The following is a 57671-nucleotide window of genomic DNA, read 5'->3' on the forward strand; positions in this document are numbered from 1 at the left end:
CGCTGGAAAGCGTAGGTAGGCAGCTCGACCCGGCGCGCACCGGTACCCGTGAAGAACGCCCGCCAGTCCACGCCCACGCCGGTCACGTGCAGACGAGCCAGACCGGTCGCCAAAGCCAGTTCTTCGCCACGATCCTTACGAAGAGCAGGAACAACCTCGGCTACGTCCGGTGCCGACTCCCGGACCAGGGCCGACAGCACACCATCCGGCCCCAGCTCCAAGAACGTCCCCACCCCGGCCCCGGCCAACGCCCGAACGCCATCGGCGAACCGCACGGTCTCCCGCACATGCCGCACCCAGTACTCCGCCGAACACAACTCCCCCGCCGTAGCGAGGGCACCGGTCAGATTCGACACCACCGGAATCACCGGCTCACCGAACTCCAGCCCCTCCGCAACGGCCTGGAAATCATCCAGCATCGAAGACATGAGCGGCGAGTGGAACGCGTGACTCACCGCGAGCCTGCTCGTACGCCGTCCCTCGGCCTCGAACCACCCCGCAACCTCCAGCACCGCATCCTCGGCACCGGAGATCACCACCGAAGAGGGCCCGTTGACTGCCGCGATCGACACCTGATCGGACAGCAACGGCCAGACCTCGTCCTCGGTCGCCTCGACGGCCACCATCGCCCCACCGGGCGGCAACGCCTGCATCAACCGAGCCCGCGCGGACACCAAAGCACACGCGTCCTCAAGCGACAGGACACCCGCCACATGCGCTGCAGCGACCTCGCCGATCGAATGGCCACCCACGAAGTCCGGAGTCACCCCAAAGGACTCCACGAGCCGGAACAGCGCCACCTCGACGGCGAACAGGGCGGGCTGAGCCGACCCGGTGCTATTCAGGGCCTCGACGTCCTCGCCCCCACATCACCCCGCGCACCGAGTCACCAAGGTGCGCAAGTACGGCATCCAGCGCCTTTGCGAACACCGGGAACCGGCCATACAACTCCCGACCCATACCCAACCGCTGCGCACCCTGCCCCGAGAACACCACAGCCAACGAACCATGACCAACCACACCCCGAGCAGCCTCAACCACACCCTCCCCAGAGGCCACCAACACCGCCCGATGCTCAAACACCGACCGCCCGACAGCCAGCGAGAAACCGATGTCCACTGCCCCGGCGCTGCCCGCGAGAGACGTGATCTGATCCACCTGCGCGTCCAGCGCGGCCTCGGTCTTCGCCGACACCACCCACGGCACGATCCCGACCCGAGCTACCTCAGTCTCGCCCTCGGCCTCAGTCCGCTCGGGGCCCCCCCCAGGCTCTGAAGGCTGCTCCAGGATCAGATGCGCATTGGTGCCGCTGATCCCGAACGACGACACACCCGCCCGACGCGCACGACCCACCTCCGGCCACACAGTGTTGTCCGCCACCAGCTCAACATCCCCGGCCGTCCAGTCCACATGCGACGACGGCACCTCAGCATGCAGCGTGCGCGGCAACACCCCATACCGCATCGCCATCACCGTCTTGATCACACCCGCGACACCCGCCGCAGCCTGCGTATGACCAATATTCGACTTCACCGTGCCGAGCAGCAGCGGACGCCCCGAGTCCCGATCCTGCCCATAGGTGGCCAGGAGCGCCTGCGCCTCGATCGGGTCGCCGAGCGTGGTCCCCGTTCCGTGCGCCTCCACAACATCCACATCCACCGCGGACAGACCGCCACTGGCCAGCGCCTGCCGGATCACCCGCTGCTGGGACGGACCATTCGGCGCAGTCAACCCATTCGACGCACCATCCTGATTCACCGCACTACCCCGCACCACGGCGAGTACCGAGTGCCCATTCCTGCGGGCGTCGGACAACCGCTCCAGCACCAGCATGCCGACACCCTCACCCCAGCCCACACCATCAGCCGAGTCCGAGAACGCCTTGCACCGGCCATCAGGAGACAGCCCACCCTGCCGCGAGAACTCCACAAACGTCGTCGGCGTCGACATCACCGTCACACCACCGGCCAACGCCAGCGAACACTCACCCGCACGCAACGCCTGCGCCGCCAGATGCATCGCCACCAACGACGACGAACACGCCGTATCAACCGTCACCGTCGGACCCTCAAGCCCGAGCGTGTACGACACCCGGCCCGACGCCACACTCGGCGCACTCGCGTTACCCCGGAACCCCTCAAACTCCTGACCACCCAGCAACGAGGCGTAGTCGTTGTACATCACCCCGGCGAACACCCCGGTCCGGCTGCCCCGCAACGACACCGGATCCACACCGGCACGCTCAACGGCCTCCCATACCGTCTCCAGCAACAACCGCTGCTGCGCATCAGTCGCCAACGCCTCACGCGGACTCATCCCGAAAAACGCCGCATCGAACGCGCCCGCATCGTGCAGGAACCCACCCGCACGCGCCGACGACGTCCCCAGATGATCCGGATCCGGATGGTAGAGCCTGCCCAGGTCCCAACCCCGGTCAACAGGGAAGTCACCGACGGCATCCACCCCACCGGACACCAGCCGCCACAGATCATCCGGAGACGACACCCCACCCGGATACCGGCAAGCCATCCCCACGATCACCACCGGATCATCCGCCACCGACGGCAACACACCCACCGGCACCGACACACCCGTATCCGACCCCAGCAACTCATCAAACAGATGGTCCGCGAGGGCCTGCGCGGTCGGGTAGTCGAAGACCAGCGTCGCCGGAAGCCGCAACCCCGTCGCCGCACCCAACCCATTACGCAGCTCCACCGCCATCAACGAATCAAAGCCCAAATCACGGAACGACCGTCCAGGATCGATCGCCGCAACACCCTGATGCCCCAGCACCATGGCCACCTGACTGCGCACCAGATCCAGCAGCACCTCCCCCTGCTCGACCTCACCCAGCCCGCTGAGCCGCTGCGCCAGCCCGGTAACGGCGGCACGGCGGAAGGGCGTACGGATCAGACCGCGCAACAGCGGCGACACCTCACCACGAGCCCGCAGCACCGAAAGATCCACCCGCACCGGCAACACCACCGGCTCCCCAGCACCCACCGCAGCATCGAACAGCGCCACACCCTGCTCGACAGACAACGGCGGGAATCCCGAGCGGTGCATCCGCTCCCGATCGGCAGCGCTCAGCTCACCGACCATGCCGTCAGACTGATCCCACGCGCCCCAGGCCAACGACACACCCGGCAACCCCCGATCACGCCGGTACCGCACCAACGCGTCCAAGAACGCATTCCCCGCCGCGTAACTCCCCTGACCCGCACTGCCGAACGTCCCCGCCGCGGAAGAGAACACCACGAACGCAGACAAGTCCAAGTCCCGCGTCAGCTCATGCAGATGCCACGCCGCATCCGCCTTCGGACGCAACACCGCGTCAACGCGCTCCGGAGTCAAGGCACCAATGACGCCGTCGTCCAGCATCCCGGCGCTGTGCACCACCGCGGATACCTCATGTCCGCCCAGCACCTTCGCCAGCGCCTCACGATCAGCCACATCACACGCCACCACCTCGGCGCGGGCACCCAGTCCGGCGAGTTCGGCGACCAGGGCCTCAGCACCCGGCGAAGCCATCCCACGCCGGGACAGCAGGAGCAGGTCCCGTACGCCGTGCTCGGCCGCCAGGTGCCGGGCCACCACCGCACCCAGCCCCCCGGTACCACCCGTGATCAACACCGTGCCGCGCGGCTCCCATGACGCCGCACGCAACTCTGGAACGGGCATCCGCGTCAGCCGGGGGACCAGGACTCGCCCCTGCCGCACCGTCAACTCCGGCTCGGGTTGCGCCAACGCCCGCGACAACACCGCCCCCGACACAGACCCGTCATCAAGGTCCAGCAGTGTGATCCGATCCGGATGCTCCGACTGCGCCGACCGCACCAAACCCCACACCGACGCCACCGCCAGGTCGTCGGCGTTACGCGCGGTGACCGCACCCTGGGTCACCATCACCAACCGGGACCGGGTGAGGCGCTCCTCCACCAGCCAGTCCTGCACCAGCTCCAGGGCGGAAGCAGCACTCGCGTGGACAGTGTCCACCACCTCGTTCCGGGACCGCGCACCGGGCAGCGCAGCCAGCACAACGTCCGGCACCGACCCATCCGCTGCGGACAGAGCCGCCAGATCCGCATACACCCGGACCTCGGTACCCGCGTCCCGAAGCGCGGGGGCCAAGGCCTCTTCCGCGCCAACCACCGCAACCGCAGCGACTCCGGTCTCAACTGACCCGGACGGCAGGGGAGCCCAGTCGATACGGAACAGCGAGTCACTACCCGCCCCGGAAGCTGGGTCGCCCAGCTGTCCTGGGGCTATCGGGCGAGTAGCGAGGGAATCGATGGAAGCGAGGAGCACACCGTCGGTGTCCGCGATCGCGACCGAGACCGCCCCCTGGCCGGTGCGCGACAGCCGCGCCCGCACGATCGTGGCACCGGAGGCGTAGAGCGACACGCCGTCCCAGGAGAAGGGCAGCGCCGTACTCTCCAGGTCCGGATTGTCGTTGCCAGATCCCGCCGACCCCGCCGCCTGGAATACCGCGTCCAGCAGAGCTGGATGGAGGCCGAACTCGCCGGCTTCAACCTCCTCCGGCAGTCCAACTTCGGCAAACACCACATCACCGCGCCGCCACACCGCCCGAAGACCTCGGAACACCGGCCCGTAGTCGAAACCCATCTCCGCAAGCCGCTCGTAGCGGTCGCTGACATCAACCGGTTCGGCGCCGTGCGGCGGCCATACAGCCGCGTCGAAGCCGATGTCCACCCGGTCGATTCCACTCGCGGCCAGCACACCCGACGCGTGCTGGGTCCAGGGCGCGTCCACCGCATGCTCGGGCCGCCCGTGAACGGTGAGAGCGCGTTGCCCGTCATCATCGGCGGCCCCCACCCGCACCTGGATCTGCGTAGCGCCGCGCTCCGGCAGAACCAATGGCGCGGACAGGGTCAGCTCCTCGACGCGGTCACACCCGACCTCGTCACCGGCCCGGATCGCCAACTCCACGAACGCCGTACCCGGCACCAGAACGCGACCCATCACCACGTGATCGGCCAGCCACGGATGCGAGCCCGCCGACAGGCGACCGGAGAACACCACACCATCCGAATCGGCCAACGACACCGCCGCACCCAGCAACGGATGCTCAGCCGAGACCAGACCGGCAGCCCGCACATCGCCCGGAACAGCCACAGCCGCAGGCCAATACCGCTGCCGCTGGAAAGCGTAGGTAGGCAGCTCGACCCGGCGCGCACCGGTACCCGTGAAGAACGCCCGCCAGTCCACGCCCACGCCGGTCACGTGCAGACGAGCCAGACCGGTCGCCAAAGCCAGTTCTTCGCCACGATCCTTACGAAGAGCAGGAACAACCTCGGCTACGTCCGGTGCCGACTCCCGGACCAGGGCCGAGAGCACACCATCCGGGCCCAGCTCCACGAACGTACCCACCCCGGCCCCGGCCAACGCCCGAACACCATCGGCAAACCGCACGGTCTCCCGCACATGCCGCACCCAGTACTCCGCCGAACACAACTCCCCCGCCGCAGCGAGGGCACCGGTCAGATTCGACACCACCGGAATCACCGGCTCACCGAACTCCAGCCCCTCCACAACGGCCCGGAAATCATCCAGCATCGCATGCATCAGCGGCGAGTGGAACGCGTGACTCACCGCGAGCCTGCTCGTACGCCGTCCCTCGGCCTCGAACCGTGCCGCAACCTCCAGCACCGCGCCCTCATCGCCGGAGATCACCACCGACGACGGCCCGTTCACCGCCGCGATCGACACCCGCTCGGACAGCAACGGCCGGACCTCGTCCTCGGTCGCCTCGACGGCCACCATCGCCCCACCGGGCGGCAGCGCCTGCATCAACCGAGCCCGCGCCGACACCAGCCGACACGCGTCCTCCAACGACAGCACACCCGCCACATGCGCGGCCGCGACCTCGCCGATCGAATGCCCACCCACGAAGTCCGGCCGCACCCCAAAGGACTCCACCAGCCCGGAACAACGCCACCTCAACCGCGAACAGGGCAGGCTGGGCCGAGCCGGTACGGTTCAGGGCCTCGACGTCCTCGCCCCACATCACCCCGCGCACCGAGTCACCAAGGTGCGCAAGTACGGCATCCAGCGCCTTTGCGAACACCGGGAACCGGCCATACAACTCCCGACCCATACCCAACCGCTGCGCACCCTGCCCCGAGAACACCACAGCCAACGAACCATGACCAACCACACCCCGAGCAGCCTCAACCACACCCTCCCCAGAGGCCACCAACACCGCCCGATGCTCAAACACCGACCGCCCGACAGCCAGCGAGAAACCGATGTCCACTGCCCCGGCGCTGCCTGCGAAAGACGCGATCTGATCCACCTGCGCGTCCAGCGCGGCCTCGGTCTTCGCCGACACCACCCACGGCACCACACCCGGCACCACCACCGGCTCCGACTCCCCGACCGGCAGCTCGACCACAGGCGCAGCCTCAAGAATCACATGCGCATTCGTGCCGCTGATCCCGAACGACGACACACCCGCCCGACGCGCACGACCCACCTCCGGCCACACAGTATTGTCCGCCACCAGCTCGACAGCACCAACCGTCCAGTCCACATGCGACGACGGCACCTCAGCATGCAGCGTGCGCGGCAGCACCCCATACCGCATCGCCATCACCGTCTTGATCACACCCGCGACACCCGCCGCAGCCTGCGTATGACCAATATTCGACTTCACCGACCCCAACAACAACGGACGGTCCCGGTCCTGCCCATACGTGGCCAGCAACGCCTGCGCCTCGATCGGGTCACCGAGCGTCGTCCCCGTTCCGTGCGCCTCCACCGCATCGACATCCACCGGGGACAGCCCGCCACTGGCCAGCGCCTGCCGGATCACCCGCTGCTGGGACGGACCATTCGGCGCAGTCAACCCATTCGACGCACCATCCTGATTCACCGCACTACCCCGCAGCACCGCCAGCACGGAGTGCCCGTTGCGCTGGGCGTCGGACAGCCGCTCCAGCACCAGCATGCCGACACCCTCACCCCAGCCCACACCATCAGCCGAGTCCGAGAACGCCTTGCACCGCCCGTCAGGAGACAGCCCACCCTGCCGCGAGAACTCCACAAACGTCGTCGGCGTCGACATCACCGTCACACCACCGGCCAACGCCAACGAACACTCACCCGCACGCAACGCCTGCGCCGCCAGATGCAACGCCACCAACGACGACGAACACGCCGTATCAACCGTCACCGTCGGACCCTCAAACCCAAGCGTGTACGACACCCGACCCGACGCCACACTCGGCGCACTACCACTCCCCCGCAACCCATCGAACTCCCGCCCCGACAACAACGTCCCGTAATCGCCATACATCACCCCGGCGAACACACCAGTCCGGCTCCCCCGCAACGACACCGGATCCACACCGGCACGCTCAACGGCCTCCCACACCGTCTCCAACAACAACCGCTGCTGCGCATCAGTCGCCAACGCCTCACGCGGACTCATCCCGAAAAACGCCGCATCGAACGCACCCGCATCGTGCAAGAACCCACCCGCACGCGCCGACAGCTCCAGATCCCACCCCCGATCCACAGGAACCTCACCAACCGCATCCACCCCACCGGACACCAGCCGCCACAGATCATCCGGAGACGACACCCCACCCGGATACCGGCAGGCCATCCCCACGATCACCACCGGATCATCCGCCACCGACGGCAACACACCCACCGGCGCCGACACACCCGTATCCGACCCCAACAACTCATCAAACAGATGCTCCACGAGTGCCTGCGCGGTCGGATAGTCGAACACCAGCGTCGCCGGAAGCCGCAACCCCGTCGCCGCACCCAACCCATTACGCAGCTCCACCGCCATCAACGAATCAAAGCCCAAATCACGGAACGACCGTCCAGGATCGATCGCCGCAACACCCTGATGCCCCAGCACCATGGCCACCTGACTGCGCACCAGATCCAGCAGCACCTCCCCCTGCTCGACCTCACCCAGCCCGCTGAGCCGCTGCGCCAGCCCGGTAACGGCGGCGCGGCGGAAGGGCGTACGGATCAGTCCGCGCAACAGCGGCGACACCTCACCACGAGCCCGCAGCGCCGACAGATCCAGCCGCACCGGCAACACCACCGGCTCCCCAGCACCCACCGCAGCATCGAACAGCGCCACACCCTGCTCGACAGACAACGGCGGGAACCCCGAGCGGTGCATCCGCTCCCGATCGGCAGCGCTCAGCTCACCGACCATGCCGTCAGACTGATCCCACGGCCCCCACGCCAACGACACACCCGGCAACCCAAGACCACGCCGATACTCCACCAACGCATCCAGGAACGCATTCCCCGCCGCGTAACTCCCCTGCCCCGCACTGCCGAACGTCCCCGCCGCGGAAGAGAACACCACGAACGCAGACAGGTCCAAGTCCCGCGTCAGCTCATGCAGATGCCACGCCGCATCCACCTTCGGACGCAACACCGCATCAACACGCCCCGGAGTCAACGCACCCATCAAACCGTCATCGAGCACACCGGCCGCATGCACCACAGCCGAAACCTCCCGCCCGGCCAGCACCCCCGCCAGAGCATCCCGATCAGCCACATCACACGCCACCACCTCAACCCGCGCGCCCGACTCCACCAACTCCGCGACCAGATCCTCAGCACCCGGCGACGCCATCCCACGCCGGGACACCAGCAGCAGATCCCGCACACCACGCTCGGCCACCAAATGCCGCGCCACCACCGCACCCAAACCACCCGTACCACCCGTGACCAACACGCTGCCCGGCCCATCCCACACCCGCGCCACAGCGTCGGGCACACCCACACGCGCCAACCGCGGCACCGCCAACCGCCCCTCCCGAACCGCCAACTCCGGCTCGGACTGCGCCAACGCCCGCGACAACACCGCCCCCGACACAGCACCGTCACCGAGATCCAGCAGCGTGATCCGGTCCGGATGCTCCGACTGCGCCGACCGCAGCAAACCCCGCACCGACGCCACCGCCAGATCACCGACAGCACCACGCGTCACCACGACCAGACGAGACCCCGCGAACCGCTCCCCCTCCAGCCACCTCTGGACAAGGCCCAGGGTCTGCGCCACCGTGGCGTGGGCGGAATCCACCACCCCGTCACCGGGCCGCTCCGTAGCGACCTCGGCCAACACCACATCCGGCATCGGGGCCTCAGCCACAGCCAACGCGGCCAGATCCGCGCACCCCACTACCGAGATCCCCGCATCCCGCAGCCCGCCACTCAGACCGCCGTCCGGGCCGACCACCGCAACCACCGACGGCCCGGCGTCCGTCCCCTCAGCCACCGGAGCCCACTCCACCCGGAACAACGAATCCCGGCCGACCGTCCGGCCACCACCGACCGCCAGCTCATCAGCAGCAAGAGGACGCGTGACCAACGACGCGACGGACGCCACAGGACGACCCACCACATCCGCGACCGCGATGGACACCGCCCCCCGCTCGCCACACGACAGCCGCGCCCGCACCGTCGTCGCCCCGGAGGCGAACAACGACACACCCTCCCAAGCAAACGGCACACCACCATCCGCTTCTCCATCGGTCAACACCGCGGCGTGCAGCACAGCGTCCAGCAGCGCGGGATGCACCCCGAACCCACTGACCGTGGCGCCCTCGTCCAAAGCCACCTCGACGAAGAGCTCCGCGCCCAGCCGCCACACCGCCCGCAAACCCTGGAACACCGGGCCGTACTCGAAGCCGGACTCGGCCCGGTTCTCATAAAAGCCGTCCAGCTCGACCGGCTCGGCGCCCACCGGCGGCCACACCGCGGCATCGAACCCAACGCCGGGCAGCTCGTCCGCCGCAGCAAGGACGCCCACCGCATGCTGGGCCCACGGCAGCTCGTCCGAGCCATCCTCCCGTGAGAAGACCTTCACCGACCGGCGACCGGTGTCGTCAGGGGCACCGACGAACACCTGGATCTGCACCCCGCCCCGCTCCGGCAACACCAAAGGTGCGGCAAGCGTCAGCTCCTCGACGCGGCCACACCCGACCTCGTCACCGGCCCGGATCGCCAACTCCACGAACGCCGTACCCGGCACCAGAACGCGACCCATCACCACGTGATCAGCCAGCCACGGATGCGAGGCCAACGACAGGCGACCGGCGAACACCACACCGTCCGAGTCGGCCAACGACACCGCCGCACCCAGCAACGGATGCTCAGCCGAGACCAGGCCGGCAGCCCGCACATCGCCCGGAACAGCCACAGCCGCAGGCCAGAACCGCTGCCGCTGAAACGCGTACGTAGGCAGCGCGACTCGCTGGGCGCCCGTGCCCGCGAAGAACGCCCGCCAGTCCACGCCCACACCGGTCACGTGGAGCCGCACCAGCGCCGCGACTGCAGCCGCCTCCTCCGGACGGTCCTTACGCAGCACCGGCACCACCACGGCCTCCTCGGGCACCGACTCCCGTGCCAGCGCCGACAGCACGCCGTCCGGGCCCAGCTCCACGAAGGTCCGTACGCCCTCGGCGCACAGCGCCCGGACGCCATCGGCGAACCGTACGGTCTCCCGCACATGCCGCACCCAGTACTCCGGCGAACACAGTTCGCCGGCCGCGGCCACCGCACCCGTGAGATTCGATACCACGGGAACAGTCGGGTCGTGGAACTCCAGACCGGCCACCACAGCACGGAAGTCCTCCACCATCGGCTCCATCAGCGCCGAATGGAACGCGTGCGAGACCCGCAGCCGGTTCGACTTCCGCCCCTGCTCCGCCAGCCTTGCGGCCGTCTCGGCGACGGCGTCTTCGGCCCCGGCGAGCACCACCGACGACGGCCCGTTCACCGCCGCGACCGATACCCGGTCGGCCAGCAGTGGCACGACCTCATCCTCGGTGGCCTGCACCGCCACCATCGCCCCGCCGGAGGGCAGCTCCTGCATCAGCCGAGCCCGCGCCGCCACCAATCGGCACGCGTCCTCGAGCGACAGCACGCCCGCGACGTGGGCGGCCGCCACCTCGCCGATCGAGTGCCCGCCCACGTAGTCCGGTGTCACGCCCCACGACTCGACGAGCCGGAACAGCGCCACCTCGACCGCGAACAGCGCGGGCTGCGCAGCCCCGGTCCGGTCGAGCGCCTCGGCGTCGTCGCCCCACATCGTCTCTCGTACGGGGCGATCGAGGTGGGTGTCCAGTTCCGCGAGTGCCGCGTCCAGAGTCTCGGCGAACACCGGGAAGCGGGCGTACAGCTCCCGTCCCATCCCGATACGCTGCGCCCCCTGGCCACTGAACAGGAACGCCGACTTGCCGGCGCCCCGCTCCGCTCCCCACTCGGCGCCGCGGACGAGCCCGGGCGTCGACTGGTCCGTGGCCAGAGCGGTCAGCCCGGCGATGATCTCGTCGCGGTCGGATGCGACGAATGCCGCTCGGTGCGCGAAAGCCGACCGGGATGTGGCCAGGGAGAAGGCGGTGTCGAGGACGCCGTGTCCGGCGTCGGCCCAGGTTGCGACATCGCCATCCGTGGCGGCGTCGGCGCCCAAGGAGGCCAGCAGCCGTGCGGCCTGTGCCCGCAGGGCGTCGCGCGTACGTCCGGACAGCACCACTGGCACCGCGTTCGGAAGGACGGTCGGCGCCACCGCCCGTGCCGCCTCCGATTCCGACTGCGAGTCCGGTGCCTGTTCGATGATCACGTGCGCGTTGGTGCCGCTGATCCCGAATGACGAGACGGCCGCCCGACGCGGTTCTCCCGTCCCCGGCCATGCGATGTTCTCGGTGGCCAGGCGCACCGCGCCCTGGGACCAGTCCACGTGGGAGGACGGAGTGTCCACGTGCAGGGTGCGCGGTACGGTGCCGTGCCGCATCGCCATGACCATCTTGATCACACCGGCGACACCTGCGGCCGCCTGGGTGTGGCTGAGGTTCGACTTGATGGAGCCCAGCAGCAGCGGACGGTTCTCGTCACGGTTTCGGCCGTACGTCGCCAGCAGTGCCTGCGCCTCGACCGGATCGCCCAGGGTCGTGGCCGTACCGTGTGCCTCGACGGCGTCGATCTGGTGGGCCGACAAGCGGGCGTTGATCAATGCCTGCTGGATCACCCGCTGCTGGGACGGGCCGTTGGGTGCGGTCAGGCCGTTGGAAGCGCCATCCTGGTTGACCGCGCTGCCGCGAACCAACGCCAGGACGGGGTGTCCGTTGCGCTCGGCGTCGGACAGTCGTTCCAGCACCAGTACGCCGATGCCCTCGGCCCAACCGGTGCCGTCGGCGGATTCGGCGAACGACCGGCACAGCCCGTCGGGGGACAGTCCACCCTGGCGGCTGAATTCGACGAAGGTCGACGGGCTGGACATGACGGTCACACCACCGGCCAGGGCCAGCGAGCACTCTCCCGCCCGCAGTGCCTGGTCGGCCAGGTGCAAGGCGACGAGGGACGACGAACAGGCGGTGTCCACGGTCAGCGCCGGGCCGGTCAGGCCGAAGGTGTAGGCGATCCGGCCGGACAACACGCTGCCCGTGTTTCCGGTGAGCTGGAAGCCGTGTGCGCCTTCGTCCGCGCCGAGGTGGTAGTCCTGGGTCATGGCGCCCATGAACACGCCGGTCTCGCTGCCCCGGAGGGCTGTCGGGTCCACGCCGGCCTGCTCGATGGCCTCCCAGGCCGACTCCAGCAGCACGCGCTGCTGCGGGTCCATGGCGACCGCCTCGCGGGGCGAGATGCCGAAGAAGTCCGCGTCGAAATCGGTCGCATCGTAGAGGAAGCCGCCGGATGTGGTGGACGAGGAGGCGAGCGCTTCGGTGTCCCAGCCACGGTCGGTGGGAAAGGCCCCGATGCCGTGTTTGCCGTCGGCGACCAAGCGCCACAGGTCCTCCGGATTCGACACCCCGCCCGGGTAACGACAGGACATGCCGATGATCGCGATCGGCTCCTGGGCCGACGCCTCCAACTCGTGCACCCGCTGCCGGGTCTGCCGCAGGTCGGCGGTGGCCCGCTTGAGGTAGTCCCTGAGCCTCTGTTCGTTGTCCATCTCAACTCATCTCGACAGCGGCTGGCCGCAGCCGGAATCAACGACGGCAGCGGACAAGAGGTGGTCGGTGTGCGGATCCTTCCGCTCGGCGGAGCCCTCAGGGCTTCCGCACGGCGGCAGGTCGGGCGGTAGGACGACCGGGGCGCGGACGTCCGTACGGGGGCTCCCGAAGGTTCACCGGCGGGCCCGGTCCCGGCTGGGCCGAGTCGCGGAACCCGGCCGCCACGACGCGGGCGGCTTGTCCAACCCTCTTGCTCCAGCTGACATGCGAGGAGTCTCGTGCGGGGGCGACGGGAAAAACCTTAGTAACGCCTCAGACGGCCATGCCGTCCTCGTTCTCCCGGCCGATGGGAGGAACTATCTCCATGAGCTGAGTGCGGCCCGCGACACCGAGCTTGCGGTACACCTTCGTCAGGTGTTTCTCCACCGCGCGCAGGCTGATCCGAAGCTCGGTGGCGATGTTCTGGTTGCTCTTCCCGGCCGCCACCAGCAAGGCGACCCGGCGCTCGCTCGGAGTGAGCGCCGCGTCGACCGCAGCCGTCCGCCGGCTGTCCGGCCGATCGCCTGCGCGGTCGGTCTCGGTGGACTGTGGCAGCTGCTCGTTCCGGGGGAGGTGCTCGGCGGTGGTGGCATGGCTGGGGGCGAACAACTGGACTCCGAGCAGCAGGTGTGCCTTGACCATTGCCATCCGGTCGGTGGAGACATCGAGGCCGTCCACCGCGCGCAGCGCCAGCTCGATGCCCTTCTCGCCTTTGGTGACGTCGGCCCAGACACGCAACGTACGGCCGACCACGCTGGGGGCGCCCCACACCACCGCCTGTTCGTACTCGCGGGCGATGAGGTCGTGCGCGAGGTCCTGGCGGCCGAGCCGGTACTGCATCTGCGCGGCCCACGAGCGCCAGGGCAGCACGGCGGGATTCGTCCAGCCCATGAGTTCGTGTTCGCGCCCGGCTTCCAGTATGTGGTCCAGCGCGACGGCGGTGTCACCGGCAAGCAACGCGAGCATCCCGTCGACCACGTGGCCGAGCCAGGGGGCGAGCAGTGCGTTGTCCTGTGCGCGATACCGGGCGAGTGCGTCGCCCGCCGCGGCGGGCGGGTCCCCGCCCGCGATGACCAGCGCCAGTGCCTCGCAGCAGCGTCCCGTCACCGGGGCGAATTCGGCGTCGGCGCGTTCCAGCGTACGTGCGGCCATGAGCGCCGCGTCCGTATGCCGACCACGTCGCGCCAGGGCGAATGCCCGTTCCGCGTCCGCGAACAGCGTGTCCGGCTTCCCCCCGCCATTGGCCCGGAGGGTCGCCATGGCCATCGAGGCGAGCCAGATGTCGACTTGGTCGAACAGGTCGGCTGCGAGCATGGCCCGTACCGCCAACGGCACAGCCGTGCGCAGATCCTCCGCGGCCGGCGGCTCGGCGAGCACCACGTGGCGGGCCAGCGCGGCCACCGCGCCGGAGTCCTTCCCGGCGAGCATACCGGCGTAGGAGAGCACGGCGGCCCGGTCCCGGGCGGGGGCGCTGCGTACGTCCCGGGGGATACCTTCGAGCCGGAAGGCGCGGACCGTCTCCGTGAACCACCGGACGTGTCTGAGGTGCGTGACGCGCAGGCGCGCGTCGAGTGCGAGCGCGGTCTCGCGAGCCGAGCCCTCCAGCAGCGCGGGGTCACCCAGCTCGGCGGCCGCATCGGCCAGTTGGGTGGTGAGCCCGGAGGGCGGCAGCTCGCAGGCCAGTACGGGGATCCTGACGAGCTCGCGGGCTCGCCGTGCCGGTGTCGCCAGCCCCGGCAGCGCCTGCATCAGGCGCCGCAACGAACTGACGGGGTCAGAGGCCAGCTCTGCTCCGGCCAGGTCCACGAGCAGTTCGGCGCGGCCGCCGCTGTGCTGGGGGGAGCCGAGCAGCGCCCGCAGCAGGTACTTCCACGCGAGGTCGGGGTTTTTGTTCGCCAATGCCGTGCGCGCGGCCTCCCGCAGCACCTCGATCTGCCAGCCGCCGGGCGGGTCACCCGCGGCCAGCACATGCCCGGCCACCTCTTCGGGCGGCCTGCCCGCCGCGTGCAGGGTCTGCGCGGCCCTGGCATGCCAGGGCATGGCGGCCGTGTCAAGGGAGTGTGCGACGGCCTCGCCGATGGCGTCGTGAGCGAAGCGGGGCACCGGGTCGGAGTCGAGCAGTCCCACCGACTTCAGCGCGCCGAGGGCGGCCGTGCCGTCCTCGGCGGTGAGTTCCGCCATGGTGAACAGCAGCCCGCTGTCGGTCCGCGGACCGACGACCGCGAGCGCTGTGGCAATCTCGCGTTCCGCACGAGGCAGTTCGGCCAGGGCGCGCACGGCCTGTGTGCCGATCGCGGCGGGGCGCAGCGCCCGTACATCGTCCGGCCGGGGAGGCCACCGGGTGCGGCGGAGCTCCTGCAGCAGGGCGGCGAGGAACAGCGGCCTGCCGCCGGACACCTCGGCGCAGGCCCGAATGAGCGCGCTCTCCGGCTCACCGAGGAATTCTCCGGCCATGGCGGACATTCCGTCCGGTGACAGTGGCCGGAGAGCCACGCGTTCCGTGGCGGCGGCGAGGAATTCCTTCAGCAGCGGCGAATGCGCCGCCGAATCGGCCGAATGCGGCGCCACGGCCACGATCACGACCGGCGCGTCGGCGAGTTTCTCACCGATCAGCGACAGCCAGCGCAGGGAGTCGGCGTCGACCCAGCGCAGGTCGTCGATGAGTAACAGCACCGGCATGGCGTCGGCCAGGCCGAGCAGTACGTCGCGCAGGCGGAGCGCCTCGCTCTCCTCCGTGGCGCCGGCCGGCGGTGCGGCATCCGGATGCAAGCCGTGGAGCGCACGCCGGGCGACTCCGAACGGGACGTCGCTTTCGGAGCGGGCGCCCTCGGCTCGCAGGACGAGCGCCTCGGATGGAGAGGTCCGCCTGGCGAGTTCGCCCAGCAGCGCCGAGCGTCCGGAGCCGAACGGGCCCGATACGGTAACGAGTTCACCCCGCCCGTCGCGGGCGCCATCGAGGCACCGCCGGATGACGGCGAGTTCCCGCGTACGTTCAAACAACACAGTCCCGTCCTGTTCGGTCAACACAGTCCGTCCTGTTCGGTTATCCGGTGCCCCCGGCACCGCAGGCGGAGGAATCAGGAGGAGACGTATTCCGGGCGCACGCGCGGCGGCCACTGCCCCACGGCGAAGACGCCCATGGAGTAGCCCTTCGAGATCAGCGCGGGCCGGTTGGTGACCTTGAGCTTCCGCAACAGGGAGGCGACGTGGTATTCGACGCCGCCACGGCTGAGGAACAGCTTCGCCGCCAGTTGCACCGTCGACTCGCCCGCGGCCACGCCCTCGAGGATCCGGGCGTGCACCGGGCTGAACAGCTTCCGGCGGCCGGTGACCATCTGCGGGCCGGTCTCGGATTCCTGCGGTTTCACCAACACCATGATCGTGCCGACCCTGCCCGCGGTCCCGCGCACCGCGATACCGGTCATCTCGCCCAGGAAGAGCGACTCCTCGGCACCCATCGCGACGATCTGATCGGCGAAGCGCGGATTCTGACCATCAGCCAGGCGAATAAATTCGTTCTTCATTTTGCCCTGCACACTGGGGTGCAAGAAGTCGCAAATGTTGCGCCCACGCACATGCCCAGAACCGCACCCGAACTGCTGGGCGAACAAGCGATTTGCCTCCAGGACGCGAAATTCTAGGTCGAGATTCGCTATACACATCCCGGACTGCTCGAACAGGGACAAGTAAATTTCGCGATACTGCTCCGAGCACCGATCCTGCGTTTCAGCGGAGATAATCTCTTTGGACACGAGGCCAGAGTCACTCACGAGATTTCGGCCATTTCTCTCAGCATGGGTCGATTATCCGGAAGCGACTTAATCCCCGTGTTCGACCCCCGTCGAGCGCTTCCCGGATAAGTAATCGTCCATACGTAAAAGAAAAAAGTCAAGCGCTTTGAGTTGATTGGAAGTTGATTTGCTTAAGACTGTGGACCCCGCACCACACGGTTCGGTACGGCACGGTTCGGTGCGACGACATCACTCCTGAGCTGCGAAGATATGACCTTGATCACCCAGGGCGCGCGAAGGTTCACGCTTCAACAACAAGGTGAACCCGAGGCGGCCACCCACATGATCGGGCATGATCCAACATGCAATCGGGCATCCGCTGGGTCATCGCGTCACCAGCATCCGATATTCCCCTGCACGCACACCCAGAAACAACCGGAGGATTATGCGAGAAGTCACCTCGCACAGAAAATAACACGTGTAAACGGACAAAACGAGGGTTGCCCTCAAGCGAGCAGGTCCGGATTCAAAGCCGCATGCCGGAGTAATGCTTCCGCCACACAGCACTCATTCGCCGTGGCCATGAACTCCGAGTGCCGAGACGAGCGCGGAGCGTCCCTCGATACCCAGCTTGCGGTAGGAGTTGGTGAGATGCTTCTCCACCGCGCGTCTGCTGATCTCCAGTTCGGCAGCGATCTCCTGGTTGCTGCGACCACGCGCGGCGAGTTCGGCCACCGTGGCCTCACCACGGGTCAGTACGGACCTGGCGACCGGAGCCGAGGCGGGCGTGACGCCTCTGACCAACCCGCCGGCATGCTCCCCCACGCTGAATGTCTGCGACTGCTCGGCCAGCCGGCGCCCCCGGACGAGCAACTGATCGCCCTCCGCCGGCGCGGCACTCTGCAAACGCTTCCCGAGGGTGACCAGGGTCCGAGAGAGTTCGAGTGGGCTTCCCGCATCGTGCAGCACGTCCACCGCCTGCCGCAGCAGCTCGATCCCCTTCGGGCCATCGATCACGGCGCCCCGTGTGTGCAGCGCGCGGCCGATTGCGGTCGGCGCGCCCCACGCCAGCGCGCGCCGGTGGTTCTCCTCGGCCAGTTCGATCGCCTCTTGGCGCCGCCCCAGCCGGTGGTGCAGCAGCGCGGCCGAGACCTGCCACATCGACACCGCCGACCCGACCCACCCGGCCCGGTCGAGCACACGGCCACAGTCGATGAACTGCGCCAGCGCCGCGGGCAGGTCCCCACGGGCCGCCGCCAGCCTGCCCCTCAGACACCGCCGCATCATGAACATCCGCAGGTCCGTGTCCGATCCGGCGATCTCCAGTACCCGCTCGGCCAGCGTGTCGTCTTGCAGCTCGAGCGCGAGCGTGCCGACCGCGATGGCCGGCACCAGCATCGTTTCCGGCTTGTCCCGGTCCGCCAGCTCCAGCCCGCGCAGCGCACATTCCCGAGCCACGACGATGTCCCCGCGGCCGAGCAGGACGAGGCCGCGCTGCGCCTCGATCAGGGCGGCGAGCGCCGGCTTGGTCTGCCGCTGGGCGTGGGCCAGCGCGGCATCGAGCCATGACGAGGCGACATCCCCGGCATCGGCGACAAGCAGCATCCACGGCAGGATCTGCAGGGCCGCGCTCATCGGCGCGGAGTGGGTCGGTTCGTGGTCGAGGACCTGCCGGGCCATCCGTACGATGGGCCGGGCGCCGACCTGCCCGTTCAGCGTCGCGGCCCGCATCAGTACCACGCACAGTTCACGTTCGGCGCCGCTGCCCAGTGCGGCGTCACCACCGAGTTCCACCAGCCGGTCGCCGGCCGACGCCAGCGCTTCGGGATCCTGGATGGCCGCATAGCGCGAGCGCGCCTCCAGTCGAAGGGCCAGCTCCCTGTCGTAACCGCTCAGCGCGCCGGGATCACCGAACCGGGCAGAGACCTCACGGACGAGGTCGGCGAGCCGCCGGTCGCAGCCCACCATGTGCAGCGGGGTCCGGGACACCACCTCGGCGCGCCTGCGGTGATCCGGCATCAGGCGCGCGGCCTGTTCGATGTGCCGGACCGCCGAGGCCGGGTCGGTGTCCCATTCGACGGCGGCCAGCTCGACCAGCAGATCGGCCCGCTCGCGACCGGCCATGGGCAGATCCAGCAGCGCCCGGCGCAGGTAGCGGGCGGCCGCGTCCGGCGCGCCCCGCCTGCGCGCGGCCACCGCCGCGGCTCTGAGCTGGTCGACCTCCCAAGCGTCGCGCACCGTGTCAACGTGCAGCAGCTGCACGGCGATCTCCTCCGGCCCGGCTCCGTACTCGTCCAGCAAAGCCGCCGCGGCCCGGTGCAGGCGCGAGCTCTCCTCCGCTCCCAGAGATTCCATGACAACCCGGGTCAGCACGGGGTCGTGCACCGCGAGCCGGCCGGATCCGCTGAGCAGCCGGGCCTTCCACAGCACCGACCGTGCGGCGGCGCACTCGTCCCGGCTCAGCCCGCTCAGCCGTACGACCAGGTCTTCGGTGGCCTGGTCCGCCAGCACCACCAGCGCCTTCGCGAAGGTGTGGACGACACGGTCGCGCCGCAGCAGGCGCAGCAGCCTCTCCCGCCGGAACGACCTGCCGAGTTCGCGTACGCGCTCCACTTCCACCGCCCTGCCGCGCAGCCGCTGCGCCTGGGCGCGGTCGAGCAGCACACGGAGCTCCTTCGGGCTGCCGCTGGTGAGGTCGTGGCAAGCGGCGGCGAACTCGCTGTCGTATCCGGCGCCGAACCGGTCCGCCATCAGCCGAGCCGCAGCCTGCTCGGAAAGCGCTTCCGCGCGCAGTCGGTAGGTCGCCGCGTCCGCGATCTCCCGGACGAGCGGGTCACGCGAGCTCCCTCCGTCCTGCAGCACCACGCCGATGAGCACCCGCGTGCCGTCCAGTCGCGCGGCCAGGAAGGCCAGCGCGCGCAGCGATGCCTCGTCCACCCAGTGCAGGTCGTCGACCGCGACAACCACCGTGCGGCCGGCGCTGAGACCGGTGAGTGCCGTGTGCAGGCCGTGCAGCACGGAGGCGAGCGTATCGGTGCCGAGCTCGTCGCCCGGGTTCCTGCCGACCGCACCGGACACCACGCCGAGCATCGCCCGGGACGCGTCGGGGACCAGGTGGTCCCGCGCCGCGAGCAGGGGCAGCACCAGTTGACGTACGACTCCGAGCGGGAATTGACGCTCGCTTTGCGCACCGCCGCAGCGCAGCACGTGCGCGCCGGCGTCCTCGCCGAGTCGCACCAGCTCGCGCAGGAGCGCCGTCGTGCCGGCTCCGGCCTCACCGTCGATCAGCAGCAGTGCGCCCCCACCGGACTCCACCTCGAGTACGGCCTTGCGCAGGACCGTCAGTTCGGGTTCGCGCTCCAGCAGCATGACTCAGCCGCTCCGGCCCGTGGGGGCCAGGTGGGCCACCAGTTCGGCTCTGCCCTTGGCCCCGAGCTTGCGATAGATCTTGGTCAGCCGCAGCTCCACGGTCCGCGTGGCGACCTGGAGTTCGTCGGCGATCTCGCGGTTGGCAAGCCCCCCGACGACGAGCCGCGCGACATCACGCTCGGGCTGGGACAGCCCGGCGAGTGAGGATGCCGGTACGTTCACCTGTTCCGGGACCGGGGGGCGTGGGAGTTCGACGCCGAGCTCGGCCAGCATCTCCACTGTCTGGCCGCACATCCGGCCGACGGCGTCGCCGGTGCCCCAGCGGTCCAGTACGGCATGCTCCTCCGCGCGCAGCCGGGCCGCGGTCTGCGGAGCGTCGAGCATCTGGTGGGCCACCGCGGCCGTGCAGCGCCAGGGCAGAACCATGGGATTCTTCCAACGCCGCGCGCACAACAGCCGGCCGCACTCTTCCAAGAGCACCAGAGCGCCTTCGGGTTCGCCGGTGACCAGGCCGAGCTCCGCCTTGGCATAGAGCAGGAAAGCCCAGCCGATGCCCTGGTCGGCGGTGTGAGGGAGCGGGCGGGCCGCCAGTCGCCGCGCCCGGTCCAGCCTCCCGCAGCGGATCTGGGCCATGATCTCGCTCGCCACATGCCTCGCTGCCAGCGCCGGATGCCAGGATTCCAGCGGTAGTTCCCGCGTCGCGGTGGCCAGGTCCCGAAGTCCCTCGTCGGGGCGGTGGAGGCGCAGCGCAGCGCCCGCCCGGTGGAGCAGCGCCCGCGCGGCGGTCGCCCGGGCGCCCCGTCTGCGTGCGTCGGCCACCACGGCGTCCAGACCGTCCATGCCCATGGCGACGTCGTCGGCGCACAGCAGCGCGCAGGAGGCCGCGATCCGGCACATCGACGGCACTTCGCTCGACGCGCCGAGCGCGGCCAGGCCCAGCTTCCGCGCCCGGTCGCGTTCCTCTGCCAACCTGGCCAGCTGCCAGGCGAGCGCCCCGGCCTGGGCCGGGTCGGCCGGGCGACGGGCCGGAGCGGGCAGCGGGGCGACCGGGATCTCCGGGTCCGTGCCGGCTTCCTCCCCCGCGAGCCAGCCCAGCGCGCTCAGCGGGGACAGTTCGTCCTGGGACACCGAACCGGCCGACGTTTCGTGCAGTTCGGAGATCACCCGCCGTGCCGTCTCGACGTCACCGCGGCTGAGCAGCAAGTCGGCTGCCCGGACCACGGAGGGCCACGCGTCGCTGTTCGCGTAGCGTACGAGAACGTGCCGGAGCCGTCCGTCACTGGCCTGTGGCGAGTGCACGACCTCGATCGAGGCGAGCCGCGTGAGCAGGTGCGCCCGGTCGGCGTCGTTCATCGGCTCCCGCAGTGCGCGGCGCAGCGCCGCAGCCGCAGCGTCCGTTCTGCCCCGCCGCATGCGGTACACGGACGCTTCGGCCAGGGTCTTCCCGGCCCAGGGCAGGCCGGAAGTCGGCGCGTTGCCCAGGAGATCGGCGACCGTGTCGGCCCCGGCCCCGACTTTCCGGGCCAACTCCGCCGCTCGCAGGTAGAGGTTTTCGCGCTCGGGGGCGGTCATTGCCGCACGTATCTCGGCGGCGAGACGAGCACAGGGCACCCGGGGTGCGTCGGGGTCGATCACCAGCCCCGCGCCGAGGAGGGTGTCGAGCGCGCCGTCCAGTCTGGCGGCACGCAGTCCGGCCAGAGATCCGGCGATCTCGAATTCGAAGTTGCTGCCGACGGCGGCCAGTACCCGCAGCAGGGCGAGCGCGTCGGCGGGCATGCTCACCATGGCGCGGTTGGCCCGTACGGACCACGCGGTCCAGGATGCCTCGATCAGCTGCGGAATCCGCTCGGCGTCCAGCGGCAGGTTCCGGGCGGTGAAGTAGTCCGCGACGCCGCGCAGCATGGCCGGGCGGCCGCTCGTCATATCGGCCGCGACGGCGGCCACTTTCGCGCCGATCTCACGCCCCGTCAGTGTCTCCAGCATCTGCCGGGAGTTGGCCGCGGACAAGGAGGCCAGCGGGATCTCCCGCATCGCGGCGAGACCCGCGTCGGCCAGGCGGTAGTCCTCGCCGAGAAGACGGGAGAGCGGACCGTAGGTGGAGCCGATCAGCAGGACCGGGGCGTGGTGTGCGCGGCGGGCCATCGCCGCGAACCAGCGCAGCGACCATGTGTCGGCCCATTGCACGTCGTCCACGGCGAGCAGCAGCGGACGGTCGGCGGCGAGCGCCAGGAACTCGTCGCACAGCAGCGGCACCGAGGCGGCGAAGTGGCCGTTACCCATACAGACGGTGGCCAGTTCGACCATCCGTGACGGTGGGCGGAGCCCGGCGAACAGCTGGGTCACCGCGGCGTAGGGGACCCGCGACTCGACCGGCGAGCAGCGCGCGAAGCCGACGGCAGACCCGAGAGCGCGTGCCCGGTCCACCGCCCGGTGCAGCACCGCGCTGCGTCCCACCCCGAGCGGACCGGTCACGCACGCCATGCCCGACCCGCCGGCCTCGAGCGTCCCGATCAGCTCCTCCAGCACGGTCAGGGCACTTTGGCGGCCTACGAATTCGTCCCCGGCGAGAGAAGGCGCGGGCCTCATCATGACTCGTGCCCGGGTTGTGTCACCGCGGCATGGCCAGGAGCGGAGAGTGCTGCGACGTTGAACCGTGCGTGATAATTCCGCATGTACGCCTCTCGCATCACTCGCACCATCGATCCTTAATGAAGTCAATACACCGGAGATTACAACTGCGTTGGTGACGGTGCAGCATCGTGCGAGTAACGCTGAGCTTTCCTTGAGGTTATGACAATCTCTACGCGCATGGATGGAGGCTCATTCCACACAAGGACACCGAAATGAGGGCGCCTCATATTGCAAACCGTTATCAGAATGGCCCTTATGTCTTCCGCAGAACGCGGGCGAGGTCCTGCCTGCCCCGGATGCCGAGCTTGCGGTACACACTCGTGAGGTGGAACTCAACGGTCCGTTGAGTGAGGAACAGCGACTCGGCGATCTCCCGGTTGGTCGCCCCCGCGATGGCCTGCTGGGCGACTCGGCGCTCGCTGCCGCTCAGTGTGTCGGCGGGCGAGGCGGTGCTGCGGCGCAACCTGCCGCCCGCCTCGCTCAGCGCGGGCAGCGACTGGTTGAGCTGTAGCTGGTCCCCGCACAGCACGGCCAGGTCGATCGACCGGCGCAGCCGCTCGCGCGCGCCCTCGCCGTCACCCCTGCGGTACAGCCTGCGGCCCAGCAGATACTCGGCCCTGGCCTGCTCCCACCTGCCGGGCGAATCCGCGAGCGTGTGGACCGCGTCGGTGAGCAGGTCGATGCCGGCGTCGCCCGCGGTCAGCACCCCACGGGCCATCCTCAACATGCCCAGGGCCCGCGTGGTGCCCCAGCGGTGCACCGATTCCTCCACCCGTTCGATGAGATCCAGTCCTTCGTGGGGGCGGCCGAGTTCGGCGAGCACGTCCGCCGCGTCGAACCACCACGGCGCCAGCACGGGGTTGCTGATGTCCCCCTCGGCCAGGCTGTCGGCGCACCGGTAAAAGTAGGTGAGGGCGCCTTCCAGGTCACCCAGTGCCGCCCGGCCCCGCGCCCGCGCCATCACGTACCAGTGGTATTCCAGAGTGAATCGGTCAAGCCGCGGCCGAGTGATGAGGTCGAGCACCTCCAGCGCCCGCGCGGGCTCCCCCCGGCGGATCAGCGCCGAGGCGAGCGCGGTCTGTGGCATCACCACGTTCGGGGCCCAGGACTCCTGGAGCACGACGTCGAAAGACAGTTGCGCGTCGGAAAGCGCCTCACTCACGTTGCCCGCCCAGTGGTAGACCTCGGCACGGGTACTCCTGCCGAGCGTGTGCGTCCACGCCTCACCGGTGCGCTGCGCGTGCTCGATCAGGGCGGTGAGCGCGTCCAGCGCGGGATCGATCTGGTCGGCGAGGTAGAGCGAGAGGCTGGCGCCCAGCACCGCCCATCCGCCCGGTGCGACATCGCCGATGCGCAGGACTTTCTCCGCTTGGGCCGCGACCTCGGTGGCGGGCCTGCCCTGGAAGGTGCCGAGCGAGGACAGCATGCCCAGCAGCTGTCGCTCCTCTGCGGTGTCCCCCTGCGGTGGTACGTAGTCGCGAAATCGCCGCCCCACTCTGCGCACGGTGGATTTCTCGTCGAGGCCGGAAATCAGATACGCGAACTCGACGAGCGTGCGCAGCGCGCGGTCCGCCGGGGTGTTTTCCGCACCGTCCTCGGCGTCGATCGCGTCGATCACCTCGTCCACCAACTCGAAGGCCCGCAGGGAGTTCTGCACTTCCAACGAGGTCAGGGCGTACTGCACCACGAGCGGTGCTCGGGTGCGCGGATCGTGTACCAGGCCCAGCGCGTGCTCCAGATACTCCAGCGCCCTTGTGGGCTCGGTCTGCCCGAGCACCCTGGCCAACGCGGCCAGCAAGGTCACGTCGTCCGGGTCGTGCTTCAGCGCCTGCGAGAGGTAATGCGCGGCCGCGGCGGGCGCTCCCCGGTGCTCCGCGCTCTCCGCGGCCGTCAGCAGCACTCCGACCATCCAGGGCGCCGGGTCGCCAGGCAGCAGCATCAGCTGGACCGCGACCTCCTCGGCCGGGCGGCCGGAGTCGTTGAGCAGCCTGGCGGCCCGCTCGCGCAGTGCCACCCGCTCGTCCGCCGACGTGGTGTCGAGCACCGCGCTCCGGATCAGATCGTGCGCGTAGTCGAGGCCGTCGCCGAGCAGCAGATCGTTGGCGCGCAGGATCTCCACCGCCGCGCCCGCCGGGCCCGGCTGTGTCCCGGCCAATGCCGCGATCGTCTCGATGGTCTCACCGCCCAGCACCGCGATGGCCGTGGCGACCGCGTACGCGTCCCTGGGGAGCCGGTCCAGCAGAGAGCGCGCGACGACATCCCATCCGAGCTCGTCGAGCAGAGCCGTCTGCTCGGCACCGGGCGAGAGCTCGTCACCGCGCAGGCGGCTGACCACCCGCTGTACCAGGAACGGATTACCACCGGTGATCTCAGCGCATTTGGCGGAGAACGCCGCGTCGAGTTCACGGTCGAAGGCCCGGTGCAGCATTTCGCCGACGGCCTCGGTGGTCAGCGGCGGCAGGTCGACGACCAGGCAGCTGAGGGGGTCGCTGATCTCGTCGAGCACCTCGGGCCGGGACCGCTCGTGGCCGGTGCGCTGGGTCATCAGCACCAAGAGCGGCAGATCCTCCGCGCGGCGCAGCAGGAAACCCAGCCAACGCAGGGACGCCTCGTCGCACCACTGGACGTCGTCGATCGCCAGCACCACCAAGCCGTCGGCGCTGAGCCCGGCGGTGAGCCAGTGCAGGCCGTGCATGACCGAGTACGTGTCGGTGGGACCGGTCTCGTCCGTGCGGTCGGGAAGCAGGGCGGGCAGAGCGAGCCGGGCGCTCCCGCTGAGCAGTGGCGAGCTTTCGGCTCCGTCCTCGGTGAGGCGCAACGGCTCAAACAGGCCACGCACCGTTTCGTAGGCGGCCGAACCACTCTCCGGGCATTTGACGGTCAACACCGTCCGGGCGACGGGAGTGAGCTCGTCGAGCGCGACGGAGAGGAGCTTGGTCTTGCCGATGCCCGCCGGGCCGCGCAACAGGACTGCCTGTCCCGCGCCGAGCGACGCACCGCGTGCACGCTCGACCAGGAGAGACCGTTCCCAGTCGCGGCCGGCCAGTTCCGTGGCCGGTTCGGACTGCGGACCACTGCGCGCGACCACCGTAACTCCTCTTGCTCCGGCGACGGCGGTTGGGCGTCCTCAAGCGGCCGAAAACACTTTGGCCGCCGCATGGATGATCAGTAGGCCGCGATCGTACCGCTTCGTGCAGGGCGCGTGGACCCGCCCACTCGATATCCCTCGTCACACGGGAGGGAGGCCTGAAGGGTGTCAATATTCCGATCAGGCTGCTGAGCTGGGCGTCTCCTGTGGATGCTGAGGCATCCGGGGTGGCAGGTTGTGGTACTCGTTGAGCTGTCCGCCAAGTACCTGGTGGCGCCTGACCGGGGCAGCAGACAGAGGGATGACCTTCGGGTCGTCGTCCGGTGCTCGTAGGCCGAGGCTGCGGTGGGTCCGTCCCACATCGTTCGGCGAACGCGTTTGACCGGGGGCTTTGCGGTGGGGTCGGGATGACGGCTGCGCCATTGCCGGCGAAGACGGCGTCGAACACGTCGGTGAACTTGCTGTCCCGGTCGCGGATGAGGATGTGGAAGCACCCGGCCCTGTTGCCGAGGTCCGTGATCAGGTTGCGGGCGAGTTGGGTGACCCCCATGCGCCGGTGGGACGGGCGGTGACGCCCAGGACGTGGACACGCCGGGTGGCGATCTCCATGAGGAAAGCGTAGAGGCGCTTGAAGGAGACGGTGGGGCGGCAGACGTACCGGGGCCGAACTGGCGAGAAGAAGGGCTTCCGGGTGCGCGAGCACCCCGCTCGTGAGGAACCGCCTATGCGGCGCCCAACGCCGCCCCGAAGTGCTCGACGGCTTCATCGCCGGGACCGGACTGGGACTGGAGTCCCGTCGAAATACCTGGACGTCTACGGCGCAGATATCGTCATCCGAGTTGCGCGTGGGTGACTGTGCGGGCGGAAGGCCAAGAGCCGAGCGTGCCCCGGACGCGGGGTGCACCACACTCGGCGGCGCCGTCCGAGCCGATCCGGGTGTCGAGGCTGACCATCGAGGTACGACGCATGCCGGCGCGGCGCGGGTCGCCGCAAACACCGGCGCCCACGGGACGCCCCCTGATCAGCCCATCGCCTTCGTGGTCCCCCCCGACCACCGAACCCGCGGTCCACGCCCCCCGTCAGATCACGGCGGCGGCCTCGGCGTCGCCAGTGGCGTGTCGGCGTCGGGTCACGGCACCGACACCAGGTCCAGCCGGCCACTCGCCATGGCCACGACCGTCGAGACCAGGGCTTGCAATCCGGCCTGTTCGGCCTCCTGGTCGGGCAGCGAGAGGTGCTGCAAGGTGAGTCCGTCGAACCCGGCGAGGAAGAACCGGGCGATGGTCTCGGCCGGCTGGACGAGCTCATGGTCGGCGCGTTCAGCGGCCTCGGTGATCAGCTTGGTCGTCACGGCCGTCACCTCGCGGTAGTGGCTCTGGAGAGCCGCCTGAAGGCTGGGCGCGCGGAGCGCGAACATGGACAGCTCGGTGAGCAGCTGATAGCTGGTCGGCCGCTCACGCACGGTGCGCCACAGTGCGGCGGCCAGGGCGACGACCGTCTCCTCGAAACCGGCGTCCGTGGGCGCCCCGTGCTCGACCTGGGCGAGCAGCTCCTGGGTGAGCTGTTCCATGACGGCCCGGTACAGGTCTTCTTTGGTGCCGAAGGTGTAGTGCACCGTCGCCTGTGCCACGCCGAGCTCGGCGGCGATGGCACGGGTGCTTCCGGCGGCGACGCCCTCCCTGGTCATGAGGTCGATGGCCGCTTTGATCAGCTGGGGGCGGCGCTCCGCCGCGGACACGTGAGCCATAGGCACATCATAGCGACCCAGTCTTTTGAGCAAGTCGGTCGATCAAGTCGATCCGCTGGACCGGGACGGCCGCCCGTTGGCCGCTGGGGTCCCCTCCGTGGCCGCACAGGTCAGTTCCCGCCGAGCGCCTGGTGCATAGGTTTCCGGCAACACCTGCGAGACGTCAGGTAAAGGAAAGGAGGCGGGCTGGTGAGCGAGAACCGGTACGACGCATACGACACCTGTGTCATCGGAGCAGGCCCCGCCGGTCTGGCCGTCGCGAGGGCGCTGACGGAGCGGGACCTGCCGTACACGCACATCGAGCGGCACACCGGGCCGGGCGGGCTGTGGGACATCGACAATCCCGGCAGCCCGATGTACGAGTCTGCCCACTTCATCTCCAGCAAGACCCTCTCCGGCTTCGGCGGCTACCCCATGCCGGACCACTTCGCGGACTATCCGCCGCACCGGCAGATCCTGTCCTACCTGACGTCGTTCGCCGAGGCGTACGGGCTGAGGGAGCGGATCGAGTTCGGCACCGAGGTCCGCGACGTCGAGAAGAACGCGGACGGCACCTGGACGGTGACCCGGGCCGACGGGCGGGAGAGCGTGCATCAGCAGGTCGTGGTGTGCACTGGCTCGCAGTGGAACCCCAACGTCCCGGATCTGCCAGGTGAGTTCACCGGCGAGGTGCGCCACACCGTCAGCTACCGAAGCAGTGACGAACTGCGCGGCAAGCGGGTGCTCGTGGTCGGTGCCGGGAACTCCGGTCTCGACATTGCCTGCGACGCGGCCCGTGCCGCCGACCGCGCGGTGATCAGCATGCGGCGCGGCTACTGGTTCATCCCCAAGCACCTGTTCGGACGCCCGGTGGATACCATCGCGGCGGGCGGACCGCACCTGCCGATGTGGCTCCAGCAGAAGCTCTTCGGCACCCTGCTGCGCATCATCAACGGTGACCCGCGCAGGCTCGGCCTCCAGAAGCCCGACCACAAGCTGTTCGAGACCCACCCCGCGATCAACTCGATGCTGCTGCACCACCTCCAGCACGGCGACATCACGGCGAGGCCCGGCATCTCCCGTACCGAGGGCAGGACGGTTCACTTCACCGACGGCAGCAACGACGACTTCGACCTGGTCCTCCTGGCAACCGGATACGTGCACAAGGTGCCCGCTGCCCAGAAGTACTTCGGCAACGAACAGCACCCCGACCTCTACCTGTCGTCGTTCTCCCGCGAACACGAGGGCCTGTTCGGCGTAGGTTTCGTGGAGACGAACTCCGGGGCCTACAAACTCTTCGACAGCCAAGCCCAGTTGATTGCCTCCTTCGTCCAGGACACCCGGGGCGGGCTCCCGACGGCCGAGCGGTTCGCCCGCATGATCCGCAGCGACCGGCCCGACCTGACCGGCGGGCTGAGGTTCGTCGACTCGCCGCGCCACACCGGATACGTCCACAGCGAGGCCATCGTGAAGTACCTCGCCAAGGTCGCCGCCGAAATGGGCTGGCGTGCGGAGGGCCGTCCGCCGCGGGTGACGTCCGTGCGGCGCGAGGCGGTGGCGTCGTGACGTACGACTTCCGCGACAAGGTCATCGTGGTGACCGGCGGCGCGGGCGGCATCGGCGGCGCGATGTGCCGCAGGTTCGCCGGCGGCGGTGCCCGGCTCGTCGTGGTCGACATCGACGAGGTGCGCGCCGAGCGCACCGCCTCCGAACTCCCCGGAACCGGTCATATCTACCTGAGCTGCGACCTGCTGGACCGCGCCGCAGTGGAACGGGGGCTGGATTCCATCGCCGCGACCCACGGCCGTATCGACGTCCTGGTCAACAACGTCGGAATGACCAGCGCCGAACGCTTCGACGTCCGCAGCGTCGAGAGCATCGAGCGGGAGATCGACCTCAACCTGCTCTCCCCGCTGGTCGCCACCCGCCTCGCCATTCCACTGCTGCGAGCCTCCGGAGATCCGCGCGTGATCACCGCGGTGTCCCTCGGCGGGATCTTCCCGCTGGGCGAGACCCCCATCTACACCGCGTCGAAGTTCGGGCTGCGCGGTGCCATGCTCGCCATCGGGCTGGATCTCAGGGGCAAGGGGATCAAGGCCGGTTCGGTGCTGCCGTCGGCGACCGACACCCGGATGCTCCAACAGGAGGCCGTGGACGGCGGGAACTCCATGCAGTTCCAGGACCAGCCGCAGCAGCCGGCCGACGTCGTCCGCGCCGTCGTCAGCCTGCTGGACAGGCCCCGGCTGGAGGCGTATGTCCGGCCGAGCCAGTCGCGACTGGTCCGGTTCGCGATGCTGGCGCCGAACCTGCTGCCCAGGCTCTTCCCACTGTTCCGGAAGCGTGGTGAGCGGGGCATGGCCCGCTATCTGGAGGACCTGCGGCGCAGGGGACTGGCCCATCAGGTCGGCGGCCAGTGGGAACTGGTGGAGGAATCATGACGGGGACGGACCCGAAGGACGAGCTCGACCTCGTCAACCCCGCATCAGGCGAGCTGATCACGACGGTCACCGCCGTCGGCGCGCACGAGGTCGCAAAGGCGGCCGAGCGGGCACACGTCGTCTTCGAGAGCGGCGTCTGGTCCGGGCGGCCCCCGCGCGAGCGCGCGACGGTACTGCTCCGCCTCGCTGACCTCATGGAGCGCGACGCCGAACTCCTGGCCCGGCTGGACAGCGAGGACGCGGGCAAGCCGATCACCGAGTGCCGTACCGGCGACGTACCCGGGGCGATCGAGTCGATCCGCTGGTTCGCGGAGGCGGCCGACAAGGTCTTCGGGCGCCTCGCCTCCACCGGACACGACAGCCTGGGGCTGATCAGCCGCGAACCCGTCGGCGTTGCCGCGGCGATCCTGCCCTGGAACTACCCCCTGGCCATGGCCGCCTGGAAGGTCGGCCCGGCGCTCGCCGTGGGCAACAGCCTGCTGCTCAAGCCGGCCGAGGCGACCCCGCGCTCCACCCTTCACCTCGCTGGCCTGGCGGCGGAGGCGGGCCTCCCGGACCACGTGCTGACGGTGCTGCCCGGCCACGGTTCCGTCACCGGAGCGGCCCTCGCCCGCGACGCCTTTGTCCGCGCGCTGTCGTTCACCGGATCAGCCACCACCGGACGCGGCATCCTCGCCGATGCGGCGGAGACCAACTTCAAGCGGGTTTCCCTGGAGATGGGGGGCAAGAGTCCCCAGGTGCTGATGCCGGACGCGCTCTCGTACGGCGACGAACTGATCGAGAACATGATCGAGGCCGCGTTCCTGACCATGGGCCAGAACTGCACGGCCGGCTCCCGGATCCTGGTCCACCAGGACATCGCCGACGAGGTCCTCGCCCGGTTCACGGCGGCGGCCAAGGCGCTGGTCATCGGGGACCCGGCCAAGCCGGAGACGCAGATCGGCCCGCTGATCAGCCGCGTGGCCAGGGACCGGGTCGCGGCGGCGGTGGAGGAGGCCCGAGCCGCCGGTGCCGGGATCCACACGGGCGGGCTGCCCAGGGGCCTGCATCCGCAGGGCGCCTACTGCCCGCCGACCGTCGTCACCGGAGCCCCCGAGAACGGCAAGGTCCTGACGCAGGAGCTGTTCGGCCCGGTCGTCACCATCCAGACCTTCACCTCCGAGGACGAGGCCGTGGGGCTGGCGAACGCCTCCGAGTACGGTCTCGCCGCCTCGGTCTGGACCCGTGACCTCGACGCGGCCTTCCACCTGGCCCGCCGCATCCAGGCGGGCGTGGTCTCGGTCAACGCCTACAGCGAGGGCGACATCACCACCCCCTTCGGCGGCTGGAAGCAGTCCGGCTTCGGCGGCGCGGAGAAGTCGACGAACGCCTTCGAGCAGTGGACCAGGGAGAAGACAGTCTGGATCCGCACACGCTGACGGCGTTCAACTGCCGACGCGCCCCTCCCGCGCACGCAGCTGGCGGGGCGCCACGCCGTGCCAGCGACGCACCGCCCGTCGGAGCGCCCGTACGTCGGAGAAACCCGCCTGCCGGGCGATGTCACGCATCGTCGCCTCGCTTCGGTACAGCAGCTGTTCGACCCGCTCGCGCCTCACTCCGTCGACGACGGCCTCGTACGTCGTACCGCACTCGGCCAGACGACGGCGCAGCGTGCGCTCGCTGGAGGCGTGACGGCGGGCCTGCTCGACGACCGAGGGCACGTCGGGCAAGCTCTGCGCGATCGAGATCTCCAGCACCTCCAGGAGGTCCTGCTGGTCGCGGCGCGACGCCATCGCCTGCTCCAGCACCTCAACAGTGGCGGCGTACGTGACGGGATCCCGGCCCGGCATCGGGCGCCGGGCCCACACCATCGGGAACACCATGCGGTTCACGTCCGCGGCGAACCTCACCGCGCAGCGGAACAGCTCGGTGAACGGATGCATGTCGGGCGGCGCGGGGAAGGCGAACTCGACGCTCTGCGGGGCGAATTCGACGCCGGCACTCAGGCGTGTCAGCGTGACGACGCTGGCGAACGCCTCCTCGGCGAGGAAGACCGCGACCGTCGGATCGAGCGCGGGGTCGGGCAAGTCGGCGCGCAGCACATAGCCGGTCTCCTCCTCGTCGGCCGACCAGACCACCATGGCCCCGGACAGGTTCTGGAAGCGCACACCTGTCTCGACAGCGTCCCGCAGGGTCTCGGCGGCCAACTGCGCGAAGCCGAGCAACCCCCAAGCGGTCAGGTGCTGGGCCGCACCCACCCGCAGGCCCAGGTGCGCGTCACCCGTGAGCTCCACAGCACGGCGGATGACGGCGCTGCCCTGCCGGTAGGAGACGCGCAGCCCGGCGGAGCGCATCACCGTCTCGTCCAGTCCGACGCGGGTCAGCTCCGAGTGGAGGTCGACGCCGTACCCATCCGCGACGAGCGCGAGGTAGCGGAGGATGTTCGGCGGGATGGTGGCCGAGGTACTGCGACTGGTGCCCGGAGTGTTGTCCGGAAAGGGGCGGCGGGGCATGGGCATTCCTTGTCACCAGGACATTGCTCGTCGCACCAACAGTAGACGGGGTCCGCCGTCGGACAGCGAACCCCGAGACGACGCGGCAGAGTGTGCGGGAGGCCGCGGCCCCCGTTCGGTTACGCGCCGTAAGCTGCCGCGAGGACACTGCGCAGCGGCCGCTCCGACGTCGCCCTGGGCCTGCTTCCCGACCGGCCGATCGGGCAGGAGACGGCTCGGCTCATGCACGTCCTGGCCGTCGAGTTCGCCGAGCGCGGCCTGGCCAGGGACGGGCAAGCCCTGCGCCGACGGCTCCGTCGCGGACCACCATCTCCATCGACTTGATCGAACGACTTAAACAGTGGACTAAGTCGATATAATGGAGACATGGCTCACGTCTCCGCGGCCGAACGCCGCCCCCAACTGATCAAAGCGGCCATCGACCTCATGACCAGGGAGGGCGTCGCAGCCGGAAGCACGCGCGCCATCGCTGCCGAGCTGGGCGTCGCACAGGCCACCGTGCACTACACGTTCGGCACGAAGGAGGAGCTCTACCGCGCCGTCATGGAGCAGCTCACCGAGGACCTGGTCGCCCAGGTCGAGCGGGCGGCACCCGAGGACTCCGGTTTCGAGGCGACGGTCGCGGCTCTTGCCGCCGCCTTGTGGCGCACCGTGGGTGAGCAGCCCACCAGCTACCAGCTGCTCACGGAGCTGTCCATGTTCGCTCTGCGCACCCCCCACCTGAGCGAGGCCCTGCGCGGCCACTACGGCGGGATCGTGGACGTGACGACGAAGCTGGTGAACGAGGCAGCCGAACGCACCGGCCATCAGCTCGGCCAGCCGGCCGAGACACTCGCGCGATTCTTCCTCGCGGGTTTCGACGGACTGACCTTGCAGCACCTGTCACTGCCCGACGACGCGGCCGAACACACCGCCCTCCAAGCGCTGGTCTCCGCCGTCGTGGCCCTGGCGGGTGGCCGACTGGACCTCGTGACCGTACCTACGGCCTGACCAGGCTGGCGGGCCACCACCCGCACCGGGACACCAGCGCGGGGATCCGGCCACAGCGCCAGATGCTCTCAACCAGCGTCGGCAGCGGGCGACGGAGCCGAGTGCCGCTCGGCGGAGGCGCCTTCACCTGCCACCGTCATACTGAGCAGGGGCAGAGAGGCGAGGAAAGTGCCGAGGGCCAGAAAGATGCTGAGTACGCCGGCTCCCGCTGCGTCCAGGATGGCGCCGACGGCCAGTGGCCCGACGCCGGTGCCCAGCGCGCCAGCGCCACTGAGGGACGCGACCAGGCGTCCTGTCCGGTCGATGAGCGCGGCGGCAGCCAGCATCTGTACCAGGACGGCCAGTTGGCAGGCCTGCCAGACCACGGCTGCGGCGATGAAGAACACGGCCTCGTGGGTGGAGATCAGGACGGCCATCGCGAGGGCCTGTGCTGTGACGAACGCAGCCATCGACCGCATGCGCCCGAAGCGGCGTGCGGCTGCGGGGCCGACGACCGCGCCGACGAGTGCCACGACGCTCGAGACCGCGAGGACCGCCGACACGACCGAGTCCGACATGGCGGTGTGCTGACGTCCCAGCACCGATGCGTACGACCATGCCCCCTGGGTGACTGCCCACAAGAGCGCGGTTCCGGCCAGCAGGATCACCGAAGGGCGGGCCGCGACGCCTTTGCCCTCCACGCCGTCGGAGGCGCCATCGGAGGCGCCATCGGAGGCGCCGTCGGAGGCTGGAGGGCCGTCCGGAAGCCGGCGCACGAGAGGCCAGGCAGCCATGCAGCACAACGCCATGAGTACGAACCCGGCGCCCTCCCCCACATCGTGGTTGGCTGCGGGCACCGCCATGATCAGCAGCGCCGTCACCCCGACTGTCCCCGAGATGGTCACCGCGGACGCCTTGTCCGCGTCGTCGGTGGCGGCGAGCGCCGCTGTGGCCGCGGCGTAGACCGCACCGAGTCCTGCTCCCAGGACCAGGTTCGCCAGGATCAGAGTCCCCGCATCGGGCGCTGCCGTCGCGGCCAGGAAGCCGACCAGCGCGCAGGCGAGGCCGAGACGGGTCAGCTGCACACGGCCCGGCCGCGCGGCCCTTTCGGCCAGCAGCAGGGTCACGACGGCGGTCGCCAGCAGCTGGGTCGCGGCGACGAGTCCAGCACCGGAGTTCGACATCGCGAAGCGCGAGGCGAAGTCGTCGACGAAGACGGGCATCACATTCGCGCCACCGTTGCCGAGCGTCACTCCGGCGATGAGCGCCACCGCCACGCCGAAGGTGAGAACGGTACCGCCGCGCGCCTTCACCGGTCGCTCCGTTGCAACGAGTACGGGAAGAGCGCGGATCCTCGGCGTACCGCCGAGCGTGCGACAAGCATGGAAACCTCACGTGTGGGAGAGCAAATGGCATTCGGAACGGGGGCGGTCACGGGGCGCGGGCGCTGCGGACGCCCGTGCCCCGTGGAGAGGATCCGGTGTGTTCAGCCGGCCCAGACGTCCTCGACGTAGGTGCCGGACTCGATCAGGACGGCGAGCCAGGCGGCGGCCTCTTCGTCGTCCGCGCCCGTGTACTTGCGGTAGATGGCCATGAACGCCTCGCGCACGGCGGGAGCCATGCGGCGGCCGTCGCCGCAGATGTAGACGCGTCCGCCGGCCTCCAGTGCGGCCCAGACCTCGTCGCTCTCCTTTGCGATGCGGTCCTGGACGAAGCGGGCGCCGTCCTCGGGCGCGCAGGCGAAGGTGGGGCGCATGCTGACGGCTCCGGCCGCCTCGGCCGGAGCGAATTCCTCGTGGTGGAGGTAGTCGACGTCGGGGTGGTCGCAGCCGAAGTAGCACAGCATCGTCCCGGTCGCTCCCGCGTGCTTGCGGTCGAGGACGGCCCCACGGAAGGGGGCCAGGCCGGTGCCCGCGCTGACCAGGATGACGGGGACGGACGGGTCCTCCGGCAGACGGAACGACTCGCTGCACGGAAGCACCCTGGCCTGGACGGTGTCCCCGGCCCGAACGGTCTGGATGTAGTGCGAGGCGATGCCGTTGAAGGTTCCCTCGCCGCCGCGGTGGGGTGCTGCCAGCAGCGAGACCATCAGGTCCACCTCGCCCGGAGCCGCCTGGGCGGAGGAGGAGATCGAGTAGTGACGCGGCCGCAGCACGGGGAGCAGTTCGAGGAAGCGCTCGAACGGCAACTCGCAGGCGCGGAACCGTTCCAGCAGGTCCAGGACGCTTCGCCCCGCGACCGTCACCTGCTCACGGAAGGCTTCGGGTTCCACCGCCGCCAGCTCGGCCAAGGGGCGCTTCTCCGGTGGGCAGGCCGTGTGCTCGGCGAGCACCGCGACCTGCTCCTGGGTCGCTGCGTCCTGCAGTTCGACGAAGTCGGTCAGCAGCCGGCGCAGGGGCAGCGGGCGGTCGACGGGCAGGATGTTGCGGCTGCGGCGGCGGGCGCACAGCCGGACGGTGCGGTCCAGGTCGAGGCCGAACCGGTCGGCGACCCGCTGGACGAGGTCGTCCGGGTTGCGCGGGAGTACGGCCAGGTGGTCGCCGGTGCGGTAGGTGACGCCGTCGGGCAGCCGCAGCCGCACGAAACGCTTGGAGCGGCCGAGCGGGTGGTCCATCACCACCAGTTCGTACGCCTCCAGCACCTCCATCGACTGGACGCCGTGGCGTGCCGCGAGCTCACCGATGACCGAGTCGGTCGTGTCCTGCAGCTCGTACAGCCCCGCATCGTGGTCGGCCTCCGTCTCCACCGCGGCCGCCTCCCCTTCGGCTCCGTACCGGTCGAAGAGGACGGTCCACAGGTCACCGGTCCACCGGTCCACGGTGCCGGCGAAGTCGCCGGAGGCGTCGGCTGCACCGCGCTCCAGAAGGCGTACGGCGCCTGCGGCGGTGAGCCGTTCGTCGATGAGGGTGGGGATGCGCTGGTAGGTGGCGGCCCAGTTGCGGTCTCCGACACCGAGTACGGCGTACTGGACACCGTCGAGCGAGCCGGGCTCAAGTCCCTCCAGCCAGGCGACGAACTCCGTGGCGTCATCGGTCGGCCTGCCGTTGTAGGAGGCGGCCACGATCACCACGGGTCCGGCGCCGGGCGTCAGCTTGCCCACCGCTTCGTTGAGGGGCGTGGCGGTCGCGGTGAATCCGCGTTCGCCGCCGTCCTCGGCCAGATCTCGGGTGATGCCCGCGCAGGTCCCGAGGTTGGAGCCGTGCAGGAGGGTCAGTGCGGTGCCGGTGTTGCGTCGGGCCGCGGGCCGCTCCAGGGCCGCGGGTGCGCTGGTCACTGCGGCGGGACGGCGCCACTCCGCGGCCGTCCGCCGGACCAGGTCGAGGGTGAACTCGTCGGGCTTGAGAGTGAGGGACTGTTTGATCTTCAGCTGGTAGTTGGTGTGGTCGATCAGGCGGTAGCGGTGCACCAGGAGCGCGAGGACCAGGGTCGCCTCGTGAAGCGCGAACTGGCGGCCGATGCAGGCTCGTTCGCCGTTGCCGAATGGCTTGAACAAGTGGACGGGGCGTGCCTCCTCCCGCTCGGGCCGGAACCGGTCGGGATCGAACAGCTCCACGTTCTCGCCCCAGGCCGGGTCCCGGTGCAGCTGCGGAATGAGCACCAGCAGCGACTCGCCCTTGCGCACGGCGTACTTTCCGCCAATGACCGTGTCCTCCAGCGGCTCCACCGCGTAGACGGGCGCCGTGGGCCACAGCCGCAGGCCCTCGTTGAGCACCTGACGGATGTACGTCAGCTTCCCGATGTCTCCGTAGTCCGGTTCGGGCGCGTCCGTGTCGCCCCACAGTGCGTCGACCTCCGCCTGGGCACGGGCCAGGACCTCAGGGTGCTTGGTCAGGTAGTACAGAGCGAAGGACAGCGCCCCGCTGGTGGTCTCGTGCCCGGCGATGAGGAACGTGATCGCCTGGTGGCGGATGTTCACGTCGTCAAGCGGTTCGCCCGTCCCCGCGTCGCGGGTGTGCAGCATCCGCCCGAGCAGGTCGTCGGTGCTCTGATCGCCGGAAGCCCTGCGCTGCCGGATCACGTCGTCGACCAGGTCCTGCATCAGGGTCACGTCGCCGCGGAACTGTTCGGCCTGCCTCCACTTGAACACTTCCGTACCGGGGATCGACTCCCCCTTGGACTGGGCGAAGCCGAGCGCCCGTGACAGCGAGGTGACGAAGGGGTGCGTCTCGTCGCGGCCGAACGACTCGAAGTCGTAGCCGAAGCCGCACAGGCCGATCGTGTCGAAGGTGAGCCGTGTCATGTCGGCGGCGACGTCCACCGGCTCCGTGCCTGCCGCCCGGTCCCACTTCCCTATCAGCTCCCGGGCGACCTTGAGCATCGTCGCGTGGTACCCGCGCATCGCACCGAGCGAGAACGCCGGCATGAGGATGTCGTGCGCCTTCCGCCAGTTCGGCTCGTCGTTGAAGGCCGTGAACAGCCCGTCTCCGCCGATCGCCCGGAGGACGACGAGGTCCGGGTGGACGTTCTTGCGGAAGCGGGTCTCGTCGGCGAGCTCGGTGACGAGGTCCAGGCCGGAGACGAAGTTGATGTCGTTGCCGAAGATCCGGAGCCTAAAGAGCGGCCCCAGCTCCTTGGCCTCTTTCATCACATGGAGCAGGCCGTCGGCACCGCTGGGGACACTGAACGCGTGGCCGACCAGCGGGAGGGCCGGACGCTGAGGGATCGGCTCGATTCCACGCAGGGACGTCTTGGTCATGAGTTTGCCTTCCATGCCGCACCGGCTGTCGCTTGCAATCAACGTACCCACGACATTGTCACCTGACAATGTCAGTCGAATGTGTTGCATGACACGGTCACTCGACGCAACCACGGAGGCCACCCCGTACGTCGAGATGATTGAACGACTTTGTCGAGCGACAATGTCATACGTGAACGCTGAATTGCTCGTGCTCCGGCACGAGAACTCGGTACTGCGCAGGCAACTTGCGAGTCCGGTGCGGTACCAGTGGGCGGACCGGTTGTGGTCCGCGGCATTGTCCTCGCTGACACCCCGGCGTCGCTGGGCGCAGGTGTTACCTCACGCCAGGGACGTTGCTCCGCTGGCATCGGCGTCGTTACACACAGGTGGGACTACAGCGAGTGCCGGACCAGGCCGGGCCGTGCGACCCAGATTCCGCTGCTGCTCGCCTCCCCCGGCCTCGGTTGGGAGATCACGATCGGCGCCGCGCTGTTCCTCCAACTGGTCTGTGCCGGGGCTGCGGGCACCACACAGCGCTCGATTCGCCAGATCATCACCGTGGAGGGCATGCAGGCCCGGATGCAGGCCGTGAGCACCTGGCTGACCTCCGGCGCCCGACCGGTGGCCGCGCTTCTCGCCGGAGGACTCGGCACATGGGCCGGGGTACGGCCCACCCTGATTGGTGGCACCTTCCTGCTCGTCGTGCCCGGCGCGGTGCTCGCCTGCTCCCCACTACGCGGACTGCGGCAGATGCCCGACCCGCCACCCGCTCCCGCCGGGCAGACAGAGCCGGACCTACCCAGCCTCGGACAGGCACGTACCGGGGACTCCTGCCCGGACCCTTCTCTGGACGGAGGTGCCGCGTGACGGCCCACCACCCCCGGCCGACAGTGCCCCGGACGGCGTCCGGCTGCTGCGTCACGAGGCACCGGAAGGGACCGAGCTGCACATCGTCGGTGTCCACCTCTACCTCCAGGACGAGCACGGGCGGATCCTCCTTGGTCTGCGTCACCCCGACTCGGCGTACGCGGGCAATACCTGGCACTTTCTGGCCGTTCATTAGGCAAGTCGGCTGTCGGAACAGCAGTTGTCGGGAACTCCCAGGCGTGAGTGGATCGTCCTGCCTGGGCATGACCGGCAACATCCGTAGACCTGTGCGACGAAGGGCCGTCTCCTCCCTGCGGGCTGGAAGGGACGGCCCTTCGACCTCGCCGAGCGATGCTGGCCATGGCGTTCGGATGGCTGACTTGCTTGCAGCACGGAGGTAGGCGAACCCCCGGTTGTCGAAATTGCGGTCCAGACAACGTCTGCAGTGGGGGGCGGGGGACACAGCGAGATCGCCGAGCGACTACAGGTGGCGAAGCCACGGCCGTGGACTGGTTGCCGCTGACCGCCGTCGTTTCCTCCCAAACTTGTTGGAACATCGGCGCATCGGTACGTTGCTCATCACTGAGTCCGGGGGAGGAGCCCGTCTTGACACGCGGCAGGTGGTCGACACAACTACGGGCAGCGGTCACGTTGATCGTGGTGCTCGTTGTCGCCGTAGGTATCTCATTCCTCCTCCTTCAATGGGTTCCGCATCGGCTCGCCGATGCGGAAGCGAAGCAGTTGAAGCCGTCTGAGCGCCTCACTCACCTGAACAACGTGCGCGGCATGGTCCTACAGACGGCAGCCGGACTGGCCGTCCTCGGAGGGCTCATCTACACAGCCCGTGGATACGTACTCTCTCGGCAGAGCCAGATCACGGACCGCTATGCCAGCGCCGTCAGTCAATTGAGCAGCGAATATCTCGACGCTCGTCTAGGCGGAGTGTTTGCTCTTCAAAGGCTGGCCGGCGATTCCCGGCACGACGTGGCCTCGATCACGCAGGTGCTCTCCTCGTTCATTGTGCGTCGCCGTCCAGTTACGGGGTCGACTCAGAGTTGGCGCATGACCTCGCCCGAGAGAACAGGCCAGCTAACACAAGGTCCCAGGCCAGAGGCCGACGTGCAAGCGGCACTTGATGTACTCGGCTCGATGAGACGGACAACTCGCGCCGAATTGGCTGAGTCCGATCTGAGAGGCGCCGAGTTACAAGGTCTGTCGTTCGAACGAGGGGACATGCGTCGCTGCCTTCTGCGGGGAAGCAACCTGCGTCAAGCCATCTTGCGTGAGGCGGAACTCGACGGCACAGACCTCAGAGGCGCTCGCCTCGACGGCGCCGACCTTACGGGTGGCCGCCTCTCACGGACCGATTTGCGTGGGGCAGAGATCAAGGAGGCCACGTTCACGGACTGCTCACTGTCTTCAGCCCGTCTGGACGATGCTTGGGCGTCGTCGGTCTCCCTGCGACGGGCGGATCTTTTCTCCGCGAGACTTGACGGTGCGCGGTTGGATGGTGCCGATCTACGTGACGCAACGTTGATCAACGTAAGCCTTGTACGGGTCGATCTGACGGGAGCCGACCTGTCGGGGGCTGACGTGTACGGTGCCGACTTCACAGGCGCTGTGCTTGTCGCCGCTGACCTCAGGTCCGTCCAATCACTCACCCCCGAACAGTTGAATTCAGCCGTGTTGGGCCAGCTGACGCGCCTGCCCGCCGAATTTACACACCTCTTGGACGACCGAGCCATGCCTGACGATCCTGGCACCGGCATCGTGATCATTTGACGGAGATTTAGTTGAGCGCCGAGACAACACAGCCCCCGCCTGGTTCGGATCTATCCCACACCAGTATCACCGGAAGCTCATCGACAGTCCGAACGTTCGTCCGCCAGCCACGGGTCCTTCCGTCACCCGTCCCTGGAGACTCCGTGGCGCTACGACCGCCTCCCGTTTACGGGGACCGCACTTGGACGCAGAAATGGCGACAACCAGTACTGTTGGCCGCTCCGGGCATTCTTTCCTCTGCTGCACTAATCCTAACTGCGAATGGCACGGCTACTCGGCTTGCTGGTTTCTTAACCCTCGTGTCCGGTGTCGCCATCGCGCTCGTTGTCGCATTGATGCATAGTTCAGATGGCGATGTCGCACATACAACCCAACAGCGACGAGCGTACCTCCGCTACCTAACCGACACGCGTCGGCAGCTGCATCGGACGGCTTCGCTACAGCGGGAAGCACAGCTGCGGTTGCATCCGGAGCCGTCAGAATTGCGCGCCGTCATAGCTCGCCGGGGACAGCTGTGGGAGAGGACGCACGAAGACGAAGATTTCGTCCAGGTGCGGGTTGGCACCGGGCCTCAGTCCCTCGCCACGACGCTGGTGGCTCCGGCTATTCCCGCGGGATCCGACCCTGTATGCGCCGATGGTCTGGCTTCACTGATGCAGGAGTACAGAACCTTGGCGGAGCTCCCTATGGCCGTTAGTCTCCGCGCGTTTCACCATATTCACGTGTGCGGCACCAATGAGGAACGCATCCGTAATCTCGTACGAAGCATGGTGGCACAGTTGGTGACCCTTCACGGGCCTGATGAAGTCCGTGTGCTGGTCTACGCTCCCGTAGCGCGTTCTGATGAGTGGGAATGGATCGATTATCTGCCGCATGTCAGGCCGCTTCCCGATGATGAGCTACCTACACTCATAACTGGCTTGGCCGACGACTCGACGAGCTTCACCCAGCTCTTGACCGGAATCCACGGCCGGGCCCCGTTCAGCAGGGAAGATTTTGAAGGGTCACCCCTATGCCCGCATGTTCTTGTCGTGTGCGACACCCTGCCCATTCCGTCAGAGGCCGAATGGCTTCTGAGTGAGGGGCGAATGGGAGTCACTCTCATCAGGCTTGCCCCGGACACTCAGGGGGGCACAGCCGTTGGATTGGAATTCACAGTCACTGACGAGGACTTGAGCTTGGAAACCCCCAACGTCAGATACGTGGGACAGCCCGATGCCCTGACGAGCCGCCAAGCGGTCCGTCTTGCCCGTGACCTATCAGGTTTCCGCCTTGCGGACTGCCGAGACGAAACAGGAAATCAGGCCGGTCACGACGACATTCCGTCGCCTTGACCAGCCCCATGGGGCCGATGGACGTTTCGGTTCGTAAGTACGGTCACCGACGAGCTGATCGCCGCCGCGGGGCGGGGAGACGGGTGACGTTCCCGGATTGCCCTAGCTCCTCACGGGCCCGGTCGAGCTCCAGTTCAAGTTCGGCAATGATCCGGCGCAGTGCGGTGGTGACGGCGTGCTCTCTGGCCAAGGCGTCCGTCGCGTCCGCCAGCTTCTTCTTCAACTCCGCATTCCGATCGGCCAATTCCTGCACTGCGGCCGGAGTGCACTGCTGTGCCTTAGCGCGGGCCTGGAACTCTTCAACGAGGTCTCTATGGTCACCGTAGGTGACGTCTCGCCGCAGTCCGGACTCGCGCAGCAACTCGGTGGCGGTGAGTTTGCCGGAGGCGGACCGCAGGGGTGTGCCGGCCAGGAGGCGGTCGGCGGCGGCCCGCAACGCGGCGCGCTCGGCTTGTTTGTCCCGGCGTCGTCGGCTGGTCATGTGGTCCCCTTCCCAGCGTCAGTGACGCCGTGATGACCTCGGTGGCGGTCAATGATTTGCGAAAGCTGCTCGGCCTGGGCCTCCGCGCGGTCCCGTCGCGGCTTGGGGGCCAGCGGGTCGGCCGCTTGGGCCCGATGCACCTCAAGCCGGCGCTCCACATCGGCGATGTCGCGGTCGGTGTAGGCGAGGTTGGTGCACGAAGACCGGCACTCCGATTCGTCCGGGGCGTCGTCGTCCGGCAGTCCGAGTGCGAGCTTGGCCTTTCGGCAGGCGGCCGCGGCCGCGCGCCATACGCAGGTCATGCCCTGCCCGTGGTAGATCGCGGGATCAGTCTGCTCCAGGAGGCGTTCCGCATTGCCAGCACTGGTCACCACCCGGCCTGCGAACGACGCGGTGCGCTCCACACGGGCCCGGTACTCGTCGGCGGCGGGGCCGCTGACGTGCTCACCGGCAGCGAGGCGCTCGCTGTCCTGTTCAACCTGATCGATGATCAGCTCTAGCTTCTCCACTGCGACGTCGTACAGCCAGGAGGGATCGGCGTATCCTGCGTAACTCAGAGTTACTTTTGTATGGACATGCCCGTACTGGAGGGCGGCGGCGATTAGTCCTCGTGGCTTGCGGACGATGAAGCGGGCGAGGGTGCGGCGGTAGCGGGCGGCGTTGATGCGGCCGGCGGGATCGGTCGGGATGGGGGTGCGGCCGTCCGCCCTGAGGTAGGCGGAGTTGATCCAGGCGATCAGGTCCTGGATGTCGTCATTCATGGCGCGCCCCTTGCGGGCGTTGCTTGCTGCCGGACGCGTCGTGTGAGCGTTGGTCAGACTCGCTGGGAAGAGCAACGGCAGATCATGCAGTTCTTCCAGGAGCGCGATGGCCGCGTGGACCACATCGACGACGACCCACGGGCGAAGGGGTTCGGATACGTCTGGCTTGTCCGGGACCCGGTCGTATCCTTTGCCGCGGAAGCCGTGGACGAGGAGTTCGCCTGTCGTCTCGTCGGTGTCACGGCATCCGCGGCGCAGATTGAGGACCTCTCCGGGGCGCATGCCGGAGAGGTAGCAGACCGTGGTGAACAGTGCGGCGGATAGCAGGCGAACCAGGGTGGGGAGTTCCTCGACGGTGATGGGGTGCTCGCGCCAGGGGCGTCCGTGGACCTGTCCGGTGATCTGGCCGACGCCAGTGAAGGGGACGACAGGCAGGCCGCTGCTAGCGATCACATGCAGCATGGGCGCCGACATCTCCTGCCGGAGCCCTTTGGGGATGCCGATGAGCCGTTTGATGTGGCCCTGGTTCATGCTGCCGTCCGCGTGGCCCGGCAGGGCCACGCCCTGGCGCTGGCAGTGCGCGATGTACCGCTGAAGACGTTCGATTCGGGTGCCGGAGTACCGGGCCTGCGAGTGATGGTTCCCGGCTTCCAGCTGCTGGTACTCGTGCCAGGCGTCGCGGATGTCTGGGCCGATTTCCTCGATCATCACCAAGGCCCAGGCCAGGAGGGCCTCCATCGTGGCATCCGCGATGCGCGGAATCTTGTTCTCACGTCCCGTGCCTGCCGGGGCTCCGACGACCTCCTTGGCTGTTTGGCCGGGCCAGGGGAAGTCGCAATCGAGGCGGCATGGGGCGGGCATGTGCTCGTTGAAGAGCCACAGCAGGCGCACGGCACTGATCAGGTCGGACTTCCGGCGGGCGGTGCGGTCCAGGCCCAGCACGTAGGTGCGGAAGGTCTCCAGGTCGGCGTCGCGTACCTCGGAGAGATTGCGGAACCCCTGCTTTTCCAGCCAGCAGGCGAGAACTCTCATGTCGATGACCCAATAGGGGAAGCTACCGACGCTGGCCTGCTCAGCGGGACGCTGCCGTCCTCCCGGTTCCACCGGGACGGGATGGTCCAGGGCGGCCAAGAAGAATGTGCGGAAATGCTGACGGAACGCGGCCGGGAAGGTGGGCCAGGAAATAGCTGGGATCTGAAGGTGCGCGTCGCGGTGGGCCGGCTGGACGTACCACACCTCGTCGCCGAACCTGGACATGCGTGAGGGGGGTGTGCCGATCCGCACCGGTCGGTTGCGCAGGATGAGGATGTCGTCGGTCGGCCACCAGGGCGCCGTGGCGGGGCCCAGGTCGATTCCCGGTACGGGCGTGGTCGTGGGGGCGGTCACCGCAGGTCCAGCCTTCCGCTCAGTAGATCGTCGATCAGTGCGCTCTGCCTGTCGGTCAACTTGGCGTGGGCCTGTTCCCGTTCGGCGGGGGTGTAGTGACGCAGGATGTCCTCCAGCCGGTCGACGGCCGTTTGGTACTTCGCCCGCCAGGTAGCGGGATCGGCGTTGGGGCGCGTGGCAAGGAGCCGGTCGCGGGCGGCGATCTGGACTGGCAGCTGGTGCGGGAGGGCGCGGGCGTTTTCGCACTGGAGGCAAGCGAAGAACGAGGCCGTGCACGACATGCCAGGCGGCGTCTCGGGGCCGGAAAGGTGATCGACGCAGCCGGCCAGTACCGTGTCCTGTTCTCCGGTCAGCAGCCTCTTCAGGGTCTCCGCGTCGAGCCCGGCCTCGACTGCTGCTTCTTCCAGGTTCCGGGTCGCCCTGGCGATGAAATCCGGGGTGAAGACCGGGATGTCCATCGCCGCGCGCGCCTTCGTCACTTGTCCGCGCAGTGCCTTGCCGACGACGGACCGGCTCTGCTCCTGCACAGTACGGCTGCGCTTGAGGTAGTGATCCCGCAGCGTTTCGCGGCTGTGCGCGGTCGGGCGCCGCTTGAGTTCCAGCGCTGTCTGCCGGATCCGTCGCACTTGTACGGCGGGCCGTCCGCCGGCGATGGCTTTGCGTAGGGAGGGGAAGCCCCGCGTCTGGCTCCAGTGCTTCACGTGCACCTCGGCGTTCCACATGTCCCTGGCGAACGCACCACGGCGCTTCGGGCTGTAGCTGATGAAGGCGCTGGTCTCATTGCTGAGACGGCGGGCGGTCTGCGTGAGCTCCAACAGCAGCTGGTACACCCGAAGCGGAGAGTGGAACAGCCGACGCTCGATGTCCTCGGAGTCGACCAGATTACACAGTGAGGCGGGGAGGTCCTCGAGCGCCGCGATCATGTGCTCGCGGTCGGGCCCGCGGCGCGGTTTGGTCTCCTCGACCAGCGCTACCGCCTGCGGTGCCACACCGCCGTCGGGTCGGGTATGCACGGCCGGCCATGCCTTGACGGTGCCGAAGTTCTCCGCGGTCAGCGCGCTCAGCAGCAGCGCGAAGGCAGTGCACTCGTCACGTGTGAGGCTCAACATGCCGGTGATGGCCATGGCACCGCCGAGCCGGGCAACCTCGTCCCGCAAGGCGCCGGAAGCGTTCCGTGGCAGATCCCCAGTCGCAGCGAACTCCTCCAGCATCCGTCCGAGGGCCTCCTCCTTGCTCCCCGGTGTGAGTTCACCGCCCCGGGAGCGCTCTAGAAGACGCGCTCCCGCACGGATGCGGTCCCTGCTGGTGCGGACATCGCGGCGCAGCGCCGTCATGATCTGCTGCCACTCGTCGTCGCTGTACGCCACGACTCGGGTTTCCGGCACGGCGGTGGGAAGCCGTGTGCGCAGCAGGTCACGCCGGGCTTCTTCCGTCAGCTCTTCGCTCGCACGCATCAGTCGCCGAAGCGACATCAAGTACGTCCGCAGGGTCGTCGGGTGGTCCTCGTACTGATCACGGAATATCTGGAAGTGCGCGGGTGCCAACTCGCTTGGCATCGACGGGACACGGTCGGCTTCTGACAGCACCGTCATGAAGCGGTGCAGCGTCCAGTGGTACCTCTTCGCCGTCGCCAGGCGCTTGCTGCCGCCGCGCGCACCGCACCGGGTCGCCACGAGCGCGGCCATCCACTGTTGCATCGCGAGCGGCGCCGGGAAGGACGAGAAATTCAGGACGTGGCTCTTCCCGCTCTGCTCCTCGTAGAAGACCACCTCGGTTCGACACCCGCCGTCCGGCAGTCGCTCCGGAGGCTGCCAGCCGGGCGGCGGCTGGGAGGCACGCCGGCCGCCTCGCCCCCGCCCGCTCACCGGGCACCCGCTGGACCGGCCGCCGCGGCGACGGGCATGATCGTGGAACCGCCGTGCCGAGCGAAGATACGCACCAGTGCGTCGACGCCGGCCTGCTCGTCGTCATCGAGCAGCGACATCAGGTAGGACAACTGCAGGCCCTTAAAGGGTTCCAGATAATGGTCCCGGGTGGTGGAAGGGTGCTTATGACCGAGCAAGATCGACAACTGTAGCCAGATATCACCGAGCTGATCGCGGAAGTCCTCGATCTCCTCCGGGGTAAAGCCCTCCAATCGCCGCTCTTCCAGCAGAGACAGAATGGAGAACCACTTCAGGGCGAAAGAATGCCGGCACATGTGGGCGGTCGCCCACAGCGGGCATCCGTGGCGAATCTCTTCGCGCTCCTCCGCGGACAGGCGTCCGTCTGGGTCGACACGACGCACCCATGCCTCCGCGATGCGCTTGTTCGCATCGTCGAAGGTGTCCTCCCAGCTGTGGGCCTTCTTCGGCATGCCATTCACTGACAGCCACAGGGCGAGCGGCTCCAGCCCACTGGGCGTCCGGCGAAATAGCATGCGGCGCTCATCCGGCGACAGCACGTCCAGCGCCAGCGCCGCCGTCCCGCCGCTCCCCTCGACGATGAGCTCCCGCGTCCTGGGGTTGTGGCCGGTGACGATCCGCACACCGCGCAGCCGGTCGTACCGGCCCTTCCTCTGGGCTCGGCGGATCACCTCCGCCCGTGATCCCTCCAGCGGATCCGCGTATCCTTCCACCGCCTGCAGCACACGCCTGGGGATCCAGTACTTGCGGCCTTCCTCGCCTCCCTTGGCGCACTTCGCCGCCAGCCACGCCTCGCCCATCCGCTCTGTGCCCGAAGCGGGAAGTTCGACGTCCAGGACGCTGGCCCACTCCCGAACGCGCAGGCCCGTACCGTAGAGGCCGTCGACGAAGGCGCAGTCCCGGTCCTCGTTGAACCCGTGCCAGCCCGCCCGGCGCAGACCATCGAAGTCGAACCCGCGCAGACCGATGTTCCGCCACTGCTCCAACGCGGACCGCAGCAGCCACTTCACCTGGCGACGCCTGGAGCCCGCCGGGCGCAGGGGATCACGGCGCTGGTGCGCGTATCCCGCTCCGGGCCTCCACCCTGCGTCAGTCGAGTCATCCGCCTGAACGGTCGGGACTGGGTTGAAGATCCCGTAGCGCGAACTCGCCCAGCGGTAGAAGGAGTTCAGGGCGGCTCGATCGGTATCGAACGAAGTCGGCCGGATTCGTTCATCGTTGCGCAGATCTGTGATTCGCCAGTCCTTGAACGCTTCGACATCGCGTACGCTCGCGCAGTCCCACGAGGTGCCGATGACATCCAGGAAGTCCAACCACACGATCAGCGAGTACGCGTACCGGCGCCAGGTGCCCGGCTCGGAGGACGCCATGCGTCCCGTTCGGAAGAAAAGGTTGATACGCGGGTCTGACCGGCCCGACGGAGAGACGATGACGGGGGTGCCATGGCGTGCTCCATTGCGGGCTGCGCGAGCGAGCAGATCACCGAATCTCAGGAGGTCGGGATCATCGGCGCGTGGGGGCGGCGGCACGGTGAAGTCATAGAAGTCCACACTCCAGCGCTCCAGCACACTCACGAGCCCCTCCCGAGACACCCTGAACCGACAACTCAGAGGAGCCTAGAGAATGGCCGGGCACTGCGAGCGGGAAGAGGCGATCAGCTGTCTGGTGCGGGAGGCCAAGGAAGAGGCCGGGCTGATCATCGAGCCCAGCGCGGCCGAGCTGGTGCACCTCGTTCACCTCGTCGACTCGCCGGGCGCCCGCCCGCGGATCCAACTCGTCTTCCAGGCTCACTCCTGGTCAGGCGCCCCAGAGATTCGGGAGCCCGAGCGGTGCGTGGAGTGGCGGTGGTGGAGGCCGCAGGATCTCCCGGCCGAGGTCGTGCCGTACACCCGCCAGGCGATCGACGGCATTCTCGGCGGGCGCCCCTATTCCGCAATGGGGTGGTGAGCGCTGTGGCGCTTCAGCAACTGCAACCGCAACCGCAACCGGGCAGCGCTTCCTGGCCTGAAGGCTTCCTCGCGTACCGGGCCGGCCGCGGGTGTCCGATGTGCGGCAACGACTGGCGGTCCGACGACATCGGGTGGGGGGTGTTGCTGCACCGTGGTGAGGTGTCCCAGACCTATCTCTGGCGTTCTGGGCAAGTCCGGGGCGCATCTGGTGCCGCGCCGCGAGGCGGCCCAGGACCCGGCGCCGGGTGGGCCAGTGCCCTTTGTTCTGCTCGATCACGGCGCCAAGACGAGGTTGTGCTTCAGCGCGATGCCACAGCCCTGCGACGGATTCTGGAGGGAACGTCATGAGCGGCACGCGCAGTGCAGCAGCTAGCAGCCCGGGTACGGCTGGTCTCCGCAGTGAAGCGGGCTCGCTTCCGCCAGGTGAAGCCGGGCATGCCGAGCGCCCGGCGCTGGATCCAGCCGCCGCGCGGGCGGCGATGGTCGCCCAGCTGGAGGAGCAAGGAGTGCTGGGGCCGGGTCTTGTCCGCGACGCCCTGATGGTGCTGCCCCGCGAGGTGCTGATGCCGCAGGCGTACGTACGGCGCAGCGCCCCCGGAGAGAAGCCGCCGCGGTGGGACCTGTTGGACTGGGCCGCGCCGCAGGACCGTCCTGAGCTGCTGGAGGTGCTGTACGGCGGGGACAGTGTGCTCGTTCAGCATGACGGGGAGCCGCTCCTCGGCCGGGCGCGCGGGTCCCGGTCAGGGGCGTCGATCACGTCGATGTCCACCGTGATGAGCGTGACCGCCGCGTTGCTGGAGGAGCTGGATCTGCGTCCCGGTCAGCGGGTGCTGGACGTGGGCACCGGTGTGGGGGTGACCGCCGCGGTGGCCTGCCAGGTCTGCGGTGACCAGGGAGTGGTCACCCTCGACCGGGACCGGCACCTCACCGACGCGGCAGCGGTACGGCTGGCCGACCTCGGCTTCCGGCCGCAGGTGGTGTGCGGGTCGGGCGAAGTGGGGCTTCCGGGGCGGGTGTTCGACCGGATCTTCGTTTCGTTCACGGCGGAGCGCGTGCCAGTAGCCCTCGTCGAGCAGCTCGCCCCTGGAGGCAAGCTGCTCGTACACGTGACGACCGCGTCACCATCGTGGCCCGCCCTCGCCGTCGTCGAGCGAACCGCCGACGTGCAGCTCCAAGCGGGGCTGCGGGCCGTGGAATTTGCCCACCGGGCCGGGTACGGCATGGAGCGGATCTTCCTCGACGAGAAGTTCCGGCAGCGCATCGCCACCGCGCCGGGCACGCGGACGCACCGGAGCACGCTGGCCCCGCCTGCGGACACCGATCGGGGCCTGTGGCTGGCGGCCGACCATCTCCTCGGCGGCGGCCTGGTACGGGACTTCGGCGCCGAGCATCTGGTGATCGGAGCGCCCGGCTGCGGGTCGTGGCTGCGCGTGGAGCCGGTGGCCCACCGGGTCTGGACGGTCATCACCCACGGACCGCGCGACATCTGGCAGGAGATCCAGGCTCTCGCCGGGCGGTGGCGGGCAGCAGGCTCTCCCGACCGTTATCACCTTTCCCTTGATCCGGACGGTGGGCAGCGGGCCGCATCGCAATGCGGCCGCCTGTCCTGGGAGCTTCCCGTCCTCCGCCCGACCGATGAGGGAGCCGCCTCGTGACCAATCCCGACGTACCCCTTCCGAGCCCCTCTCCGGAGCAGGCGCCCGTGTCCGCGGCCTCGGCCACCGACGCGGTCGGGCCGCCGGATGCCTTCGGGCGACCGCCGGTCCGCGCGGCCAGCGTGGTGGAGAAGGGGCGTCCGACTCCGCAGGCGGTGTTCGGCGCGTGTGCGGTCGTCACCGACGCCGCCAACCGCGTGCTGCTCGGGCGTTCCACGCGTGGCGTGTGGGAGCTAACTGGAGTACGGGCGGGTTCCCTGAAGGGCTGATCGGCGCGTCGTTCCATTTCAGCTGGCAGGAGGCTCGATGGGCTCGATTAGCGGCCTCTCCGGATGTTGGGCCGTTCTCCTGAATTTCAGGACTCACTGCAGTAATTTCAACGTCTATGGCAGATCCCGGGACGCGCGTGCTCTCCCTCGTACCGCCTCCCAGCGAACCGTCGGCCGCAGAGGTGAGTCGCTGGGAGGCGAGCCGGGGCTGAGCGATGTGCTGTTGCTGCAGCGCCGGTACGCAGGCGGGGCGGACGAGGAAGACGAGCAGCTGTTCTTCATGGACGCGCTGGTCGAGTACCAGTGGGCGCGAGATGTGGCGGGCCTGGCGTCTTCCACCCTGGACGGGCTGACGAAGCCAGTGATCGAGGTGTGCGACCACTACGGTGTCGTACCGTGGCGGCTGACGCCGCGCCACGTCGACGGCTACTTCGCCGGGGTCGGCAAACGCCAGGCCCGACGGTGCGATCGAAGCTGAACCGGATCGACCACTTCTTCGCATTCCTGGAGCAGCGCTACGCGCACGAGATCTTCCAGCGGTTCGGGGCGGCGGTCGAGTCGCCGGTCGATCCGTTCAACCGACACGCACACCGCGGTGACTTCGGCCTGCGAGTGCCACCGTCGGCCCGGGCGGTCAACGAGTTCTTCGCCGGTTGGCGGCGGGAGCTGGCGCACGCCCGCAAGGAGGCGGTGGCGTGCAGGGACTACGTGATGGCGAAGTTGATCTACATCTCCGGGGTACGGGCTTCGGAGCTGTGCCAGATGCGCATGAAGGACCTCCACTGGGAGGCCGGCGACTTCGGGCGGTTCCTCGTCCAGGGCAAAGGAGCCCGAGGGTCGGGGCCGCGACAGCGCGAGGCGTTCCTGTTCGCCGAGGGGCGTGAGTTGCTGTGGTGGTACGTGGAGGAAGTCCGCGGGTTGTTCTCGGACGACCCGGAGCACCCTGAGTCGCCGGTGTGGCCCTCGGAGCGCCTGGCACGAGATCTTGGGGGCATGCCGAATCCTGTCGGCCCGGCGGTGACGACGTCGACGCTACGGAAGGCGCTGGCGAGAGCCTCGGAGGCTCACCTGGCAGGTCCGGTCGAGCGGATCTTTCCTCATCTGCTTCGGCATGCTTGTGCCACACACCGTTACGAGGCGGGGATGTCGCTGTGGGAGGTGCAGAAGTTGCTCGGTCATGACTGGACGACGACCACGGTTCGGTACATTTTGTCCGCTCAGAGCGATCCAGAGATGGCCAGCCGACGTTCGTCGGCTCGGGCCGCACAGCGACTGCGCGTGGACACGGGGGGTCTGTCGTGAAGTGGAACCTGCGGTGGGCGGCGGCCAACCGAGGCATCTGGAGGCCCAGTGATCTGATGCCCGTGTTCAAAGAAGTCGGCTTCAATCCGTCGGTGTCGAAGGTCTCCGCGCTCTGGTCGGGCACACCGGTAACGGTGCGGTTGGATGACCTGGACCTGATCTGCGCTGCTCTTCAGTGCACGGTCGCCGATCTGCTCGTCGCCGAACCTGTAGCCGGGGAAACGCCGGTGGCCCAGGACGAGGGGCTCGCGACGGCTGCGGGTGAGTCGCCCAGGCCGGTTCCGCGCCGGTCCACCGGGGCGGGGCGGCCCAGGTCGCTCCCACCGAATTGAGGTGACCCCAAGACGAAAGCGCCTGCCCTCGCTGGGGCAGTGCGCCGGCTGCCTCGGCTGGGGGCTGCGGGTCCAGTCACCGTTCTGCTCCCCCTGCCACCAGTGGCGCTCCAAACGGAACCACCCGGAGGGCCAGTGCAGACGGTGCAAGCGGCTGTGGCGCATCAACGACGAAGGCTTCTGCCGGGCGTGTGTCGTAGCTGTCACCGAGTACGACGCGGCCTGGTACTTCGAACCCGCACAGGCCGCAGAGCAGCCGACATGGACCCAGCTCGCGTTCTGTCTGCCCGCTTCCGTCCGTCGGCCTGCCCTGCCCACCGGTACCTACCGCCTGCAGACTGACGGCCGCTACCACGCACCTGGCTGGGCACGCGCCCAGCGCCCCGCCCTCGTCGTGGACGACAAGCGGATCTGTCCGCAGGCAGTGCGTGGACAGGTGGCCCTGTTCCCTGCGCCGTACCGGCTGTTGGAGCGTCACGCCATCGCGATCCGCGGCCGACTCCAGGGCGATCTGACTCGACTCAAACCACTGGTTGATGAAGTACAGGCCGAGCACCGCCTGGGGCGCAGCTGGCGCGTCAGTGCCATGGACGCGATGGCCCTTGCGCTGGCCGCCCGCGACGCAGCAGGCCAGGACCTGGTCGACGCCGTCATCCTTGACGCCCTGCCTCACCAACCTGCCGGAGTCACCAGGGTCCTGAACAAGGCCGGCCTGCTTGCCTCGGACCTGGACCACGCGGTGGCTGTCCTGCCGCACTCCCAGCGGCCCCGCTCCCAACCTCAGCCACGAAGCTGCGATCACTGCCTTTCGTGGGGCCGAAACCAGGTATGCGACGCCTGTAGACACTGGCGGCGCAAATACGCTGACCAGCGGGGACGTTGCGGACGATGTGGCGCCGGGCCGCTTCCCCTGCAGAACGGACGGTGCCGCGACTGCACTCGACAACGCCTTCAACTGGGTCCTGACACCGATACCGGTACCTGGCGACAACTACGGTTTGCCGGACCATCCTTGGCAGGTGGCAGCGCGACCCGTCGCGACCTCCTCGCGGATCGCCCGGGGGTCAGTCCGCCAGTCGTACTTACTGGCCAGGCGACGATCTTCGAGGTCGAGCGGGACTGGCGCCCGCTGGCCGGAGCCCTGCTGCCAGCCCCGCTACCTCCGGTGAAGGCCCTGCTGGCGGACTTCGCCCGGTACACCACCGAGAATCGCTGGAACCAGCAGGTCCACGAGCCCATGGCTCGGGTTCTACGAGTGGCCGCCACCTGGCTGGGTGCCGACACCGTCTTCCGCGAGGATGAGCTCCGGGCGCTGCACCGCGTGTTCGGCGGCAAGGGTCGCATTCGCGGGCTTGTCGCCTTCCTGGACCAACGCGAACAGCTCGTCCCCTCGCCCCCGCGGCGCAACCGCGACGAGGCATTCGTCCAGCGCACCATCGCCGCCTTCCCTCCACGAATCAGCGACGAACTCGGCACGTGGGTCGGGGTTTTGCGCGGTGTCAGCAGGTCCCACCACCGCGTCACCGACTACGCCACCATGCGCCGCTACCTCATCTACCTGGCCACACCACTTGCTGACTGGACCACCCGCTACACCACCTTGCGTCAGGTGACGGAGGCTGACATCACGGCCACTGTCACCGCGGTCAAAGGCCCACGCGCCCACGAGCGCGCTGTGGCGGTCCGGTCGCTCTTTCGAGCTCTGAAACACGCCACCGTCTTCCTCGACCCCACTCGCGGCCTCCGCATCACCCGTCAGGAACTGTTGCCCACCACCCTGGCCCCCGGCCGGCCGGCCGGGCTCTTGGAGACCAGCTCCAACCCGGCTACCCGTCTGGTTCTCGCCTTGGTCGCCCTCCACGCAACAAGCGGCACCGACCTGCGCAACCTCGTCCTCTCCGATGTGCTGCTTACCCGACGGCAACTTTTGATCCGCCGCCCCCACGGCCGTCACGTCGTCCACCTCGACGACACCACAGCTGACCTGCTGCACGCCTGGCTCCGCTACCGTCACCGGCGTTGGCCACGCACCGTCAACTCACACCTCCTCGTCACTCAACAGACCGTCAGCGCGACCGATCCTGTCTGCGCGGACTACGTCTACAGGCGCTTCGATCCCGCCGGTCTGACTCTGCGCGCTGTTCGCGCCGACAGAATCCTGGACGAGGCCCGCGAGTCCGAAGATCCCGTCCACCTCGTCCGTGTCTTCGGAATCTCCATCACCACTGCCATGAAGTACATCCACGCTGCCCACCCCCACCGCGCCGGCCCTGTTCCTCACTGAGGCAGACGGCCGCCCCCGGGAAGCACGTGCACCCCCAAACAGCGTCACTCCAGGACCCTGAGCTGCCTTCACGATGGCGGCAGCTCAGTTTTGAGTCTCTCGGCAGGCACTCGCTCGATGCGGGTCCAGCCCCTCCAGCCCCGCTCCTCCAGAATCGCCAACAGCCGCGCGGCGTGCGGTGAGGACTCGACCATGGTTGAGTCCAGCAGGTCGACAAACTGATCGTCGATGCCGTCATCGGCATCGACCTCGCCGGCCTCCACAGCGCGAACCATCAAGCGCTCCATGATGTCGGCGACCTCGACGATCCGCGGATCGTCGGCCGGCCAGTCGAGTGCCCCGCTGAGAAGGCTGTAGAGCTTCACCATCTCGGGGTCGTCCAGCTCCTCGTGCTTCTTGGCGATCACGGAGTCGATCGAATGCGGCACCTGGGCGGCGATCATGATCCAGGCGTCCCGCTCCATCTCGATGTACCGCTCCTCAACGCCGAGACCGCGCAGCCGGTCGAGGTAGTCCACAACGCTCTGCGGGAGCGCCAGGTGCTCTCCGGCGGCGAGCCTGGCGAGTCGGCTGCGAGTGTTCTGCAGCCGCCGGATCTCGGCATGCAGGGCCTTGTCGATCTCCTGGACGCCGCCGGCGAACACCTCCGGGCCGGCGTCGAGGAGCTCCTGCACCCGGGCCAGCGGGACGCCGGCGTCTGCGAGGGTGCGGATCCGGATCAGTCGCACGACCGCGACGGCGTCGTAGATCCGGTATCCGGACCGGTCGCGCTCGGGCTCCGGCAGCAACCCGATCCGGTGGTAGTGGCGTACCGCCCGCACCGTCACCCCGGCGTACGCCGCAAGCTGGCTGATGGTGAGCATGGGTCTCAGACTGCCTCAGGCGATCTTCCGGCGATAGGCGGCCATCGCGAAGATGTACGCCACGACGAGGATGCCGACGCACCACGCGAGGGCGGTCCAGATGTCGTCACCGACCGGCTGCTGGGCGAACAGGTTGCGGATCGTGTTGACGATCGACGTCACCGGCTGATGTTCGGCGAACCAGCGCACCGGGCCGGGCATCGTCTTTGTGGGCACGAAGGCCGAACTGACGAACGGCAGGAAGATGAGAGGGTAGGCGAACGCGCCCGCTCCCTCGACCGACGACGCAGAGAGCCCGGGAATCACGGCGAGCCAGGTCAACGCCAGGGTGAACAAGAACAGGATGCCGGCGACCGCGAGCCATGCCGACACTCCTGCCCCGGAGCGGAAGCCCATGAGCACAGCGACGCCCACGACGAGCACGAGAGCGATCAGGTTGGCGACCAGAGAGGTGACGACATGGGCCCACAGCACACCCGACCGAGCGATCGGCATGGACTGGAATCGCTCGAAGATCCCGCTCTTCACATCGGTGAACAGCCGGTACGCGGTGTAGGAGATGCCTGAGGCGATGGTCATGAGCAGGATGCCGGGCAGCATGTAGTTCACATACGAAACCGACCCGGTATCGATGGCGCCGCCGAACACGTAGACGAACATCAGCATCATGGCGACCGGCGTGATGGCGGTCGTGATGATGGTGTCCATGCTGCGTGTGACATGGCGCAGGGTCCGCCCCGTGAGCGCGACAGTGTCGTTGAAGAAGTACGCGTTCATCCTCGTCCCCCAGTTGTCGTGCCAGTGACTTCGCTCTTGTCGATGCCCCCGATGACTGCGAGGAAGATCTCCTCGAGAGTCGGCTGCTTCTCGACGTACTCGACCTTGGCGGGCGGGAAGAGCTGCTTAAGCTCGGCGAGGGTGCCGTTCACGATGATCCGCCCCTGGTGGAGGATCGCGATCCGGTCGGCCAATTGCTCGGCCTCTTCCAGGTACTGCGTGGTGAGCAGCACCGTCGTTCCGTGGCCGGCGAGCTCCTTGACCGCATGCCACACCTCGATGCGCGCCTCGGGGTCGAGTCCGGCCGTCGGCTCGTCCAGGAAGATCACCGGCGAATTCCCGATGAGGCTCATCGCGATGTCCAGTCGGCGGCGCATCCCACCCGAGTACGTGGACACTCGCCGTGCGCCCGCCTCGCTCAGCGAGAAACGCCTGAGCAGGTCATCCGCGATCGCGCCCGGGTCCTTGAGGTGGCGCAGCCTGGCGACGAGGGCGAGGTTCTCCCGACCGCTGAGGATCTCGTCGACGGCCGCGAACTGTCCGGTGAGACTGATGGACTCCCGCACGTCCGCCGGGTGCGTGGCGACGTCGAAGCCATTGACGCTCGCCGTCCCCGCGTCGGCTTTCAGAAGTGTGGCGAGGATCCTCACGGTCGTGGTCTTGCCCGCCCCGTTGGAACCGAGCAGGGCAAAGATGCTGCCCGGCGCCACGTCGAAGTCCACACCGCGCAGCACTTCGAGCTTCCCGTACGACTTCTTGAGACCTTGCACGCGAATCGCCGGACCGGCGATCGATTGGGCTGTCATGGTCATCTGCCTCCTTCGTGGAGCTGTTCCAGGCGACTGCGCGGAAGCTCCTCCGGAAGGATGGAGGGTTGACCCAGCGTCAAGGTCAAGCCCGCTCCGACCACGGCATCCAGATCGCCGGTCAGTCAGACACATCGCAGCGATGACGAACCGCTTCCCCCGAGCTCATTCGGCCGCGAACCCTCCATACTCATAGACTTCGGTGAACCACTCACGCGTGGGTTCGTGCGACTCCCCGGCCAGAAATCAGCGAACCCGCCTGCTTCGCCCGGCGGTCGGATCGAGACCGGCGAGTCGGCCCAGGCCGCGGCCGTACGGGAACTGGCCGAGGAGACTGGTCTGAAAGCCAGCCTCGACGACGCGCACCTGCTGACGATGCTCCACGACGACCGCGCCGATGACGGAGCGCGTTCGCACCTCCTGAGACTCGCCCAAGAGTCTCGAGCCCCTGCCGGTCTCCTGGAGAGAGAAAACCGCCGACTGTGTTAACCGGACGTTAGCTCTCGGTCCGGAGTCTGTACGCCGCCCCCTGTCCGCACCGACGCTGCGTTGCGCGACGACCGCCTCAACGAGCGGCCGCCGCATACCGCTCGTATCAGGAGGCCCAGTGAGCGACACCGGCTCAGCACCACACCCCCGTACCCCCTGGCGAGCCGTGCTCGGCGGCTCGATCGGCAATCTCGTCGAATGGTTCGACTGGTTCGTCTACGCCAGCTTCGCCACCTACTTCGCGGGTGCCTTCTTCCCCAAGGGCAATGACACCGCGCAACTCCTCAACACCGCGGGCATCTTCGCCGTG

At 68.6% G+C, this 57671-nt stretch carries 34 protein-coding genes and 5 pseudogenes (1 of these 39 cut by a window edge); 18 read left to right on the forward strand and 21 right to left on the reverse strand.

The annotated features are described in order from the left end of the window. From SSOG_RS58265 to SSOG_RS02575, 10 genes and pseudogenes are all read right to left on the reverse strand, one after another. On the reverse strand, positions 1–800 hold an 800-nt coding region (locus SSOG_RS58265), incomplete at its 3' end, for an acyltransferase domain-containing protein (protein ID WP_425385404.1). 37 nt (positions 801–837) lie between these two features. Next, on the reverse strand, positions 838–5928 hold the full coding sequence (locus tag SSOG_RS58270) for an SDR family NAD(P)-dependent oxidoreductase (protein WP_425385405.1): 5091 nt from the start codon (positions 5926–5928) through the stop codon (positions 838–840). Positions 5929–6007: 79 nt separating this feature from the next. Next, a pseudogene (locus SSOG_RS58275) lies at positions 6008–7633 on the reverse strand (type I polyketide synthase); the annotation flags it as partial. A gap of 150 nt (positions 7634–7783) precedes the next feature. After that, positions 7784–12838 (reverse strand): annotated as a pseudogene (locus SSOG_RS58280) (type I polyketide synthase); the annotation flags it as partial. Between the two features lie 69 nt (positions 12839–12907). Then, positions 12908–12958, reverse strand: a pseudogene (locus tag SSOG_RS58285) (polyketide synthase docking domain-containing protein); the annotation flags it as partial. Positions 12959–13271: 313 nt separating this feature from the next. Next, entirely contained in the window at positions 13272–16001 is a 2730-nt protein-coding gene (locus SSOG_RS02555) for a helix-turn-helix transcriptional regulator (protein WP_039936383.1), read from the reverse strand. Positions 16002–16075: 74 nt separating this feature from the next. After that, positions 16076–16750, reverse strand: coding sequence for a helix-turn-helix transcriptional regulator (locus tag SSOG_RS02560; RefSeq protein ID WP_234365566.1), 675 nt, complete (start codon positions 16748–16750; stop codon positions 16076–16078). Positions 16751–17296: 546 nt separating this feature from the next. Beyond that, positions 17297–20098, reverse strand: coding sequence for an AAA family ATPase (locus tag SSOG_RS02565; RefSeq protein ID WP_009712641.1), 2802 nt, complete (start codon positions 20096–20098; stop codon positions 17297–17299). 3 nt (positions 20099–20101) lie between these two features. Next, complete coding sequence (locus tag SSOG_RS02570; protein WP_009712642.1) at positions 20102–22687, reverse strand: helix-turn-helix transcriptional regulator; 2586 nt, start codon at positions 22685–22687, stop codon at positions 20102–20104. 295 nt (positions 22688–22982) lie between these two features. Beyond that, entirely contained in the window at positions 22983–25817 is a 2835-nt protein-coding gene (locus SSOG_RS02575; protein ID WP_009712643.1) for an ATP-binding protein, read from the reverse strand. Positions 25818–26524: 707 nt separating this feature from the next. Here SSOG_RS02575 and SSOG_RS58290 point away from each other — a divergent pair. Continuing rightward, positions 26525–26611: pseudogene (locus SSOG_RS58290) on the forward strand (transposase); the annotation flags it as partial. Positions 26612–26946: 335 nt separating this feature from the next. Here SSOG_RS58290 and SSOG_RS02580 read toward each other — a convergent pair. Continuing rightward, positions 26947–27564, reverse strand: coding sequence for a TetR/AcrR family transcriptional regulator (locus SSOG_RS02580; protein ID WP_039936386.1), 618 nt, complete (start codon positions 27562–27564; stop codon positions 26947–26949). 186 nt (positions 27565–27750) lie between these two features. Between SSOG_RS02580 and SSOG_RS02585 the strand changes: the two genes are divergently transcribed. From SSOG_RS02585 to SSOG_RS02595, 3 genes are read left to right on the forward strand one after another with little or no spacing between them, the layout of a single operon-like run. Continuing rightward, positions 27751–29109: a flavin-containing monooxygenase gene (locus SSOG_RS02585; RefSeq protein WP_009712647.1), complete on the forward strand. Its 1359-nt coding sequence runs from the start codon at positions 27751–27753 to the stop codon at positions 29107–29109. Continuing rightward, the gene (locus SSOG_RS02590) at positions 29106–29981 is read left to right on the forward strand and encodes an SDR family NAD(P)-dependent oxidoreductase (protein ID WP_009712648.1); all 876 of its coding nucleotides are present in this window, start codon (positions 29106–29108) and stop codon (positions 29979–29981) included. The genes SSOG_RS02585 and SSOG_RS02590 overlap by 4 nt, the downstream gene beginning before the upstream one ends. After that, the gene (locus SSOG_RS02595) at positions 29978–31399 is read left to right on the forward strand and encodes an aldehyde dehydrogenase family protein (RefSeq protein WP_050799740.1); all 1422 of its coding nucleotides are present in this window, start codon (positions 29978–29980) and stop codon (positions 31397–31399) included. The genes SSOG_RS02590 and SSOG_RS02595 overlap by 4 nt, the downstream gene beginning before the upstream one ends. A gap of 6 nt (positions 31400–31405) precedes the next feature. On the opposite strand, the gene SSOG_RS02600 is transcribed toward SSOG_RS02595, so the two are convergent. Further along, the gene (locus SSOG_RS02600) at positions 31406–32473 is read right to left on the reverse strand and encodes an AraC family transcriptional regulator (RefSeq protein WP_039936388.1); all 1068 of its coding nucleotides are present in this window, start codon (positions 32471–32473) and stop codon (positions 31406–31408) included. 366 nt (positions 32474–32839) lie between these two features. Here SSOG_RS02600 and SSOG_RS02605 point away from each other — a divergent pair, with 366 nt between their 5' ends. Continuing rightward, positions 32840–33463 (forward strand): TetR/AcrR family transcriptional regulator, encoded by a 624-nt coding sequence (locus SSOG_RS02605; protein WP_009712651.1) that lies wholly within the window; start codon positions 32840–32842, stop codon positions 33461–33463. Positions 33464–33531: 68 nt separating this feature from the next. Here SSOG_RS02605 and SSOG_RS02610 read toward each other — a convergent pair whose 3' ends face one another. Beyond that, a complete protein-coding gene (locus SSOG_RS02610; protein WP_009712652.1) occupies positions 33532–34755 on the reverse strand; it encodes an MFS transporter in 1224 nt (407 codons plus the stop codon). A gap of 173 nt (positions 34756–34928) precedes the next feature. Then, a complete protein-coding gene (locus tag SSOG_RS02615) occupies positions 34929–38138 on the reverse strand; it encodes a bifunctional cytochrome P450/NADPH--P450 reductase (RefSeq protein ID WP_039936389.1) in 3210 nt (1069 codons plus the stop codon). A gap of 175 nt (positions 38139–38313) precedes the next feature. On the opposite strand from SSOG_RS02615, the pseudogene SSOG_RS55540 reads away from it, so the two are divergent. The 4 genes and pseudogenes from SSOG_RS55540 to SSOG_RS48080 form a co-directional block, all read left to right on the forward strand. Then, positions 38314–38543 (forward strand): annotated as a pseudogene (locus SSOG_RS55540) (integrase core domain-containing protein); the annotation flags it as partial. A gap of 135 nt (positions 38544–38678) precedes the next feature. Beyond that, positions 38679–38987 carry a hypothetical protein gene (locus tag SSOG_RS02620; RefSeq protein ID WP_245606702.1) on the forward strand — a complete coding sequence of 103 codons (309 nt, stop codon included), beginning with the start codon at positions 38679–38681 and terminating at the stop codon, positions 38985–38987. Further along, positions 38977–39183, forward strand: coding sequence for an NUDIX hydrolase (locus tag SSOG_RS58295; RefSeq protein WP_009712655.1), 207 nt, complete (start codon positions 38977–38979; stop codon positions 39181–39183). The genes SSOG_RS02620 and SSOG_RS58295 overlap by 11 nt, the downstream gene beginning before the upstream one ends. Positions 39184–39647: 464 nt before the next feature. After that, complete coding sequence (locus tag SSOG_RS48080) at positions 39648–40769, forward strand: pentapeptide repeat-containing protein (protein WP_167542460.1); 1122 nt, start codon at positions 39648–39650, stop codon at positions 40767–40769. Positions 40770–42146: 1377 nt separating this feature from the next. Here SSOG_RS48080 and SSOG_RS02640 read toward each other — a convergent pair. From SSOG_RS02640 to SSOG_RS02655, 4 genes are all read right to left on the reverse strand, one after another. Then, on the reverse strand, positions 42147–42584 hold the full coding sequence (locus SSOG_RS02640; RefSeq protein WP_009712658.1) for a hypothetical protein: 438 nt from the start codon (positions 42582–42584) through the stop codon (positions 42147–42149). Then, positions 42581–44731 (reverse strand): integrase, encoded by a 2151-nt coding sequence (locus tag SSOG_RS02645; RefSeq protein ID WP_208867319.1) that lies wholly within the window; start codon positions 44729–44731, stop codon positions 42581–42583. Before SSOG_RS02645 ends, SSOG_RS02640 begins: the two co-directional genes overlap by 4 nt. Further along, positions 44728–46500, reverse strand: a complete 1773-nt coding sequence (locus SSOG_RS02650) for a hypothetical protein (protein ID WP_106516340.1) — start codon at positions 46498–46500, stop codon at positions 44728–44730. Before SSOG_RS02650 ends, SSOG_RS02645 begins: the two co-directional genes overlap by 4 nt. 92 nt (positions 46501–46592) lie before the next feature. Next, positions 46593–48209 carry a site-specific integrase gene (locus tag SSOG_RS02655; protein WP_039936391.1) on the reverse strand — a complete coding sequence of 539 codons (1617 nt, stop codon included), beginning with the start codon at positions 48207–48209 and terminating at the stop codon, positions 46593–46595. A gap of 49 nt (positions 48210–48258) precedes the next feature. On the opposite strand from SSOG_RS02655, the gene SSOG_RS02660 reads away from it, so the two are divergent. From SSOG_RS02660 to SSOG_RS52160, 7 genes are all read left to right on the forward strand, one after another. Continuing rightward, positions 48259–48582 carry an NUDIX domain-containing protein gene (locus SSOG_RS02660; RefSeq protein ID WP_009712662.1) on the forward strand — a complete coding sequence of 108 codons (324 nt, stop codon included), beginning with the start codon at positions 48259–48261 and terminating at the stop codon, positions 48580–48582. A gap of 481 nt (positions 48583–49063) precedes the next feature. Continuing rightward, the gene (locus SSOG_RS02665) at positions 49064–50239 is read left to right on the forward strand and encodes a protein-L-isoaspartate O-methyltransferase family protein (RefSeq protein ID WP_039936392.1); all 1176 of its coding nucleotides are present in this window, start codon (positions 49064–49066) and stop codon (positions 50237–50239) included. Beyond that, positions 50236–50508, forward strand: a complete 273-nt coding sequence (locus SSOG_RS57860; protein WP_009712664.1) for a hypothetical protein — start codon at positions 50236–50238, stop codon at positions 50506–50508. The genes SSOG_RS02665 and SSOG_RS57860 overlap by 4 nt, the downstream gene beginning before the upstream one ends. Before the next feature lie 217 nt (positions 50509–50725). After that, entirely contained in the window at positions 50726–50986 is a 261-nt protein-coding gene (locus SSOG_RS55545) for a hypothetical protein (protein ID WP_245606204.1), read from the forward strand. Then, a complete protein-coding gene (locus tag SSOG_RS02675) occupies positions 50971–51810 on the forward strand; it encodes a site-specific integrase (protein ID WP_245606205.1) in 840 nt (279 codons plus the stop codon). The genes SSOG_RS55545 and SSOG_RS02675 overlap by 16 nt, the downstream gene beginning before the upstream one ends. Beyond that, positions 51807–52142, forward strand: a complete 336-nt coding sequence (locus tag SSOG_RS48085; RefSeq protein ID WP_009712666.1) for a helix-turn-helix domain-containing protein — start codon at positions 51807–51809, stop codon at positions 52140–52142. Before SSOG_RS02675 ends, SSOG_RS48085 begins: the two co-directional genes overlap by 4 nt. 1 nt (position 52143) lies before the next feature. Continuing rightward, complete coding sequence (locus tag SSOG_RS52160) at positions 52144–54426, forward strand: hypothetical protein (protein WP_154685883.1); 2283 nt, start codon at positions 52144–52146, stop codon at positions 54424–54426. A gap of 68 nt (positions 54427–54494) precedes the next feature. Here the strand turns inward: SSOG_RS52160 and SSOG_RS02690 are convergent, their stop codons facing one another. The 3 genes from SSOG_RS02690 to SSOG_RS02700 are packed head-to-tail and all read right to left on the reverse strand — an operon-like array spanning position 54495 to position 56872. Continuing rightward, a complete protein-coding gene (locus tag SSOG_RS02690; RefSeq protein WP_009712668.1) occupies positions 54495–55289 on the reverse strand; it encodes a MerR family transcriptional regulator in 795 nt (264 codons plus the stop codon). Positions 55290–55304: 15 nt separating this feature from the next. Then, a complete protein-coding gene (locus SSOG_RS02695; RefSeq protein ID WP_009712669.1) occupies positions 55305–56066 on the reverse strand; it encodes an ABC transporter permease in 762 nt (253 codons plus the stop codon). Further along, complete coding sequence (locus tag SSOG_RS02700) at positions 56063–56872, reverse strand: ABC transporter ATP-binding protein (RefSeq protein WP_009712670.1); 810 nt, start codon at positions 56870–56872, stop codon at positions 56063–56065. The genes SSOG_RS02695 and SSOG_RS02700 overlap by 4 nt, the downstream gene beginning before the upstream one ends. A gap of 225 nt (positions 56873–57097) precedes the next feature. Between SSOG_RS02700 and SSOG_RS48090 the strand changes: the two genes are divergently transcribed. Together SSOG_RS48090 and SSOG_RS02710 are read left to right on the forward strand one after the other, a co-directional pair. Further along, positions 57098–57361, forward strand: coding sequence for an NUDIX hydrolase (locus tag SSOG_RS48090; RefSeq protein WP_245606206.1), 264 nt, complete (start codon positions 57098–57100; stop codon positions 57359–57361). A 118-nt stretch (positions 57362–57479) separates the two neighbouring features. Continuing rightward, positions 57480–57671, forward strand: partial view of an MFS transporter gene (locus SSOG_RS02710; RefSeq protein ID WP_050799744.1) — the 5' end (the start) only. It continues 1152 nt past the right edge of the window; the window shows 192 of its 1344 coding nt (coding positions 1–192); it begins with the start codon at positions 57480–57482; the stop codon falls past the right edge of the window.

This window comes from Streptomyces himastatinicus ATCC 53653, from assembly GCF_000158915.1.
Lineage (GTDB): Bacteria > Actinomycetota > Actinomycetes > Streptomycetales > Streptomycetaceae > Streptomyces > Streptomyces himastatinicus.

Bases quoted from the DNA above. Each gene is read 5' to 3' on its own strand.
- SSOG_RS02565 (WP_009712641.1), bottom strand. From the start codon at position 20,098: ATGCTGCTGGAGCGCGAACCCGAACTGACGGTCCTGCGCAAGGCCGTA.
- SSOG_RS02570 (WP_009712642.1), bottom strand. From the start codon at position 22,687: ATGATGAGGCCCGCGCCTTCTCTCGCCGGGGACGAATTCGTAGGCCGC.
- SSOG_RS02580 (WP_039936386.1), bottom strand. From the start codon at position 27,564: ATGGCTCACGTGTCCGCGGCGGAGCGCCGCCCCCAGCTGATCAAAGCG.
- SSOG_RS02595 (WP_050799740.1), top strand. From the start codon at position 29,978: ATGACGGGGACGGACCCGAAGGACGAGCTCGACCTCGTCAACCCCGCA.
- SSOG_RS02600 (WP_039936388.1), bottom strand. From the start codon at position 32,473: ATGCCCCGCCGCCCCTTTCCGGACAACACTCCGGGCACCAGTCGCAGT.
- SSOG_RS02605 (WP_009712651.1), top strand. From the start codon at position 32,840: ATGGCTCACGTCTCCGCGGCCGAACGCCGCCCCCAACTGATCAAAGCG.
- SSOG_RS02615 (WP_039936389.1), bottom strand. From the start codon at position 38,138: ATGACCAAGACGTCCCTGCGTGGAATCGAGCCGATCCCTCAGCGTCCG.
- SSOG_RS02640 (WP_009712658.1), bottom strand. From the start codon at position 42,584: ATGACCAGCCGACGACGCCGGGACAAACAAGCCGAGCGCGCCGCGTTG.
- SSOG_RS02660 (WP_009712662.1), top strand. From the start codon at position 48,259: ATGGCCGGGCACTGCGAGCGGGAAGAGGCGATCAGCTGTCTGGTGCGG.
- SSOG_RS02665 (WP_039936392.1), top strand. From the start codon at position 49,064: ATGGTCGCCCAGCTGGAGGAGCAAGGAGTGCTGGGGCCGGGTCTTGTC.
- SSOG_RS02690 (WP_009712668.1), bottom strand. From the start codon at position 55,289: ATGCTCACCATCAGCCAGCTTGCGGCGTACGCCGGGGTGACGGTGCGG.
- SSOG_RS02695 (WP_009712669.1), bottom strand. From the start codon at position 56,066: ATGAACGCGTACTTCTTCAACGACACTGTCGCGCTCACGGGGCGGACC.
- SSOG_RS02700 (WP_009712670.1), bottom strand. From the start codon at position 56,872: ATGACAGCCCAATCGATCGCCGGTCCGGCGATTCGCGTGCAAGGTCTC.